Source organism: Dehalococcoides mccartyi (assembly GCF_001889305.1).
Lineage (GTDB): Bacteria > Chloroflexota > Dehalococcoidia > Dehalococcoidales > Dehalococcoidaceae > Dehalococcoides > Dehalococcoides mccartyi_A.
In genome coordinates, this window is the sequence record NZ_CP013074.1 from 735,939 (window position 1) to 791,287 (window position 55,349).

Annotated in this window: 65 protein-coding genes, 4 tRNA genes and 1 pseudogene (1 of these 70 only partly in view); 55 read left to right on the forward strand and 15 right to left on the reverse strand. The window is 47.6% G+C overall.

Annotated elements, in window-relative coordinates; translation table 11 throughout:
* From ASJ33_RS03930 to ASJ33_RS03940, 3 genes are all read left to right on the forward strand, one after another.
* Positions 1-626, forward strand: the 3' portion of a protein-coding gene (locus tag ASJ33_RS03930; protein ID WP_041331724.1) for a hypothetical protein. 37 nt of this gene lie to the left of the window's left edge; the window shows 626 of its 663 coding nt (coding positions 38-663); its start codon lies beyond the left edge, outside the window; it ends in the stop codon at positions 624-626.
* A 98-nt stretch (positions 627-724) separates the two neighbouring features.
* Positions 725-1,642 carry an ABC transporter ATP-binding protein gene (locus tag ASJ33_RS03935; RefSeq protein ID WP_041330851.1) on the forward strand — a complete coding sequence of 306 codons (918 nt, stop codon included), beginning with the start codon at positions 725-727 and terminating at the stop codon, positions 1,640-1,642.
* Entirely contained in the window at positions 1,639-2,721 is a 1,083-nt protein-coding gene (locus tag ASJ33_RS03940; protein ID WP_041330854.1) for an ABC transporter permease, read from the forward strand. The genes ASJ33_RS03935 and ASJ33_RS03940 overlap by 4 nt, the downstream gene beginning before the upstream one ends.
* Before the next feature lie 80 nt (positions 2,722-2,801).
* Here the strand turns inward: ASJ33_RS03940 and queA are convergent, their stop codons facing one another.
* A complete protein-coding gene (gene queA, locus ASJ33_RS03945; RefSeq protein WP_023652274.1) occupies positions 2,802-3,833 on the reverse strand; it encodes a tRNA preQ1(34) S-adenosylmethionine ribosyltransferase-isomerase QueA in 1,032 nt (343 codons plus the stop codon).
* Positions 3,834-3,993: 160 nt separating this feature from the next.
* On the opposite strand from queA, the gene surE reads away from it, so the two are divergent.
* The 6 genes from surE (at position 3,994) to panC (ending at position 8,560) form a co-directional block, all read left to right on the forward strand.
* A complete protein-coding gene (gene surE / locus ASJ33_RS03950) occupies positions 3,994-4,791 on the forward strand; it encodes a 5'/3'-nucleotidase SurE (RefSeq protein WP_041330857.1) in 798 nt (265 codons plus the stop codon).
* A 132-nt stretch (positions 4,792-4,923) separates the two neighbouring features.
* Positions 4,924-5,478, forward strand: coding sequence for an OB-fold protein (locus tag ASJ33_RS03955; RefSeq protein WP_023652276.1), 555 nt, complete (start codon positions 4,924-4,926; stop codon positions 5,476-5,478).
* A gap of 149 nt (positions 5,479-5,627) precedes the next feature.
* Complete coding sequence (locus ASJ33_RS03960; protein ID WP_236886637.1) at positions 5,628-6,500, forward strand: Rossmann-like and DUF2520 domain-containing protein; 873 nt, start codon at positions 5,628-5,630, stop codon at positions 6,498-6,500.
* A 22-nt stretch (positions 6,501-6,522) separates the two neighbouring features.
* A complete protein-coding gene (gene panD, locus ASJ33_RS03965; protein WP_041330858.1) occupies positions 6,523-6,897 on the forward strand; it encodes an aspartate 1-decarboxylase in 375 nt (124 codons plus the stop codon).
* 2 nt (positions 6,898-6,899) lie between these two features.
* Positions 6,900-7,748 (forward strand): 3-methyl-2-oxobutanoate hydroxymethyltransferase, encoded by an 849-nt coding sequence (gene panB / locus ASJ33_RS03970; RefSeq protein WP_041330860.1) that lies wholly within the window; start codon positions 6,900-6,902, stop codon positions 7,746-7,748.
* Positions 7,727-8,560, forward strand: a complete 834-nt coding sequence (panC, locus tag ASJ33_RS03975; protein WP_023652279.1) for a pantoate--beta-alanine ligase — start codon at positions 7,727-7,729, stop codon at positions 8,558-8,560. The genes panB and panC overlap by 22 nt, the downstream gene beginning before the upstream one ends.
* Here the strand turns inward: panC and ASJ33_RS03980 are convergent.
* Both ASJ33_RS03980 and ASJ33_RS03985 read right to left on the reverse strand, forming a co-directional pair.
* On the reverse strand, positions 8,557-9,819 hold the full coding sequence (locus ASJ33_RS03980) for an MFS transporter (RefSeq protein WP_023652280.1): 1,263 nt from the start codon (positions 9,817-9,819) through the stop codon (positions 8,557-8,559). The two genes, panC and ASJ33_RS03980, sit on opposite strands and share 4 nt — an antisense overlap.
* Positions 9,819-10,118: a PadR family transcriptional regulator gene (locus tag ASJ33_RS03985; protein WP_023652281.1), complete on the reverse strand. Its 300-nt coding sequence runs from the start codon at positions 10,116-10,118 to the stop codon at positions 9,819-9,821. The genes ASJ33_RS03980 and ASJ33_RS03985 overlap by 1 nt, the downstream gene beginning before the upstream one ends.
* A 132-nt stretch (positions 10,119-10,250) precedes the next feature.
* Here ASJ33_RS03985 and ASJ33_RS03990 point away from each other — a divergent pair.
* The 4 genes from ASJ33_RS03990 to ASJ33_RS04005 all read left to right on the forward strand — a co-directional run bounded on the left by ASJ33_RS03990 (position 10,251) and on the right by ASJ33_RS04005 (position 10,676).
* Positions 10,251-10,326: transfer RNA gene (locus tag ASJ33_RS03990), tRNA-Phe, on the forward strand.
* Between the two features lie 74 nt (positions 10,327-10,400).
* Positions 10,401-10,487 (forward strand) — tRNA-Leu (locus ASJ33_RS03995).
* 30 nt (positions 10,488-10,517) lie between these two features.
* Positions 10,518-10,591, forward strand: a tRNA-Gln gene (locus ASJ33_RS04000).
* 10 nt (positions 10,592-10,601) lie between these two features.
* A tRNA-Asn gene (locus ASJ33_RS04005) sits at positions 10,602-10,676 on the forward strand.
* Positions 10,677-11,221: 545 nt separating this feature from the next.
* On the opposite strand, the pseudogene ASJ33_RS08665 reads toward ASJ33_RS04005, so the two are convergent.
* The 3 genes and pseudogenes from ASJ33_RS08665 to ASJ33_RS04020 all read right to left on the reverse strand — a co-directional run.
* Positions 11,222-12,271, reverse strand: a pseudogene (locus tag ASJ33_RS08665) (recombinase family protein); the annotation flags it as partial.
* Complete coding sequence (locus ASJ33_RS04015) at positions 12,268-13,197, reverse strand: hypothetical protein (RefSeq protein ID WP_072555584.1); 930 nt, start codon at positions 13,195-13,197, stop codon at positions 12,268-12,270. The gene ASJ33_RS04015 and the pseudogene ASJ33_RS08665, both read right to left, overlap by 4 nt.
* Before the next feature lie 4 nt (positions 13,198-13,201).
* Positions 13,202-13,597 (reverse strand): helix-turn-helix domain-containing protein, encoded by a 396-nt coding sequence (locus tag ASJ33_RS04020; protein ID WP_072555586.1) that lies wholly within the window; start codon positions 13,595-13,597, stop codon positions 13,202-13,204.
* A 158-nt stretch (positions 13,598-13,755) separates the two neighbouring features.
* On the opposite strand from ASJ33_RS04020, the gene ASJ33_RS04025 reads away from it, so the two are divergent.
* From ASJ33_RS04025 to ASJ33_RS04185, 32 genes are all read left to right on the forward strand, one after another.
* Positions 13,756-13,998 (forward strand): helix-turn-helix transcriptional regulator, encoded by a 243-nt coding sequence (locus tag ASJ33_RS04025; protein ID WP_072555588.1) that lies wholly within the window; start codon positions 13,756-13,758, stop codon positions 13,996-13,998.
* 116 nt (positions 13,999-14,114) lie between these two features.
* The gene (locus ASJ33_RS04030; protein WP_072555590.1) at positions 14,115-15,095 is read left to right on the forward strand and encodes a hypothetical protein; all 981 of its coding nucleotides are present in this window, start codon (positions 14,115-14,117) and stop codon (positions 15,093-15,095) included.
* A gap of 49 nt (positions 15,096-15,144) precedes the next feature.
* A complete protein-coding gene (locus tag ASJ33_RS04035) occupies positions 15,145-17,340 on the forward strand; it encodes a DUF3854 domain-containing protein (protein ID WP_072555593.1) in 2,196 nt (731 codons plus the stop codon).
* Positions 17,341-17,582: 242 nt separating this feature from the next.
* Positions 17,583-17,804 (forward strand): hypothetical protein, encoded by a 222-nt coding sequence (locus ASJ33_RS04045; RefSeq protein WP_072555597.1) that lies wholly within the window; start codon positions 17,583-17,585, stop codon positions 17,802-17,804.
* A gap of 4 nt (positions 17,805-17,808) precedes the next feature.
* Positions 17,809-18,156, forward strand: coding sequence for a J domain-containing protein (locus ASJ33_RS04050; RefSeq protein WP_236886638.1), 348 nt, complete (start codon positions 17,809-17,811; stop codon positions 18,154-18,156).
* Positions 18,153-19,079, forward strand: a complete 927-nt coding sequence (locus ASJ33_RS04055; protein ID WP_236886639.1) for an AAA family ATPase — start codon at positions 18,153-18,155, stop codon at positions 19,077-19,079. The genes ASJ33_RS04050 and ASJ33_RS04055 overlap by 4 nt, the downstream gene beginning before the upstream one ends.
* A 173-nt stretch (positions 19,080-19,252) precedes the next feature.
* Positions 19,253-20,074: a hypothetical protein gene (locus tag ASJ33_RS04060; protein ID WP_072555599.1), complete on the forward strand. Its 822-nt coding sequence runs from the start codon at positions 19,253-19,255 to the stop codon at positions 20,072-20,074.
* Positions 20,067-20,345 (forward strand): hypothetical protein, encoded by a 279-nt coding sequence (locus tag ASJ33_RS04065; protein ID WP_015407497.1) that lies wholly within the window; start codon positions 20,067-20,069, stop codon positions 20,343-20,345. The genes ASJ33_RS04060 and ASJ33_RS04065 overlap by 8 nt, the downstream gene beginning before the upstream one ends.
* The gene (locus tag ASJ33_RS04070) at positions 20,338-20,586 is read left to right on the forward strand and encodes a hypothetical protein (RefSeq protein ID WP_072555601.1); all 249 of its coding nucleotides are present in this window, start codon (positions 20,338-20,340) and stop codon (positions 20,584-20,586) included. Before ASJ33_RS04065 ends, ASJ33_RS04070 begins: the two co-directional genes overlap by 8 nt.
* The gene (locus ASJ33_RS04075; protein ID WP_012984043.1) at positions 20,586-20,762 is read left to right on the forward strand and encodes an AbrB/MazE/SpoVT family DNA-binding domain-containing protein; all 177 of its coding nucleotides are present in this window, start codon (positions 20,586-20,588) and stop codon (positions 20,760-20,762) included. Before ASJ33_RS04070 ends, ASJ33_RS04075 begins: the two co-directional genes overlap by 1 nt.
* Before the next feature lie 241 nt (positions 20,763-21,003).
* The gene (locus tag ASJ33_RS04080; RefSeq protein WP_012984042.1) at positions 21,004-21,216 is read left to right on the forward strand and encodes a hypothetical protein; all 213 of its coding nucleotides are present in this window, start codon (positions 21,004-21,006) and stop codon (positions 21,214-21,216) included.
* A gap of 129 nt (positions 21,217-21,345) precedes the next feature.
* The gene (locus ASJ33_RS04085) at positions 21,346-21,558 is read left to right on the forward strand and encodes a hypothetical protein (protein ID WP_012984041.1); all 213 of its coding nucleotides are present in this window, start codon (positions 21,346-21,348) and stop codon (positions 21,556-21,558) included.
* Positions 21,559-21,602: 44 nt separating this feature from the next.
* Positions 21,603-21,806, forward strand: a complete 204-nt coding sequence (locus tag ASJ33_RS04090; RefSeq protein WP_015407500.1) for a hypothetical protein — start codon at positions 21,603-21,605, stop codon at positions 21,804-21,806.
* A gap of 89 nt (positions 21,807-21,895) precedes the next feature.
* Positions 21,896-22,417, forward strand: coding sequence for a hypothetical protein (locus tag ASJ33_RS04095; protein WP_236886640.1), 522 nt, complete (start codon positions 21,896-21,898; stop codon positions 22,415-22,417).
* Positions 22,418-22,437: 20 nt separating this feature from the next.
* Positions 22,438-22,965, forward strand: a complete 528-nt coding sequence (locus tag ASJ33_RS04100; RefSeq protein WP_072555605.1) for a hypothetical protein — start codon at positions 22,438-22,440, stop codon at positions 22,963-22,965.
* A complete protein-coding gene (locus tag ASJ33_RS04105) occupies positions 22,962-23,138 on the forward strand; it encodes a hypothetical protein (protein WP_015407503.1) in 177 nt (58 codons plus the stop codon). The genes ASJ33_RS04100 and ASJ33_RS04105 overlap by 4 nt, the downstream gene beginning before the upstream one ends.
* Positions 23,135-23,698, forward strand: a complete 564-nt coding sequence (locus ASJ33_RS04110) for a hypothetical protein (protein WP_072555607.1) — start codon at positions 23,135-23,137, stop codon at positions 23,696-23,698. The genes ASJ33_RS04105 and ASJ33_RS04110 overlap by 4 nt, the downstream gene beginning before the upstream one ends.
* A complete protein-coding gene (locus ASJ33_RS04115; protein WP_072555609.1) occupies positions 23,698-24,171 on the forward strand; it encodes a hypothetical protein in 474 nt (157 codons plus the stop codon). Before ASJ33_RS04110 ends, ASJ33_RS04115 begins: the two co-directional genes overlap by 1 nt.
* A 17-nt stretch (positions 24,172-24,188) precedes the next feature.
* Positions 24,189-24,731 carry a hypothetical protein gene (locus ASJ33_RS04120; RefSeq protein ID WP_072555611.1) on the forward strand — a complete coding sequence of 181 codons (543 nt, stop codon included), beginning with the start codon at positions 24,189-24,191 and terminating at the stop codon, positions 24,729-24,731.
* A 16-nt stretch (positions 24,732-24,747) separates the two neighbouring features.
* Positions 24,748-25,458: a hypothetical protein gene (locus ASJ33_RS04125; RefSeq protein ID WP_072555613.1), complete on the forward strand. Its 711-nt coding sequence runs from the start codon at positions 24,748-24,750 to the stop codon at positions 25,456-25,458.
* A gap of 11 nt (positions 25,459-25,469) precedes the next feature.
* Positions 25,470-26,723, forward strand: a complete 1,254-nt coding sequence (locus ASJ33_RS04130; RefSeq protein WP_072555615.1) for a S8 family serine peptidase — start codon at positions 25,470-25,472, stop codon at positions 26,721-26,723.
* A gap of 3 nt (positions 26,724-26,726) precedes the next feature.
* Positions 26,727-27,053 (forward strand): hypothetical protein, encoded by a 327-nt coding sequence (locus tag ASJ33_RS04135; protein ID WP_072555617.1) that lies wholly within the window; start codon positions 26,727-26,729, stop codon positions 27,051-27,053.
* Positions 27,040-27,240, forward strand: coding sequence for a hypothetical protein (locus tag ASJ33_RS04140; protein WP_012984030.1), 201 nt, complete (start codon positions 27,040-27,042; stop codon positions 27,238-27,240). The genes ASJ33_RS04135 and ASJ33_RS04140 overlap by 14 nt, the downstream gene beginning before the upstream one ends.
* A gap of 9 nt (positions 27,241-27,249) precedes the next feature.
* Positions 27,250-28,101: a hypothetical protein gene (locus ASJ33_RS04145; protein ID WP_072555619.1), complete on the forward strand. Its 852-nt coding sequence runs from the start codon at positions 27,250-27,252 to the stop codon at positions 28,099-28,101.
* 9 nt (positions 28,102-28,110) lie between these two features.
* On the forward strand, positions 28,111-28,824 hold the full coding sequence (locus ASJ33_RS04150; RefSeq protein ID WP_072555621.1) for a hypothetical protein: 714 nt from the start codon (positions 28,111-28,113) through the stop codon (positions 28,822-28,824).
* A gap of 11 nt (positions 28,825-28,835) precedes the next feature.
* Positions 28,836-29,219, forward strand: a complete 384-nt coding sequence (locus ASJ33_RS04155) for a hypothetical protein (RefSeq protein WP_072555623.1) — start codon at positions 28,836-28,838, stop codon at positions 29,217-29,219.
* An 11-nt stretch (positions 29,220-29,230) separates the two neighbouring features.
* Entirely contained in the window at positions 29,231-29,809 is a 579-nt protein-coding gene (locus ASJ33_RS04160; RefSeq protein ID WP_072555625.1) for a hypothetical protein, read from the forward strand.
* 9 nt (positions 29,810-29,818) lie between these two features.
* A complete protein-coding gene (locus ASJ33_RS04165) occupies positions 29,819-30,292 on the forward strand; it encodes a hypothetical protein (protein WP_072555627.1) in 474 nt (157 codons plus the stop codon).
* Positions 30,292-30,987: a tyrosine-type recombinase/integrase gene (locus ASJ33_RS04170; protein WP_072555629.1), complete on the forward strand. Its 696-nt coding sequence runs from the start codon at positions 30,292-30,294 to the stop codon at positions 30,985-30,987. The genes ASJ33_RS04165 and ASJ33_RS04170 overlap by 1 nt, the downstream gene beginning before the upstream one ends.
* Positions 30,980-31,285: a hypothetical protein gene (locus ASJ33_RS04175; protein ID WP_072555631.1), complete on the forward strand. Its 306-nt coding sequence runs from the start codon at positions 30,980-30,982 to the stop codon at positions 31,283-31,285. The genes ASJ33_RS04170 and ASJ33_RS04175 overlap by 8 nt, the downstream gene beginning before the upstream one ends.
* Entirely contained in the window at positions 31,285-32,829 is a 1,545-nt protein-coding gene (locus ASJ33_RS04180; RefSeq protein ID WP_072555633.1) for an ArdC-like ssDNA-binding domain-containing protein, read from the forward strand. Before ASJ33_RS04175 ends, ASJ33_RS04180 begins: the two co-directional genes overlap by 1 nt.
* Before the next feature lie 3 nt (positions 32,830-32,832).
* The gene (locus ASJ33_RS04185; protein ID WP_072555635.1) at positions 32,833-33,369 is read left to right on the forward strand and encodes a hypothetical protein; all 537 of its coding nucleotides are present in this window, start codon (positions 32,833-32,835) and stop codon (positions 33,367-33,369) included.
* Between the two features lie 69 nt (positions 33,370-33,438).
* Here the strand turns inward: ASJ33_RS04185 and ASJ33_RS04190 are convergent, their stop codons facing one another.
* From ASJ33_RS04190 to ASJ33_RS04205, 4 genes are all read right to left on the reverse strand, one after another.
* Positions 33,439-35,388, reverse strand: a complete 1,950-nt coding sequence (locus ASJ33_RS04190) for a heavy metal translocating P-type ATPase (protein WP_081372237.1) — start codon at positions 35,386-35,388, stop codon at positions 33,439-33,441.
* Positions 35,389-35,498: 110 nt separating this feature from the next.
* On the reverse strand, positions 35,499-35,861 hold the full coding sequence (locus ASJ33_RS04195) for an ArsR/SmtB family transcription factor (protein WP_072555637.1): 363 nt from the start codon (positions 35,859-35,861) through the stop codon (positions 35,499-35,501).
* Between the two features lie 224 nt (positions 35,862-36,085).
* Positions 36,086-36,778 carry a hypothetical protein gene (locus tag ASJ33_RS04200; RefSeq protein ID WP_072555639.1) on the reverse strand — a complete coding sequence of 231 codons (693 nt, stop codon included), beginning with the start codon at positions 36,776-36,778 and terminating at the stop codon, positions 36,086-36,088.
* A gap of 13 nt (positions 36,779-36,791) precedes the next feature.
* Positions 36,792-37,070, reverse strand: coding sequence for a metal-sensing transcriptional repressor (locus tag ASJ33_RS04205; protein WP_072555641.1), 279 nt, complete (start codon positions 37,068-37,070; stop codon positions 36,792-36,794).
* A gap of 227 nt (positions 37,071-37,297) precedes the next feature.
* On the opposite strand from ASJ33_RS04205, the gene ASJ33_RS04210 reads away from it, so the two are divergent.
* From ASJ33_RS04210 to ASJ33_RS04240, 7 genes are all read left to right on the forward strand, one after another.
* The gene (locus tag ASJ33_RS04210) at positions 37,298-37,903 is read left to right on the forward strand and encodes a hypothetical protein (RefSeq protein ID WP_072555643.1); all 606 of its coding nucleotides are present in this window, start codon (positions 37,298-37,300) and stop codon (positions 37,901-37,903) included.
* Between the two features lie 144 nt (positions 37,904-38,047).
* Complete coding sequence (locus ASJ33_RS04215) at positions 38,048-39,298, forward strand: DNA polymerase III subunit beta (protein WP_072555645.1); 1,251 nt, start codon at positions 38,048-38,050, stop codon at positions 39,296-39,298.
* 325 nt (positions 39,299-39,623) lie between these two features.
* Entirely contained in the window at positions 39,624-39,812 is a 189-nt protein-coding gene (locus ASJ33_RS04220; RefSeq protein ID WP_042377533.1) for a hypothetical protein, read from the forward strand.
* Between the two features lie 34 nt (positions 39,813-39,846).
* On the forward strand, positions 39,847-40,215 hold the full coding sequence (locus ASJ33_RS04225) for a hypothetical protein (RefSeq protein ID WP_236886572.1): 369 nt from the start codon (positions 39,847-39,849) through the stop codon (positions 40,213-40,215).
* 70 nt (positions 40,216-40,285) lie between these two features.
* Positions 40,286-40,768, forward strand: coding sequence for a hypothetical protein (locus ASJ33_RS04230; protein ID WP_072555647.1), 483 nt, complete (start codon positions 40,286-40,288; stop codon positions 40,766-40,768).
* Positions 40,769-40,822: 54 nt separating this feature from the next.
* Positions 40,823-41,140: a hypothetical protein gene (locus ASJ33_RS04235; RefSeq protein WP_072555649.1), complete on the forward strand. Its 318-nt coding sequence runs from the start codon at positions 40,823-40,825 to the stop codon at positions 41,138-41,140.
* A 42-nt stretch (positions 41,141-41,182) separates the two neighbouring features.
* Complete coding sequence (locus tag ASJ33_RS04240; RefSeq protein WP_072555651.1) at positions 41,183-41,668, forward strand: hypothetical protein; 486 nt, start codon at positions 41,183-41,185, stop codon at positions 41,666-41,668.
* A 97-nt stretch (positions 41,669-41,765) separates the two neighbouring features.
* Here ASJ33_RS04240 and ASJ33_RS04245 read toward each other — a convergent pair whose 3' ends face one another.
* The 4 genes from ASJ33_RS04245 to ASJ33_RS04260 form a co-directional block, all read right to left on the reverse strand.
* Complete coding sequence (locus ASJ33_RS04245; RefSeq protein ID WP_072555653.1) at positions 41,766-44,594, reverse strand: DEAD/DEAH box helicase family protein; 2,829 nt, start codon at positions 44,592-44,594, stop codon at positions 41,766-41,768.
* Positions 44,594-46,465, reverse strand: a complete 1,872-nt coding sequence (locus ASJ33_RS04250; protein WP_081372238.1) for a DNA methyltransferase — start codon at positions 46,463-46,465, stop codon at positions 44,594-44,596. The genes ASJ33_RS04245 and ASJ33_RS04250 overlap by 1 nt, the downstream gene beginning before the upstream one ends.
* 54 nt (positions 46,466-46,519) lie before the next feature.
* Entirely contained in the window at positions 46,520-49,309 is a 2,790-nt protein-coding gene (locus tag ASJ33_RS04255; protein ID WP_072555655.1) for an ATP-dependent helicase, read from the reverse strand.
* Between the two features lie 62 nt (positions 49,310-49,371).
* Complete coding sequence (locus tag ASJ33_RS04260; protein ID WP_072555657.1) at positions 49,372-49,611, reverse strand: hypothetical protein; 240 nt, start codon at positions 49,609-49,611, stop codon at positions 49,372-49,374.
* Between the two features lie 240 nt (positions 49,612-49,851).
* Between ASJ33_RS04260 and ASJ33_RS04265 the strand changes: the two genes are divergently transcribed.
* The 3 genes from ASJ33_RS04265 (at position 49,852) to ASJ33_RS04275 (ending at position 52,572) form a co-directional block, all read left to right on the forward strand.
* Positions 49,852-51,033, forward strand: a complete 1,182-nt coding sequence (locus ASJ33_RS04265; RefSeq protein WP_072555659.1) for a Shedu anti-phage system protein SduA domain-containing protein — start codon at positions 49,852-49,854, stop codon at positions 51,031-51,033.
* A 214-nt stretch (positions 51,034-51,247) separates the two neighbouring features.
* On the forward strand, positions 51,248-51,865 hold the full coding sequence (locus tag ASJ33_RS04270) for a helix-turn-helix domain-containing protein (RefSeq protein ID WP_072555661.1): 618 nt from the start codon (positions 51,248-51,250) through the stop codon (positions 51,863-51,865).
* Positions 51,862-52,572: a hypothetical protein gene (locus tag ASJ33_RS04275; RefSeq protein ID WP_072555663.1), complete on the forward strand. Its 711-nt coding sequence runs from the start codon at positions 51,862-51,864 to the stop codon at positions 52,570-52,572. The genes ASJ33_RS04270 and ASJ33_RS04275 overlap by 4 nt, the downstream gene beginning before the upstream one ends.
* An 84-nt stretch (positions 52,573-52,656) precedes the next feature.
* Here ASJ33_RS04275 and ASJ33_RS04280 read toward each other — a convergent pair whose 3' ends face one another.
* On the reverse strand, positions 52,657-54,765 hold the full coding sequence (locus ASJ33_RS04280) for an AAA family ATPase (protein WP_072555665.1): 2,109 nt from the start codon (positions 54,763-54,765) through the stop codon (positions 52,657-52,659).
* Positions 54,766-55,349 lie beyond the last annotated feature (584 nt).

Consider the following 55,349-nt stretch of genomic DNA (forward strand, 5'->3'; position numbering starts at 1 on the left):
ATCTGGTAGAATCCGGTTTGCTGTTTTGCCCTTTCTGCGGGGTCGGCCAGCCAAGAGGTTCCCAAAATCCTGACATAAACAATATGACTTTTTGCAGCTGCGGCCAGGGTATCGTGGGAAAAGTGAACTATTGCCCCGGCTGCGGGCAGATGTTAAACCCTGACGCCCCTCCGCTTGAGCACAGCGGCCGTCTTTACAAGAATACGCCCCGTCGTGAATCGTCTGACAAATTGCCGCCGGCGGTTCAGCCAACCTCTGAAGATAACGAATATGAAAATGATGAAGAGTTTGAGTCTGCCGATAAACCACGGGCTTATCGGGATGAGGAAGAGACGCCTCTTCCTGCAAGACATGGAAGACAAGCCTATCCCTATTATGACCAGTATGAAGAACGGCCTCGCAGCCGCATGTCCCGCCGTTATTCTGCAAATGATGATTACTTTGAAGATGAAGAACCTCGCTACCGCAATCCCCGCCGCCCTGCCAGAGCCTACCGCGAAGAACGCAGTTACCGCCCTAACCGTCGGAATGATGTAATGCCGTTATTGGTGGTGCTTTTGATTGCCGGTGTAGGCGTACTGGGTTATGGCATTTATCTTCTGATTCAAAATTTTATCGGCAGTTAACCCATCTTCCTTAATCTAGCCTTAATATTGCTGCTGTATAGTTAGTGCACGTGCAGTCTTGATTATGCCTTTTCACTGCAGACAGAGAAAGGAAACAGATGGTTATTCAAGTGCAAAATCTGGTAAAAGTCTACGGCCCTATACGGGCAGTAGATGGTATCAGTTTTGAGGTCAAAAAAGGTGAAGTCTTCGGTATGCTGGGTCCGAACGGTGCCGGTAAGACTACCACAACCGAAATTATTGAAGGTTTGCGTGATGCCGATTCCGGCAATATCACTGTGATGGGTATGGATGTACGCAAACAACGTGAACAGATTAAACAGCTTATCGGCATCCAGCTTCAGGCTCCGGCTCTTTTGCCGCTGTTAAATGTAGAAGAAATATTAAAACTTTTCACCTCTTTCTACCGTAATTCTCTGCCGGTTGATAAACTATTGGAAATGGTAGCGCTGACCGAAAGCCGCAAGGTACTTTCTAAGAATCTCTCCGGCGGTCAGCAGCAGCGCTTATCGGTAGCTATGGCTATGGTCAATAACCCGGAGATTACCTTTCTGGACGAACCCACCACCGGGCTTGACCCTCAGGCCAGACGGGGTTTGTGGTCGGTTATTGAAGAGCTGCGCGCACAGGGTAAAACAGTCTTCCTCACCACCCATTATATGGACGAAGCAGAACGGCTTTGTGACCGGATTGCGGTAGTAGACCATGGCAAGATTATTGCTTTGGATACACCTAAAAAACTTATCTCAGGCAACTTTAAAGAAAGCGCCATTGAGTTTGAAATGGAACCTGTGCCCTCCGGTGAACTTCTGGGGTCTTTTCCGTGTGTGACCAGTGCTTCGGTAGAAGGTTTTGAGGTGATTTTATATTCGGCTGATGTCCCGAAAACTATGGGCGCCATACTGGATTATGCGGAGAAAAACAAGGGCAATACCGAACTGCGTAATCTGCATGTCCGCCAGGCCACCCTGGAAGACGTATTCTTGAAACTGACCGGCAGGAAGATAAGAGAATGAACTCATTTTTAAATATGCTAAATGCCAATTTCAAGCAATTTCTCCGGGACAAGACTGCTTTGTTTTTTACCCTGGCTTTCCCGGTACTCTTTATCATTATGTTCGGGTTGGTTTTCAGCGGTACAGACAAGATTAATTATGATGTTGCCCTGGTAAACGAAGACGATTCGCAGATAAGTCAGGGTATAGTTCAGGCTTTCAGTCAGGTAAGCATATTTTCAGTCCAAGATAACCCGCGGGATGAAAGTCTGCAGCTTCTTGCAGACGGTAAACTCAAGGCGGTTATAATATTGCCTGAGGGTTTGGGGCAGGCGGCTCTGTCCGGGCAAACTACCGATGTGCAGGTCTATTATGATGGTTCTCAAACCAGCGTAAATCAGATTGTTTTGCCGGTGGTCAAGGAGATACTTCAGAGTATAAACCGTGAGATAACCCAGACTCCTGTTTTGTTTCAGATAACCGAAGAGACTATCCAAACCAAAGATATGAGCATGATGAGTTTCTTTATCCCCGGTGTGCTGGCCATGTCTATCATGTTCCTGGGAATTTATTCGGCTATGCCGCTTATTCAGCAGCGGGAAAAGAAGATTTTGAAACGGTTGGGTGCTTCCCCTATTTCTCGCTCCACTATTATATTCAGCCAGGTGGTGCTCAGGCTGGGGCTGGCTGTGCTTCAGACCGTTATCATTATAGTCATCGGGCAGCTTATGTTCGGCGTTGAGATTTTAGGCAACTGGTGGCTGCTGTTAGGGCTGGTGATGCTGGGAACGCTGTCATTTATCAGTTTGGGGTTTCTGGTCGCTTCACTGGCCAAGACCGAAGAGGGTGCTATGCCCATTGTGCAGCTTATTCAGTTCCCCATGATGTTCCTTTCCGGCATTTTCTTTCCGCTGGAATATATGCCGGATTTCATGCGCCCGGTGGTAAATGCTTTACCGCTGACCTATTTGGGTGATGCCTTTAGACAGGTAATGGTAGATGGAGCTCCCGCTTTCCCGCTGGGGGTTGATTTGCTGGTAGTCACAGGCTGGCTGGTAGTCTGTATGGCTATCTCAGTCCGCTTTTTCCGCTGGGAATGACCAGTTTTTGCGAATAATAAAACTAAAGGCCGGGAATTAAACCCGGCCTTTGTTATTTATGGGTAGTTTTGGGGGGTGTTTTATAAAACCAGCATGGCATCACCAAAACTGTAAAAACGGTAATGCTCATGTATAGCTTTTTCATAAGCTTTTTTTAGAAATGGCCAGCCGGCAAAAGCGGCTGTCAGCATAAGGGGGGTGGAACGGGGCAGATGAAAGTTCGTAATAAAACAGTCAACCACTCTAAATTTATACCCGGGCAAGATAAATAAATCCGCCCAGCCCGAATATGGTTCAATAATCCCGTTCTGACTTAGACTGGAAGCCTGCTCCACCAGTCTGGTGGCCGAAGTACCCACACAAAATACCCGTTTGCCGTTTGCCTTGGCCTGGCAGATAGTCGCGGCAGTTTCCGCACTTAGTATTCCGTATTCGCGGTGGATTATATGGTCATTTGGGTCTTCCTCTTTCACAGGTCGGAAGGTATCTAGTCCTATATGCAGAGTTACATAGGTGCAGATTACGCCTATCTCGCTCAAACATTTTAACAAATCTGTGGTGAAATGAAGCCCTGCGGTGGGGGCAGCTACACTGCCGTTAGTCAGTGCGTAAACTGTCTGGTAGCGTTCCGGGTCTGAAACTGGCGTGTGAATATATGGCGGCAAGGGTACTTCGCCCAGTTTCATAAGGTGTGTTTCATCTGAAAAACGCAGAAGTTTTATGCCGTCATCTTTATCTGCCAGCACTTCCGCTTGGGTAGACGTTTCTTCACCGTGCTGATGTATATCAATAATTGTTCCGGGTTTGGTGCGTTTGCCGGGTTTTAAAAGGGCTTCCCAGCAATTATCCCCGTCACGTTTCAACAGAAGTATCTCAATCTTAGCGGCAGTATCCCGTTTGATTCCCTTTATGCGGGCTGGCAGTACCCTGCTGTTATTCATTACCAGCACATCTCCCGGTTTGAAGTACTCGGTTATCTCCCCAAAGATACGGCTGGTAAGTTCTCCTCTTTGGCGGTTTAAAACAAGTAAACGCGAACTGTCACGCGGTTCTGCAGGTTTCTGGGCAATATATTCCTGCGGCAGGTTGTAATCAAAATCGCTGGTTTTCATGAATCCTCAAATATATATATACGGCGAGAGCCTGTTTTAACTACTTGTAAGTATATCTGGCAGAGATTGTTTAATCAATTTTAGGTAAACGAAACTTTCTTTGAGGATAGGTCATGCAGGTTTGCCCGGTTTTTAAGGGTATGCTAAACTCATCTTTGTTATGAGAATACTTGTAAGCAATGATGACGGTATTTATTCATCAGGCCTGTGGGCTTTGGTGAAGCGGCTTAAAGAAGTTGGCGAAGTGATAGTGGTAGCGCCTGACCGTGAGCAGAGTGCTACCGGTACTCAGGTAACCCTGCGCCAACCCCTCAGAGTACAGAAAACCCACCCGCTTATTTCGGGGATTGAGGCCTATTCGGTAGAGGGCAGCCCCTGTGACTGTGTAATATTGGGTCTGGCCAAACTGATAGCCGAACCGGTGGATTTAGTGGTTTCAGGTATAAATCATGGCTTGAATCTGGGAGATGATGTGCTTATTTCAGGTACAGTAGGTGCTGCCCTGCAGGGTTATTTGCGTAGTATACCTTCCATAGCTATCTCTATACCCGTTACTACTGAGGAACCTGCAAATTTGGATAGTGCCGCCTGTATTACCATGGAAGTAGCGCGCAGGATAAAAAATGGAGATATTGCAAGGAATTCTTTTCTGAATATAAATATTCCAGACCTGCCTCTTTCACGCATAAATGAATTACGGGTTACTCCGCTTGCGCATAAAACCCATATAGAAACAGTTGAAGAGGGACATGACGGCAGGAAACGGTATTTCTGGCTCAGACGCCGCCAGTTAAGCCTCGCAGATAATCAGAAAACTGATATCTGGGCTATAGAGAACGGGTATATTTCTATAAGCGCTTTGCACGAAAGACTTTTTCAACAGCCCTCTTTTACCCTTGAGGATGCCGAGACCAGCGGAATACTTAAAGCCGCTAAAGATTGCCAGGAGAGAGTTTAGGTTTATATATTCTTCATTATGCCTGGTAGGTTCTTCAGCCGTTATCAGATGCCTCAAATACTCTTTCGCTTGACCGGATATGCCATGTGGTATATCATTTTAGGGTAACATTTTGAAAACTGGGGTACGGATATGAATAAAACTTCGAACGGCAAGTTTTTACGGGGTGTAATGCTTTCTTCGCCTGTGCTTGTGATTGCGGCTGTAAGCATAATATTTTCAATCTCTGTCGCTCTGGAAGGCAAAATAGACAGTTCTCCTACCGGAAATACTGATAGCACTGATCAGGTTACCAACCCTATTACTGATAATTCAACTGATGCTACGGTTGACCTGACAATAACAGCTGAGACATTGTATTCCCATTATGTAGATCCCGGTGAAACCAATCCTGACCAGTATTATAAGAGCAAAAATATAAAAGTCACAGGCAAAGTGGCAGGTTTTGTTTACGGAACCACTGCTAATAGTTGCTGGATATCCCTTAAGACTGATCAGAGTAACGGGGCAAATGTAGTTTGTTACTTTGGGAATTATGTGATTAAACCGGGTGCGGATATTTCAATCGGTATGGATATTGAAATTACCGGAACATGTATGGGTTTAACAAATGGCAGGATTACGCTTATTAACTCATTCACTGAGGATGTCCAATTGATACCTTATGATCATAATCTGGAAGCTTAATAGCCTATATGCCACTGACCATAAACGGCAGTGAGCCTTTAAAACTTCAAATTAAATATATCCCCGCTTGGATCGCAAAACGGCCGAGACGGTAAATAAAAAAATTTTTAGATGCCTTCTTCGGTCTGCCGGGGAGGGCATCTATCATTATGGGAGAAGTACTTGTGCAGAATATAGGTTTTATAGGGGCAGGCAGAGTGGGTAGCACTTTGGCTTTGGGATTATCCCAAAGAGGCTATTTGATTTCGGGCATTGCCAGCCGCACACCTGGACCTGCGGAAAAGCTTTGCCAGAAACTCTGTGCTGCTAAATTTTGCCTGCAATCGCAGGAAGTGGCTGATACCACTGATATTGTATTTATCACTACCCCGGATGACGCTATTGCCGAAGTTTGCCGCAGTACTGGCTGGCATCCCGGTAAATATGTAATTCACTGCTCAGGGGCTTATTCGGCTGATTTGTTGCAGTCCGCTAAAGATTTCGGTGCGTATACGGGAGTATTGCACCCGCTTCAAAGCTTCAATTTGCAGGCAGACCCTGTAAAAAATCTTGAGGGTATTACCTATGCGCTGGAGGGTGATGACCAGACTTTGTCTGTGCTTAAGGATATGGTAAAGGCGCTTGGCGGAAAATGGATAGTCCTTAAACCGGCAGATAAGCCAAGTTATCATCTGGCAGCAGTTATGGCGTCTAATTATCTGGTCACCCTTATGAAAATGGCTGCTCAGCTTTGGCAGACTTTCGGTGTGCCTGAAGACCGGGCCATTAAAGCCCTGATGCCGCTGGTGCGCGGCACTCTTTCCAATATAGAAAAAGCTGGTGTAACCGATGCCCTATCCGGACCTATAGACAGAGGAGATTACGGGACGGTTTTAAAACATATGGCAAATCTTGCAAATACTGCCCCTGAATTACTGCCTGTCTATAAAGAACTAGGCAGGCAGACCGTGAAAATAGCACTTGATAAGGAAAATCCCAATCTGGCTGGCATAGAAAAAGTATCCGCGATACTGGCAAATTAAGGAGACATATACAGTGAGAATCATGCTCAAAAGCAAAATCCACCGGGCTACCATTACCGATGCCTGCATAGATTATGAAGGCAGTATTACCATTGATAAAAACCTTATGCAGGTGGCCAACTTGCTGCCCTATGAACAGGTGCATGTGGTAAATGTAAATAACGGAACGCGGCTGGAGACCTATGTTATAGAGGGCCCGGCTGGTAGCGGGCAGATATGTTTAAACGGGGCAGCTGCCCGTATGGGAATGAAGGGTGATAAAGTAATTATACTGGGCTACAGCCTGATAACTGAAGAAGATACCCTTACCCACCAGCCGAATCTGGTATATGTAGATGGGCTTAACCGCATAACCAAAGTAAAAAACGGGGTTGCCAGCCAGAATTTAGAGGTATAAATATGCGTACCACTATTAGCCAACTCAAAGAAATGAAACAGAACAAGCAGAAAATAGCGGTGCTGACTGCATATGACTATCCCACTGCCCAAATACTGGATAAAGCCGGTATTCCGGCCATACTGGTAGGTGATAGTCTGGGTATGGTGGTACTTGGGTATGATTCTACAGTAAGCGTTACTATGGACGATATGCTGCACCATTTGAAAGCCGTAGTCAGGGGCAGTCAAAAGGCCATGGTCATAGCAGATATGCCCTTTATGACTTATCACTTAAGTCCGGAACAGGCACTCCTGAACGCAGGGCGTTTTATGCAGGAAGGCGGTGCTCAGGCAGTCAAACTGGAAGGCGGGGTAAATGTGGCTGACAAGGTTAAACGTATAGTTGACTGCGGCATTCCCGTTATGGGGCATATAGGGCTGACTCCCCAGTCCGTTAACCAGCTAAGCGGGTTTAAAGTGCAGGGGAAAACTCTGACAGCTGCTTTAGCCCTGCTAGAAGATGCCAGGGCTCTGGAAAAAGCTGGGGCTTTTGCTATAGTGCTGGAAACTATGCCGGCTGAGCTGGCAGCTATGATTACCGCTGCCGTTTCCATACCTACCATAGGCATAGGGGCAGGTGAAAGTTGTGACGGCCAGGTGCAGGTGGTATCCGATATGTTGGGTATGTTTACTGATTTTGTACCTAAACATACCAAAAAATATGCTGATTTAAACAGTATTATCTCAAAAGCTGTATCCGAGTATGTCACTGAGGTTGCAAAAGGTGAATTTCCCACTTTGAAAGAAAGCTTCACCCTTGATAAAAAGGTATTGGAGGAACTGAAAAAGTGCGTATCATCAGAACAGTAGCCGAGATGCAAAAACTGCACCGTGAAATCTGCGGGCCGGTTGGCCTGGTGCCGACTATGGGCTATCTGCACGAAGGGCATTTATCACTGATTAGAGCCTCTAAAAAACAGGATATAAATACTATAGCTAGTATCTTTGTTAATCCCACCCAGTTCGGGCCGCATGAGGATTTTAAAAAGTACCCTCGTGACGAAAAACGGGATATGGCCATGCTGGAAAATGCCGATGTGGATTATGTCTTTGCCCCGTCTGTTGAGGAAATGTATCCGTCAGGCTTTGATTCATGGGTAGAGCCGGGTGTTTTACAAGAACGTCTGGAAGGGGCTGTACGTCCGGGGCATTTCCGCGGGGTGTGCACCGTAGTCGCCAAGCTGTTTACGATAATCCGCCCTGACAGAGCCTATTTCGGACAGAAAGATTACCAGCAGTACCTAATAATAAAAAAAATGGCCTCAGACCTTAATCTGGACGTATCAGTGGAAATGCTTCCCATAGTGCGTGAGAATGATGGTCTGGCACTAAGCAGCCGTAACACCTATCTTTCTGCTTCAGAACGGCAGGCGGCTTTGGTGCTTTACCGTTCCCTGCTGACGGCCAAGAGTTTGTTCGATGAAAAAGAGTACAGTGCAGAGGTTATCCGCAGGAAAATGACTGATATAATCCGGCATGAATCTATGGCTGAAATAGATTATGTCAGTTTGTCAGACCGAGATACTCTTTGTGAGATGGATAAAGTATCTGACAATACTATCGCTCTGGTAGCTGCCAGATTTGGTAAAACCCGCCTGATAGACAATATGTTTTTGGCTTAACTTAACACAGGTGTTTTCGTTGATGGTTCTTTGATAAATACCAGCAAACCAATCACCGCGAGTAAAGCCATTGCCGCCCCGAAGTAAAAGGGTGCTGCCGAACCTATAGTGTCCCATAGAATACCCGCAATAAGGCTGGCCGGCAGCAAAGTCAGCCCGACTACACCCTGATACAAGCCATAGGCGGTTCCCCTCTTATCAGAGGGTATCATATCAGCCACAAAAGCCTTTGCAACTCCCTCCACAATTCCGTAGTATAACCCGTAACAGCCAAATAGTATCCAGATGCCAGTCTGGCTTTGAGTAACAGCGAAACCCAAATACACCAGCGCGTAAAACAACCAACCCATGGCTATCACTTTCCTCCGCCCTATTTTGTCTGAAAGCATGCCGGCAGGCAGTGAAACCAGACTGTAAGTTATGTTAAATACTACCAGCATCAGGCTTATTCCCAATACCGAAACACTCATATCCTGTGCGCGCAGAATTACGAAATAATCACTGGAATTGCCCAGAGTAAATAAAAACATGACTAATAGAAATAACTTGAAGCGGCTGTCCATGTCTGAAAATAGATGGCGGAAATTGAAGCGAATCCTTTCACCTACGGGCTTGGTGGTTTGAGTGCGGCGTTTTTCTTTAACAAATACAGCCAGTACCACCACTGCCAGAAAAGCCGGAATTATGCCCCACCATACCAGTGTCCTGTATGTTTCCGGTGCCAGTGTCAGGCTGCCGCTTTGGGTGAAATATATGACCGCCGCCGCAATACCCAAACCCAAAGTTGCTCCCAGGCTATCCATAGCCTTGTGCAAACCAAAGCTGCGGCCTCGTTCATACACTTCAACCGAATTGGCAATCAAGGCGTCTCTGGGTGAAGATCTGACCCCTTTGCCCACTCTATCTGCAAAACGGACACCGGTTACTACTCCCCAGCTGTTTGCCAGAAGCATAAACGGCTTTGAAAGTGCAGAAAATCCGTAACCGAATAGTGCCAGGCTTTTACAACGGTTAATCTTGTCGCTTAGATATCCGCTAAAAATTTTAAAAATTGCTTCCGTAGAGTCTGAAAGTCCTCCCACAAAACCGATTATGGTGGTAGTTGCTCCCAGTACGTTAGCCAGAAAAAGAGGTACAAGAGTAAAAATAATCTCACTGGAGATATCGGTAAGAAAACTTACCAGCCCCAGAAAAAATACGTTAGGTGCGAAACCCATGATTTTTCTTTCAGAAGCCGCAGGGTTTGTTTTTTGTATCATTATGCCAGTACCTCGTCTACCAGTTCTCTTATCTGTTTGCGGCACTCATTAAGCATTTCAGAGCCTTTGGGGGTGGTTCGGTAATACCGCCGCTGTTTGCCCTGTTCTACTTTTGGGAAACTTTCCAGATAGCCTTCTTCCTGCAGTCTATGCAGCAGCGGATAGAGGGTGCCGGCAGTAATTGTATAACCATGCCGGCCTAGTTCGCGGGCTATTTCTGCCCCGAATATTGGCTCAGTTTGGGCGTGATATAATACGTGTATGCGTATAAATCCCAGGAAAAATTCGCGGTCAACCATTATATCGCCTTGCAATATCAGTATGCGATATAATATGCGTATTATTCTAATCTTGCAAGATAAAGAGAGCCTTAGAACCGGCTAAAATTCTTGACACCTTTAACGCTTAAGGCTACAATACTACATGTTTTTGCCGAGGTAGCTCAGCCGGTAGAGCAGCGGACTGAAAATCCGCGTGTCCCCAGTTCGATCCTGGGCCTCGGCACCATTTGATGTCGGTATTATAGTTGCTTAAAATAGCTTTAATCAGCGAACGTAGCCAGCAAAAGTAATCTTAAACCGGCCGAAGTGGCGGAATGGCAGACGCGGCAGTCTCAAACACTGCTGGGGGTAAACCTCGTGTCGGTTCGAGTCCGACCTTCGGCACCATGAGGACTTGAAAGATTTACTTTTAGGCTATGGCGAGTTGTGTAGTGGTAGCACAGAGGACTTTGAATCCTTATGCCCAGGTTCGAATCCTGGCTCGCCAGCCAAATAAAACGTTCCCGAGTAGCTCAGTGGTAGAGCGGGCGGCTGTTAACCGCTTGGTCGTAGGTTCGAGTCCTACCTCGGGAGCCAAGTTTATCAATACACAGAACTTCCTCTGTAGTGGTTAACCCATTTATCGGTAATGGCATGGTATAGTCAATTACTACATGGGGTTCATTCAATTCAATCCTCTTAACGAAAGATCTCAAGAAAGATTTCTGCTCGATAAAAGAACTGCTAGCAAGAAGTGCTTTCATACTTGATACGTATTCTTGTATCGTTTTTATATTCAGTGATTGAGGAGACTCCTCATTCATCTCATCTAAAAGACCGTTTCGTTTCTCTTCAAGTTCTATTTGTTGAGACCTGAGTTCTTTTATGCGAGGTGCCAAATCTTCAAGGTCAATTTTTCCTGTTTCAAGAGCTGCATAGAGTTTGCTCAATTTACTTTTAACCTGCCCTAACTGTTGTCCGACCTCGCTAAGCTGTTCCTCAAAGTATCCACTATTCTTTACTAGCTCTTCGTTAACAAGCTGAACTAGTTGTTTGATATTCTCATCGGTGAGGATATTCTCTCTGATTCGTTCTAGAACAAAGCTTTCGAGTTTGTCTTTACTCATCAATCGACAATTACAGACTTCCTTTCCTTTTTTCTGGTGCTGGACGCAATCGTAGTAGAAATATTTCCCTGATTTAGCCCAGCATCCGCTCATGGCAGCCCCACACTTTCCGCAATGCAATAAGCCGCTTAAAAGATATTGACTGGAGATAGTTCGAGGATGTTGAGAGACCGGGCGTCTCCTCGTGAGAAGCTGCTGAACTCGTCCAAAATCTTCAGTTGAAACGACAGCCTCATGACAATTTGGAACTCGGATGATATCATTAGATGCTGCCTTACGTGAATTTCCATAACCATTATTCCTAAATCTCCAGACAAGTGCACCGGTATAGACTTCGTTCCTCAAGATGTGGTTGATAGCTGTCGTACTGAATTGCTTGCCTGACTTTGTTCTAGTACCCGCAGCATTTAAGGATTTAGTTATTTCTTTTCCACCTAGACCGCCCACTGCCATTTCAAAAATCTTCTTAACAACGTTAGCTTCATTTTCATCGGGTATCAGTTTTGTCTTATCGGCCATTCCTATCTTTACTTTTGTTCTCTTGTAACCGAAGGGAGTAAATCCACCATTATAGAACCCCCTGCTAGCATTTTCTTTCATTCCCCTTACAGTATCCTGAGAAAGGTTTATCGAATAAAATTCATCTATGACTTCTATAATGCCTTCAAGTAGATGCCCTGCCGGGCTTTCATCTACCTGTTCATTTATAGAAATTACCGAGATACCTCGTTTTCTAAGCAACGACTTATAGAGGATAGAGTCTTCGCGATTCCTGGCAAACCTAGAAAGTTTCCATACCAGAATGGTATCAAAAGGCTTTTCCTTTTTCTTTGCCATAGCTATCATTTCTTTGAAGGCAGGACGGTTTGCAGTGCGAGCACTTTCGGCTTCATCTACATACTCAACTACTACGTCCCATCCACGTTCTAATGCATATTTTCTTAAAGCTTTTATCTGGGCAGGTATCGATAGGTCTTTTTCAGCTTGCCTTTCGGAAGATACCCTAGCATAAATAGCAGCCTTTCCAAGATTATTAACCATATCTGCCTCCAATTTAACTGTCATAAGTGTCGATGGAATTCTTCTATTATGGTCGGACTTATCCGCTCGATTTGCGGAACGAGTAAGTTCCTATTATTTCCAAGCAAAACCACCAATGCTACTTTGGATAGAGATCCTCGAATAACTAAAGGTGCAGCGATAGCTGTAAGTCCATCATCGTCTCTGCTATCGAAGATGGTGATTCGGCTGACCAGGTATGGTTTTTTCGTTTTAAGTACCATATCAACGATAGAGCCAGGAAGAACTGCCCTCCCTTTCCTTGGGAATAATCCATCCGCTCCACAAATATTAGCTTCAGGATCATTGTTATTGGCACTCCCAGTCCAATAGCTTAACGTCCAATTATCCACCTCGGGACCCTGCTCATAAAGGGCGCTATATAGAAAAACACTTCCTTGAAGCACCTCTCCCATTCGGAGAAGCACCTGGGAGCAGCTCTTTGAATATAGCTTTGAAAGAGCGATAACGTCAAACCCGGTCTCGTAGACTTTATTCCGGAATTCATCAGTTGGCAACAAGACAGCCGTAGCAAACTTGTTAGCAGCTAAGTGTACTGCGTTCGTCCTCAAGGGACTGTAGTCAGTGCACAACTCGGCAAAAACCGGCTCTATCATCTCTCTGAACTCATGAAGAACCGTGTTTTCGATGCCACTTTTTGTGTCGCCCTTTTTGTAGTAGATGTTTCTCTTATCTTCAAAGACATCATGGTAGCCTCTAATATTTTGCGGCAGCTTCTTGCTATCGACTCCATTTACATAGATGCCGCAAGCTGAGGCAATGGCTCTAAGTGTTCTGATATCTAAAGGTAAATCCCGCAAGTATATCTTACGGAACTCCTGGGCCTTTTCTTCCTCTGAAGCATTCGAGGGCGAGCCGTATTTATTTACAATGTACTCACAAAAATAGCGCAGGTCGCTGAAACTTTTCAAAAAGTTATCCTCCAGGCAAAAGCTTCTTACCGGTTGCCTTCTCGTACATCTCCACGATAAAACGCTTGACATCGGTAGTAAGCCCACCCTTGATGCGGGTACCGGATTTATACCTGGGATCATTCATTACGTAGTTGAAAGCCATCTCAATTTCATCATTCTCGCTTATAGAGACGTCTTCATCTTTCAGGTACCCGGCAGCCTTGAGTAGATCCCTCACCGGTACGTCATAGACGGGAGCGAGCTTCTTCAGGATATCTGCGCCCGGTATAGGTCGTTGGCCACGCTCGATGAGTCCTAAGTATGAGTTCGAGACGCCGGACTGCTGCTCAACTTCCCGCAGTGATAGCCTCTTCTCAACCCTCAGGGTACGGAGATATTCACCGAAGTTCTCCACCATAGCTCCTCACCTCCTTTTAAAAGATAATAGCACTTTTTGTATACCAAGTCAAACACTAATGACACCATTATGCTATCTACAGTGACAAAATTCTATTGACAGACTATGGATAGCCTTTGGTATACTACAGAAAGCGTAATGAGTTCTGAGGTATCTCAATGGTTAAGGTAAAGTTGAACCGAATTGCTTTTGAGGTTGCCATGTCGAGGAAAAACCTCTCCCAGCGTGATCTCGCAGAGAAGATAGGATTTTCCCGCAGTCACTTGTCTCACATAATCAACGGGAGACGAGAGCCCTCGCCGGTTTTAAGACGCCTTATCCTGGAGCATTTACCCGAATACACGTTCGATGATCTTTTCAGCATCGAGGAGAACGGTAGTAATGCCCGAACCGAAGATTAACGATTTCGAAAGCGGGCTAAGGATACTAGCGCGGATGATTGCGCGAGCCTATCTAAAGGATCTGGCACAAAAATCAAATCAGCATAATGCGTCAGAGGAAAAGAAGGAGGAAAACGATGCCAATCAAAGGTGTGACCGGAGTGGTGAGGCTTCCCCGCCTGGGAAAAGTAAGGCTGGGAGTAAAGAAGGAAAATGCTAGCGGAATATCTTACCCCTGCCCGACTGATCATTTTGTCTGCCCGGAAGAGGTCAAGAAGGTCTTTGGGGAAAAGCCTAAGGAACTGCGAATCATGTTTCCAACCGATGACCAGACCCAGTGGGCTAGCCAGTATTTAAGATGTTACTCGGCATCGAGAGGGCTTGTTTGCCGCGGTGACGGTGAAACGGCAGTAGCCAAGATTGACACACGCACCGGTGAGATTGCTAATAGGGAATCTGTTGAGACGGAAATGAAGGAAATCACCTGTAATCCGGCCAAGTGTACCTTCTATCAAGTAGCACGGTGCCGCCGAGTGATGAACCTACAATTCCTTTTGCCTGACTGTCCCGGCTTCGGCGTTTACCAGCTCGATACGAGCTCTTTTTATTCTATTGTAAATGTTAATTCCAGCCTTGAACTGATTCGCGGTACCTGCGGCCGACTGTCTATGATTCCGCTATCACTGAAGCTTGTGGAACAGGAAGTACAGCCTGAAGGAAAGAAAAAGACTGTCCGGGTGCTCAGTATGACAGCGCCGTTTTCACTGGTTGAAATCCAGAGATATGCCCAGATACCTCCCGGACAGGTACTTCTTTTACCTCCGCCCGACAATGAAGCACCTGATGATCTTTTTCCGGACGAAATCCTGGGTAAAGAAGAACCTGCGAAGACAATTTTGGGTTCGGACAAAGATTTAATGCTGCTCTGGGACCGTGTCAAGAGTAAGGTCTGGCAAATGAACATGCAGGATTACCAGGTATCAAATTGGTTTCAAAAGAACTGTAACCTTGATGTCCATATAACCGACTTTGATCTTTTGACACCTCCGAACAGGATTAAGGCCGAATACCTGGAAAACTTCTTGAAGACCCTGGAACGATATACAGATCGCAGCTAGAACACAGGACTCTAATCACCTCGTAGATAAGTGTTCCTGAAGGATTGCCATGACTGAACTTGTTTTTTCAGAAGCTGTCCCGCAACTCCTGGCTGAGCATCTTACTCATCTAAGTGAAGGAAGCGGTATCAGTCTCGATGTTATCAAAGAAAGAGGATACCGGAGCATACTCGGTAAAGACGAGCTTGCCAAAGCGGGGTTTACCTCGTCTCAGCAGCGAACTGCCGGTATCCTCATTCCCCTGTGGGGAGTTGATGGAGGGCAAGTAGGCTGCCAGTACCGCCCGGATAATCCCAGATTGGACTCACGGCAACGGCCGGTAAAATACGAGTCTCCGGTAGGGTCCTCCAATCACCTGGATTGCCCACCTCGCTGCAAACAGATGCTCGGCGACCCAAAGACGCCACTGTGGATAACTGAAGGCTCCAAGAAAGCTGATGCCCTGGCTACACATGGTGCCTGCGTGATTTCACTCACCGGTGTCTGGGGTTTCAAGGGCAAAAATGAGTTCGGTGCTATTACTATACTTTCGGACTGGGACCGCATTGCCATCAAAGACAGGTTAGTCTATCTCGCCTTCGACTCTGACATTGTCTCAAAGGAGATGGTGCGAAAAGCTCTCGAACACCTGGGCGAACACCTCAACCGCAAAGGCGCCACTATCCTGGTCGTTTATCTTCCTCAAGAAGGTAACCAGAAAGTCGGCATCGATGACTATCTACTTAACCACACACTGGAAGAAGCCCGGAAACTAGCGACTGATTTCAAGATTGATGATACCGCGAGCAGAGAGCGATTTGTCCCGGGCTTTGTCCTGCATGACGGTACCGTAGGCGAAATGGTAGTGAGCAAAGAGGATGAGCGTGCCTTTATCATTGTCGTCAATGGCTCGGTGCGCAAGGTCTTTCGTTACGAGACACCCAAGGCTATTTATCTGCCTACCGACGATCCCCTGGTAACCGAGGTCGTCCACTTCGCCACGACAGCTACCCCTTATGATTCACAGGCGCGTTTGTTTGAAGAGATACGGAGTTTTGTTCACAAATATCTCGAACTACCGGCTGACTTCGAGGAAATCTCTTCCCTCTACGTTCTTCTCACCTGGGTATATGAGTTTGCCCCTTCCATACCATACCTCCGGGTAATCGGCGACTGGGGTACCGGTAAGACACGGTTTCTACAGGTGGTAGGCAGCATCTGCTTTCGACCGACATTCGCTTCTGGAGCGACCACGCCGGCGCCAATCTTCCGTATCCTGGAGCAGTTCCGGGGGACACTGGTGCTAGATGAAGCGGACTTCAAAGACTCCTCCTCCTGGATGGAAATGGTCAAACTCTTAAACAATGGCTACCGCCCCGGTATGCCGGTGCTCAGGGCAGATAAAGAAAACGGCAAATGGTTCCCGCGGGCCTACCAGGTATTTGGCCCGAAACTTATCGCTACCCGCTTCCCTTTCAAGGACGAGGCGCTGGAAAGCAGATGTTTGACTTCGGAGATGATGTCGCTGACGAGGGATGATATTCCTAGGGTATTACCACCCTCTTTTGATAAAGAGATAGATGACCTACGGGCGAAACTATTGACCTTCCGGCTGGCCAACCTGATTAAGCTCAAGGGTAAAACCTTCGGTAATGACCTGCTGGAACCTAATCTTCAGCCTCGTTTACAGGAGATACTCATACCGCTCAAAGCGATGCTTAATGGCGACCGCTCCATGGTCGAAGCAATCACCGGCTTCGTTCACCGTCTCCAGGATAGTCTCTTTATAAGAAGAAGGGAGAGCGCCCCGGGTAGAGTATTGGCGGCGCTGATGGAGCTTCATGAAGAAGGCAAAGAGCTGACATCTGAAAACGTGGCCAGGAAAGCCAACGAAACGGACGATGAAGTTGAGCAGCTCAGTGCGGAAAAAGTTGGCAGAATGACGAAGCGATTGGGCTTTGCCAAAGAGCGGACTGGAAAGTCACGGCAACGCCTTATCTGCTGGGATGAGACCCGGGTTACCAAACTTATAGGGTCATACGGTTTACAGATGGCGCTTCCATTATCCCAGGAAAAACCGTCCGAACCGTCCTTACTGTCCGCTTTAGCTACAAAACAGGCGGACAGTAATAAAGAGGGCTCCGTATACCGTCCGCCATACTGTCCGCCAATAACTGAAGCTGACTCAAGCGTGGGGGCGGACAGTAGGACAGAGCGGACAGTAACTGACGATAGATTAACAAAGGAGGCAAGTGGCGGTGAGTAAAAAGAAAAAGAGGACGCTCTATGAATGTGCTCACGCACGGGTGAGAAACGAAAGAATTTGCTGTGATAAAGAATACCCTTTATCACAGGTATCCGTAGACGGCAGCCTGGATATCCAGCACCTCGCGGAAGGAAAACCGTTAGCGCCCAAAATTTGCCAGCAATGCATCAGCTTCGATCGGATTGGACCGCCCGTGCCCGAAGAGGAAAGAGGCTGGCTCAAGATAAAGGAGGCAGTAAAACATGACAGGAATCATCGGCAAACTTTACGAGAAGTTATGGCGTAAGGTCGGCGGCAAGCCATGGACGGAAATAGTTCGGGAAGACCAGAAGGTTTCACCTTTGGTGTACCTGCTCATCTTCCTGGGGCTGGGAATTCTGGTGGCCAGATTGGCAGGTAAAAACTGGTGGCAGCTACTGGTCGGGTTTTTACTCGGAATAATTTGCGGACACTTCTGGTGGTAAAGCCGTGGAAGACCAGGTAAAGAAAGCCCAAAAGAGGATGACGGAAGCAACAGCAGAAATGATGTCAGGGTGGTTAAGCCAAATGTTGCAAGGTATGTGTAACGACCCGGTATTGGGAGAGCTTTGGTCGGCCATGAAGATGGATTGTCAATCTACCCATCATGCCGGCATTGATTCCTACCAGGTACTCGGATTAGACAAAGCTGTCGCCGATGATCAGGTTAAGAAACGGTACCGGGAGCTGGTAGTAAGGCTACATCCCGATACTGCCGGAGTAAAGGGAACCGAGTTTCTCTTCCAGCTCGTAACGGCAGCTTATCAGCAAATCTCAAAAGAAAGGGGGTGGCGATGATGAAAGAAGGCGACATGGAGCTACTTACCGAGATAGCCAGGTTTGAGGCATCGGTGGACATGGAGAAAGAGTACCGGATTGGCTGGTCGTGGCGCCATGTAAGAATCTGGCCGGCAACGCTCAGCAGGTTATTCAAGGACGGCTACCTGGATAATGTCTTTCGTTCCAACTCCTTTACGGGGTACAAGCTCACTGACAAAGCTAAGGCTCTTATTTCAGCCAACCAGCAAGTGGACTCTGGCGAACCTCCACCAACAACTCCTGTGAACCTTGCTGATGACCTCTTTACGGATATTATCGGTCATGAGGACGTCAAGGCTTTGCTTAAAGCAACCCTCCTAGCAGAAAAGCCGGTGCACGTCATGTTAACAGGACCACCCGCCCTGGCCAAGACTCTTTTCCTATGGGACATCGAGCAGACCTTTGGCGAGCGAGCCATCTGGCTGGTCGGTTCAGCTACTTCCAAGGCGGGATTGTGGGACCTCGTCGCCGAAAGAGAACCGAAGATTCTCTTGATTGATGAGATGGACAAGATGAATGCCGTTGATATGGCAGCTTTACTGACGATGATGGAAGGCGGCAGGTTGGTCAGAGCTAAGAGAGGGAGAGAACTCGATATCAACAATCCCCTCAAAGTTATTGCTGCTAGCAACCGGCTGGAGAAACTGTCACCGGAGCTGCGTTCCCGATTCGCTATCCGTAAGCTCAATGCCTATGGCCGCAGCGAATTCTTGACTGTAGTGAAAGGTGTATTGGTACGTAAAGAAGGCTTGTCCAACGATATAGCGGAAGAGATTGCCAGGAAACTCGACGGTCGGAGTCAGGATGTCAGGGACGCTATCCGTATCGCCCGGCTGGCACCGCAGGTCGGTGTGGATAGAGCAATCAGCCTTTTACTGGAAGGTGAAACAGGTGCGAATTGAAGCAAGACCGGTGACCGGTCGGGAGGCAAATTAGCTACGATTTTAATGCTGGCGAGCGTGGTAAAAACCAGACCATTTAGCTTCAAGTGGTCTGACCAGATGACAGCCAGCCCAGATTTGAACAATAAACCAGTGAAACCCACTTTAGCTTTGGTGGTCGGAAAGGAGGAGATATGGACGACCAGTTTTTAGAAGAAGTCAAAAAACGCAAAGAGCAGGGACAATCGGAAAGGCAGATGGCAACCGAGCTCGGTGTCAGTCGCAGTAAAGTCCACAATGCTTTGCAGGATCTCAAGCTAACTGATACCGGCACTTCCCTGGTACCTGAAGACAAGCTGCGGGTAATTATCCGAGAAGAGTTGGAACGGGTCCGTAACGGAGAGGAAGAAGAGGCAAAAACCAGCAGCGAGTTCCCTATCATACGCAAGATGGGCGGTGGCATGGAGATGATTGCGCCGGAAGCTGTGCTCAAGCACTACATGGGAGGCACTCCCGAAGGTGAGGTTGAGCTTAGAGCCATTATGAAATTCAGGGCGGCCATGCTGATGGTAATGGACCTGGTGAATATCCAGAAGGGCTCGGCTGAGGCCGACGCCAGGCGTATGGAGCCTATATTGCGTCTGATGAAAGAGACCCGTGAAGAGCAGGATGCGGCAGCGGCCAGGGCAAAGGCTTCCAGTGAGGAGATCGCAGAACGGACTGCCCAAGCAACAGCAGGTCAACTGTTTGGGGCAATCTCTCAAAGCAACACCCAGGTAAATAGTACACTTGCCCAGATTAAGCAGATGGTGGGTGGACAATCGAATGACCCCTTCAGCCAGGTTGTAAGCATGCTCCAGTCCATGCAGCAGATGTCCCAGATGTTCGGGATGCCATTACCCGGCATGATGCCGGGAGCCCCGCAGGGAGGCGGCCCTTCTGGTGGTCAGCCGCCTTTAGACCCGCCGCCGATTGAAAAACACACTGCCAAAGAATGGGAGGAAAGAAATGTTTGATTTTATGCAAATGGCCAACTCACCCCAGGCAAGGGATATGCTCTTCAAAATGATGAGCCGCCAGATGGGACAGTCTCCGCCGGACGTGAAAGAGGCGATCTCGAAAGTCGAGATTGCCATCAAAAGAAATGAGCGCGGTTTTGAGCTGCGTCTCGGCAAGAGCGAGCATCAGCAGGTCGAGAAGATGCTCCAGGAATCAACCGATAGCTGGATTGAAATGCTCAGCCGCGGCTTTCAGGCGGTGGGCTATAAGGTAAAAATCTATGAATAGCTGGTTTGCGCCTCTCCAGTGGTTGGTATTCCTGGCACTCTGGAGGATGTCCTACGAGACAGCCAATATCAATAAACCTGCTAACTCAGAGAAGAGCTTCCTTATCGAAAGAACACCGCCACAGGAAACCGGTAATCCGAGGGAAAAGGAATGGACGGAGAAGGCGGTTAAAAAGTATGCCGATGCCCAGGAAAAGAAATGGCAGCGCTGGAACGAAGCGATGTTTGAGAGGTCTGATTGATGCCACTCCTGGTGGAAAGGAAGCTTTTCAAAATTGGCGAGGGTGGCTTTGCTGTCACCCTTCCGAAAGCCTGGATAAACTACCACCGGCTTAAACCCGGCGATACGGTCGAGGTCGTGGTAGATGGAGACCTTATTATCCGGGTCAAGGTGAAGCCGGAAGAGAAGCTTATATAAGATTTTATAGACTTGTCAGGCGAGCCAGGACGCGGTACGCTCTTAATGAAGCCCTGCGAGCTTGCCGGTGAAAGTTGGCTCGCAGGGCTTGCTTTATTACCGGCAGCTTCTGGGCTTCAAAAAAGGGGTTAGCAACCTGGACCGGAAGGGTTCAAGGCTAACCCCTTTTTCCTTTTCAGCCAGGTTGCACCCCGCCATTACCCGGCCGCGACCGGGCACGAACGAAAGAGGAGGTGCCCATATGGGTAAGTACGCAAGCTGGAACGAATTCGAGAAAAACGTCCCTATCACCTACAAGGAGAAGGCCACTCCCGAGGCTTTCCGCACCGGGATGAACGGTATTGCACCGACCGGACTGAAGGTCAAAGAGGGGCGGGTAAATCACTACCGCGATGGCGTGGATGGTAAGGGCGAGGTCGTGGTCGCCGGCTACAAGCGCGCTATGTTCGAGTAGCGCTTTTACCGCTTGATGCCTATCCAAACGAGGGCACTGCCCTTATCGGTTTTACCGCTGTCGCGGTAGCGGTAAAGCTGATGGACGGGATGAGCATCGAGCCTGAAGATTTAGTTTTAGGAGGAGAATATGTTCACAGCACAGCAACTGACCGGGCCGGTAGCACCGGGGCAAATGAGCCCGATGCAGGTCAGCGGTCCGGGCGCCTACTATCCCACACAAACCACTACTGACCCCTTCTCAGGCATGTTCACCAGTATGATGCCGATGATCATGATGATCATGATGTTTGCCATTCTTATGCCCATGATGAAAGGCATGACGGCATCAGCCAAGGACTAACCCCGTAAATATATTATTTTGAGAATTTTAGGAGGTAATCAACAATGTATAAGGCACAGCAGATCGCCGGCCAGCAAGTTCGACCCCAGCAGTACCAGTACGGTACGGTCAGTGGTTATTATCCCCTTCAGACCACCGACCCGATTTCGGGAATGTTCACCAGCATGATGCCCATGATCATGATGATCATGATGATGGCCATTCTTATGCCCATGATGAAGGGCGTCACCGGCTCCAGCAAGTCCTAGAGGAGGTGCAATTACATTAAGGAGGTTAATCCATGAAAAACAAAATTGTTCCACAGCAATATGCAGGACAGCGGCCTCCGAAGGGTTGGGTGCCTCCCCTGGGACAGGAATTAACCCTTTTGGGAGTCTATGATAATGACTCCGGCTACTGGATGGGATTGCCGCTCCAGGTTCTGCGGGAAGCGCTGCTGACCGCTGAATCTCTGCATACCGAAGACCGCATTGACGAGCGGGATAAAATCGAGGCCACAGTTCCTAACGCTTCGGCGCAAGATACCGTTAAAACCAAAGAGTTCGAGGTGCCTGCCGGTGAGGTCTGGTATCTCAACCGTCTCAACCTCATAACCGAAGCTGAGATTTCCGGCAATGTCCGCGTCTCCCGATTCCCCAAGGTCGATACAGTGGAAAAGAAGTACCTGGGGACCGACCTGGCAGCCAGCCAGAATGAAGATTATGATCTGGCAAGTCCCGGTCAACTCGGTGCTGATTTGAGGCTCCTCGGCGGCGATAAGCTCACCGTAGTCGCCACTGTAACCGCCGTGGGCGGTACAACCGCCGACCGAAAAGTTACCCTGAATATTTACGGCCGGAAAGCCAGGAGACTGGTATAGCGGCATAAGGAGGTAATCCTATGCCCTATACCATGACACCACCGGGATATAGGGCTGTCTTAATCGGACAGGCCGTTGCTATCGAGGAACTGGGCACCTTCGCCCCGCTTGAAGAAAGTTCGGCTGAAGGTGCTCTTTTCTTAATGAGGCTCGACTTTACCGAGTCTCCGTCTGCAGAAGCACTGTCTCAGCTTGAACAGGCGTGCTTTGACGCGGGAATCGAGTTATGGCCGGGTTATAGCCATGTTGTCTTTGCCGATGTAGATCAGCCCACAGTTTATCTAGCCTGGCAAAAAGGATTTGCCTGGCTGCCGATTATTATCGGGCTTCTGGTTACCACCGTTTTGCCGCCCTTGTTGGGTTCGTTGGTTTGGTGGCTTATGCCGGAGTCCTTAAAGAACCTGATTAGCGGCATCGTCAATATGGGAATCATGCTTTTGGTCATGCTTCTTATCAGCAAGCTTATGCCCTCGTTCACCCAGGATAAAGAGAAGGTGCGGAAAGTAAAACATTCAGAACCGGAGAAATTCGAGGAGGCGAAGGCATGAGCCAGTACCCCATCGAATATCAAAATTATTACCCTTACCAGTACCAGGCTTCGCAGTGGCAGGGCGTTGTGGGCACGCTGATGGGTGTGGTCATGCTGATAGCTATGGGCGCTTGGGCTCTATCCCTGGTAAAGAAGGCGTTCAAGGGCGAGGAGGTGAAGTTCCCGCTATGACGACACAGGTAAGCGTCATGTCCGGTTCTTTGGGGGACATATTCTGGGACCTGCCGCCGTGGATGACCTACACGCCCGGGTTCGACCTGGGTTGCAGCATTTACGTGGCTAATCCCACCGGTGTGGAAAAGGAATATGCCCTGATGGCCAGGTTGAATCGGGAAAGTACCTTGATTAGCGAAGAGGCTTTGCCGGTATTCGGTTACGCCTGGTTCAAGGTTGCTCCCGGCGATTTTGTCAGGCTTCGCGGTGCACTCCGGTTCAACGAAAGCGATGCAGACCTCACGGTGCTCCTGGTAGAGCGAGAGACAGAAGAGGTTACTGACTCCGCGGCTACCCGGCTAGTGGCGCCGCAAGGGTCGAGTGCTTTGCCTCCGACGTGGCCCGGGTCCACCACTCCTACCGATACCGGCTTCAACTGGAGTTCCCTGCTTGCCATGATGCTTCCGGTCATGATGCTGGGGATGGTCGTGGTATCCGCTAAACCTCAGCAAGAGAAGTTAGAAGCGAAGGCCACTGTTGAAACCCAGAAGTTACTGCCGGAAGGGAGGAACCGGTAATGCCTGGAGAGTTTTATGTTGAAAACAAAGCGGAAAAGGTCAGTCTTGAGACAGTTGAGTCCAGTCTTGCCGAGCTCAACACTAAGGCAGATGCCATCAAAGTGCGGACAGATAACCTGGCTGGGGAAAACCCCTGGCAGGGAGCCACAACGGCTGACTGGCAAACAGTCGAGGCTAATGTCGTTAGCATCGGTGCTGCCGGTATCCGGAATAAGATACATGACCTGACTCTCAGCATTCATAACCTGGTAGGTACACAGATCAGGGTGAGGCTTTATAAGAAGGTAAACGGCACCGAGCGAAAGGTTTATGAGCAGTCTTTCGATGCCACTTCTGATCCGGTGGGGCTGCCGATTATCAACGGCAGCTGGGCGATTCATGGTGTGTTGAGAGTAACTCTGCAAAGCAATAATGCTGCTGATAACGGGAAAGCCGTGGATTATGACTACATGCTGGAGAAGATGCTGTCCTAGGCAGGAGAGAGAAGAAAGTGAGTTTACTAAGCAACGGCGCTAATCGACTTTCACAGCTTGAGATAGACGTTAACAGGGACTGGGCGGGTCGTCTGATCAAAAACCTGGGAGACGCTGTTGATAGTAATGATGCCGTGAAAAAAGCGCAGGCAATTCTGCAATCGGTCATGACCGGCAGAGGCGATATCCTGTATCGCGGTGATAGCGAGGCAGCCAGGTTAGCTCCGAGCTATGGTGTCGGCTATAACTTTCTTCACATGAAAAATAGCGGTCAGTTCGAACCCGAGTGGCTGGATATCCAGAGCTTGATTATCTACCTAACGGGGGCAGTAAACCGGGTGATAGTTCCACCATCATTAATTGTCTTGGCTCCTATGTTATCAATGGCTATCGCCGAAGATCATTCCGGAGGTGGTTTTACGGATTCTCGCAGCCTGTCTATACCCGGACCTGGAATCACACTCAATACGGCAGAAGAGCACACCGGCGGTGGGCAGGAGAGTACGCCGGTCTTAACCATGCCTGTGGCCACCATCGGCGTAACAGCTCAACTGGTTTAAGCAGAGGGAAAGAAGTATGGAAATATTACACGAACCTAAAGAAAGAAAATATCAAAAGCTTCGGAGATTGGGACAGGAACTCAAGATACCCACATTTGAAGCTTTCCTTGAGCTTGAGGTCAGGGATGGCAACGGGCGGATTACGCATCATCATCGACAGAGAAGCCATAGCTGGGTCAGGAATGCTTACAACCATCTCTTCTGTCAGATGGCTGCTAAGGATGCAAATGACGCCACCTTCGGGGCCGGTAAGCTCAGTGGCAAGCAGACCAACGGTACTGTCAGAGGTATCGGTTATCCATTCGGCTACGGCGAAAGCAACTCGGTTGATGGTACCAGCTACGGGCTTCGGGCCGCTGCGGGTATCGATACGAAGGGGATTCAGGTAGGCTCGGGCACCAATGCTGAGACTTTTGAAGATTATGCTCTGCAAACCCAGATCGCTAACGGGACCGGCGCCGGGCAAATGAGCTACATCGCCAGCGAGGTGCACTCAATCGCCTACGATGCAGGGACCAAAGTACTCAGGAATACCCTGATTCGTTACTTCAATAACAATAGCGGCGGCAACGTAAATGTAAACGAGGTCGGCATCGTCGCCTACCTCCAGGGTCAGTTCAGTCAGAACTACATGATGTCCCGCGATAAGTTGCCTGCCACCATTACTGTGCCAACTACTGGGCAGCTGCGGGTGACCTATACCATTCAGCTCACTTACCCGGCTTAAAGGAGAACGAGATGAGATATTCAGTAATCGCGAAAGGAATAACGCCAGCGCAGGCTGAGGTGGAGATCCGCAAGCTGGGCATAACCGATTTCAAACCTGCCAGGCTGTTGGGGCAGTTCTTTTGCGAGCTCAGCGAAGAAAAAGTAAGAGCACTATCAGCCGTTTCAGGTATTGTCTTGAAGCCTATCAAAGAATATAAAGCTGAGCAGATGCTGAGTGAAGTGGCACCGGTTGAGAGCCTCTCGGATGTATTTTATTTGCTGCGCTCTTATTTTAATCCGCCGCTAACCGGGACTGGTCTTACCGTAGCGGTGCTGGACAGCGGTATCAGGAAGACCCATCAGTCTCTAAGAAGCAAAGTCGTCTACGAGGCTAACTTCACAGATTCGCTGACTGCCGATGATGTCTTCGGACACGGAACCCAGGTTGCCTTCATCATTGCCGGTGGTATGCATGCCATAGGTGAGAAAGCCGGCGTTTCTCCCAGTGCCTCCATCATGAACATCAAGGTAATCAATGACGATGGCATTGGCAGCGATGAAGGTATCGTCATGGGAATTGAGCGTGTCTGCGGGCTGGCCGAGCAAGCGAGAAAGAACGGGCTTTGGATAACCGATGATTTATATCCCAACATCATTAATCTCAGCCTGGGAGGTGAGGACGACGGTGATGCAGACAATCCGGTGAGAGCAGCATGCCGAAAGGCAAGCACGGAATACGGTCTGGACGTTATCGCCGCCGCCGGAAACTCCGGTCCGAAGATGACTACCGTTATGCTCCCGGCCTGTGATCCCGAAGTCATCGCTGTGGGCGCTGTCGAGACCAACGGCGAACTGGCTATCTGGGAAAAATCATCCCGCGGACCAACGGTACAGGGCGAGACCAAGCCAGATTTTGTTATCTGGGGCACCGACCTTGAAATGGCGAGTCATCAAAAAGACGACGAGTACCTGGTGAAGTCGGGCACCAGCTTCGCCGCTCCGATGCTGTCGGGGCTGGCCGGTCTACTGTGGGAGAGCGGCAGACGGGCATACGGAGAAGCCTGGGTATTCAGCTGGCGAGAGGCCAAGAAACTGGCTCCCTATTTTTCCACCAAGCCGCAGGATGCCCCAATCAATAAAGATAACGTCTATGGTTTCGGGCTCCCGGCAATGGGCTCGATGCTGGGACAGGTATCCCAAACCGATTCGACGACACAACAGAGTACCGAAGTATTTCCCATGTTCATGATGATGGCAATGATGGCGAGCATGGTAGGAGCGTAAAAGATGGCGGACAGCGAATTAGTAAAATCCCTGATTGCACTGGGCGGAGTACCCCTTATATTGGGGTTCGTACAGCTTTTCAAACCCTTTATCTCGGATACCCGCTACTATCCTTTACTAGCGGTTGCCATGGGATTAGTGATTAATCTAGTGGCCAGCTGGGCGCTCGGCGTCAGCGCCATGTCGGACTGGGTAGCCGCAATATTCAACGGTATCATCGCTGGTATGGCAGCCAGTGGGGTTTACTCCACGGGTTCCACGCTGCGGGAGGGTCCGGCAGCCGATAAAAATAACCGCCCAAATGAAGGAGAGACTGATGAAACTAAGTAGAAACCTGGCGATAGGACTGGAAACCGTGGGTTGCTGTATTACGGTTGCCGGGGTAGTTACAGAGTGGGCTACGGGGGCTGACTACGGCTATTGCATTATCACGGGCGGAGCGCTGGTGGTTAGTTTCGGTAGCATGATATTCGCCAAGGTCGTCAAACGCAACTGGGACGATGGAGATAAGGGTTAAGGAGTAGCAATGAGCTTATTGCTTAAGGGAGTCGACAGACTTTCCCAGCTTGAAATAGACACCGATAAAGACTGGCAGGCAAAGGGAATGGCCAATCTTAAGAGCGTTGCCGGATCAATGAATCACGGCGATATTGCCTTTCGTGGAAATGACATCCTTGAAAGGCTGCTGGCGGATGCCGGTAAGGGGTATAACTTCTTGAGAAGTCGCGGACCCGGGCTATCGCCGGTCTGGCAAGATATTGAGAGTCTGGTTCAGTATTTGACTGGTTCAGCCAACCGGGCGCTGGCATTTGACCTTTCCATGCCTATGCCAGCAATGAACATCGCTCATATCACAGGCCCAGGCGGCGGGGGTTCTTCCTCTCCAGTCCTTGGTATTCCGGCACCTATATTTAACGGAGAAGCCAGGGCAACCACGGTAAATCCCGTTGGTGGTTCTGTATCTCACAACGATGATGTCGGAAATATCGATGAGACAGTGCAGGCAAATGGTGATACGGGAAATGATATAACGCTTCTCCCGGCCGATGGCTCTATCAATGATTACTGTGCCATGGGACATGCTGGGCTCTTTGATGCTGTGTCCGTTCTGGTCGGACAGGCAGGCGCTAATTACACCCTTGCCTATGAATATTCCAGGGGTGCCGGGATATGGGGAACACTGACAATTAAACACAACAGCACCAACGATTGGAAAGCGGCGGGAAAGGGCTGGCTTACTTTCGCTCGTCCTTCAGACTGGGCAACTGATACTCTCGCCGGATTAACCCTCTACTGGATAAGGGCGCGGGCTGCCAGCATCAGCGGTGGTTTTGTCCAGCCTTTAGGGACCCGGGCATGGATATTGGTTTACGCTTAGGAGATTACGATGACTGAAATGTTTTTAGAAACCGAATACGAAGAAATGAGAAAGCTGGCCAAGAAGCTGCATATTCTGCTTCCAGAGGCTTTCTGGGAGTTTGAGGTCAGGGATATGCGAAATCGCATAACTTTTCACTCGAAGCAAAGAAGCCATAGCTGGGTAAGAAATGCTTATAACCTGATGGTCTGCCAGGCTGCGGCGGTACCAGGTGATTCCGCGGTTGGATTAGCGATTGTTGATACTGGCGGATCCACCAGGTCGGATACCACCACACAACCTGCATCCGGTTTATCCAGTGGCGGCGCCAGTAACTCGAGCATTTACGTGAACCTTACTAACGGTATTTATGCCGGTGCCGGGATTGACACTTTTGGAATCGTTGTTGGGACCGGCAATAACCCGGAAAGCCTCGAAAGTTATGCCCTGGGGACGAAGATAGCCAGCGGAAACCTAGCTGGCCAGCTTTCTTATAGCGCTACTGATCCACCCGCCATATCTACGGTCGGAACTACCAAGACCGTTGCCTGGGTGAGGTATTTCAACAATAACAGCGGCGGGGCAATCATTGTGATTGAAGCAGGTGTGTATACAAAGGGGACTTACGATAACTCGTCGGCTACTTTCATGATGTGCCGCGATTTGCTGGCGGGTGGCGTCAATGTCCCGAATACAGGTCAGTTGAAAGTGACCTACACACTACAGCTTACTTACCCGGCTTAGGAGGATATTCCGTGGCACAATATGCGGACATCATCGAAATAATTGCTCCCAGCCAGGTAGCATCGGGTAGCAGGGTGGATATAACTATCAGGGTAAAAAACACTTACTCCGGGGTGATATCTATCATGGTCGGGGGCGCACTGGAATATGGCGTCTCACCCTGGCCGGGAATTGATTTCCCGGAGAACTGGGCGAATGTGGATGGCGGGGCGGTCCATTCATTCAGCGGGTGCTTCATGATGCCGGATGCCCCGGTGACCATCCATGCCTACAGTTACTGGTACGGCGCCGACGGCTACTGGCATTTCGATGACGAGATGACGAAAACCATCAACCTGTCGGCGCTGACGCCCCAGGTGAGCGAGTTTAAGATAGCAGACTTCTACAAAGTGTAAGGAGGCACACCATGAAATTGAAAACACTGTCTATAGACCTCGGAGAGTTTAAGGCTCTCCAAGAAAGTGCTCAGGGACAAATGCCGGAGCCGTCCGCGGCTGGCTGGTATATTGACCCGCGTACCGGGGAACATGTTTTTTATGACCCGGATAGCCACAAGTTCTATACCCTGGCGGGCGGCATCTATATCCCCTTGGGCTATATGAATCCGGCCCCGAAGCAGGTAACTTTGGCCCCGGGGGAAAAGCTCAGGATAAACATATCCTTCAAGTATTCGGGACCGGCAATCAGCAGCGCCATCTGTTATTACTCCATCGGAGTCTACGGACTATTCGGCTTTGATGAGAAGATGGTGGGGCAGAACTCGAAGAGCCTTCCCCAGTATACGACGCCGACCCAGGTAACTGACTCATATACGTTCACTCTGCCGACGAATGTGGGCAATGACTGGGACGACATCTACTGCAAGATATACGGCGGCTCACCGGGTGTTCCTCAAACCCTGTTTGGTTATGAGCAAGCCCTGCTAATTGTGGGCAAAGACCCGACCATCAGTGAGTTCATGATTGCAGATTTTGCCAAGGTGTAGGAGTAGAGCATGCCACTTGAAATAGTCTTTGCACCGATGGTGCTTGAGCCAGGAACGTTCAACGTAGGGGATAAGGTCCGGGTGACCGTCTCCTTCAAGTACTTCATCGGTGTGAACACCACCGTAAAGCTGCTGGCTGGTCCCTACTACACAAACCTTTTCGGCAAGCACATGGTTAGCACGTGCGTGGGACAGGCTGATGTCCAGCTGCCGGCCTCTTCCACACCGGCTGATGGAATCGCCACGGTGGATTTCATACTCGTTGCTAAATCTCTGGGTGGCATTGAGAACGGCACCTACGGGTTAAGAGTTTGGATTGAGGATACCAGCGCTATTGCGGAGCAGGATAACGTCATCATCGTCTCCGGTAATACCAGCGGTGGGGATATGTTTTCGTCGATGATGCCGATGGTAATGATGTTGATGATGATGGGCATGATAATGCCGATGACCCAGCAAATGGGTGAGGGAGTCGAGGAATAGTGAAAGCCTACCTGGAACCGGAAGAGGTGGAACGGCTTGAGCAGTCGGCAGAATATCTGCGGGACAGGCTGCTTATCCGTTTGCTCTTTCACCTCGGTTGCCGTGTCTCCGAAGCTTTGGGGATCAAGGTAAGCGACATCGACTTCAAACAGGGCTTGGTAACCATCCAACACCTGAAGCAGCGAATTAAGCTCTCTTGCCCGAAATGCAGCGCCAGGTTGGGGAAAGGACACAAGTTTTGCCCTGTTTGTGGGCATAAGGTGGAGAAAGCGGTTGCGGATGAGAAAGAGCACCGCAAGTTCCGCAATATACCTTTAGAAACAAACACCCTGGGAATGCTGAGGGAATATATTAAGCGCGGCGGCGCCAGTTTCAAGAAAGGGAATCAACATCTCTTTAATTTAACCCGACATCGGGCTTGGCAAATAGTAAAAGAATGTGCCGAGAGAGCCAGACTACCCGGCTTGATTAACCCGGAAAGCGGTAAGGTACACAATGTTAGTCCCCACAAGCTACGTGACGCCTTCGCAGTGCACGCGGTCAAGCTGGATGACTCAGGAGACGGTATCAGGTTACTTCAAGAGCACCTGGGGCACCAGAGTATCACCACCACCATGAAATACCGCAAGGTATCGGGTGAGGAGCAAAAAGAGTGGTACGAAAAGCTGTGGCAAGGAGGTAAACAGAATGGGTAAATATGCCAGTCACGAAGAATTCGGGATTAACGCACCGATAAACTACCGGGAAGACACTACCAGTGAGTCTTTCCTCAAAGGTATGTCCGCTGTCTGTCCTCCGGGAATGAAGCCGAAAGTATCTCGCGGCAAGAAGTTCGAGGAGAAAACCGATTTTAAGGCTTCAGCCCGGTGGCACAAGAATTTTGATGTGGCGATGTTTGGCGGATCGGACATCGGAACATCGGATTACGAGTCTAGGCAAATGAGCTTGGAAGGAAAAATTAACGGCGTCAAGCGAATACCTGGGAGGCACTAATGACAGGGCAGGTCAAAATTACAATTGGAGATAAAGAATGGCTGGCTTTTCTGTCCAGCACGTATTGGGAGCTGGTACAGGGGCTTGGTGGTATTTCAGGAATCGATGCCGGCACCGGTATGCTTTTCGATCTGGGATTTGCCCAGGATATAACCGTTACTACCGAACCGATGCTTTTTCCCCTGGATATTGCATTCCTCAACGAAGAACTGGTAATCACCGAGATTTACCGGGATATTCAACCCGGATACCAGGTGCATTCAACTATGCCCGGCCGCTATTTTATTGAGGTTAACGCCGGTGAGTTTGAGGGGATTGAAGTTGGCAGCCAGGTCACGCTGGAGATATTGGTACTGCAGGAAGTACCGGCAGAGCCAACCTGGGTACCCTCCATGATTTCCTTTGCTGGATTCACTTTAATGGGGTACTTGATGGTAGGCGTGGTTAAAGATATGGTACGTGATATGTCAGACGACTCATCGAAAACACTACCGGCAGGTAGTTATGCGGCTACCCCCGTTTACAACCGGGTGAGTAAGCCGGCTTCCAGGGGTGAATGTGCTTTCTTTGCCACTTTAGTCCATCAATGTGAGGTATGCGAGAAGATCTCACCGCGGGATTATCACTTGCTTAGCTGGTTTGGTGCTCCGGTGCCGGATTACAGCTTCACCGTAGAGCCAGAAACTAAGGAACGTAAGATAGATGATGTTCTGAAGCGGCTCAAGGAAGGCGTTGACGGCATCCAGCAGAGCGAGAACTTCCGAACATTTCTGCTTACCATGTCCAAGTTTCACGATTACAGCATCGGTAATCTGATACTCATCATGCTTCAGAAACCAGAAGCCACCCGTGTCGCTGGTTTTAGCACCTGGAAAGATTTGTATCGTTGGGTTAAGAAAGGCGAAAAGGGAATTGCTATTCTGGCTCCATGCATGCCGCCCAAGGGAAAAAAGTCCGAGCTCTCTGACACTGGAATCAGAGTTGCAGATGAGGAAGAGAAGGACGAGCAAACGGAGATCCGCCCGATCTATTTCAAAGTAGTTTATGTCTTTGATGTTAGTCAAACGGAAGGGAAACCTCTGCCTGAGTTTGAAGTACCCTCTCTGACAGGTGAGGCTAATGAGGACCTATTCGAGCAAGTCATGCGCCTGGCAGAATCGCAAGGGATTGAAGTCAGTTTTGAGTCAAAGCCCAACCAGGACCCGGATATTAAAGGTTTCTATGTTGGGAAGACTATCTGGGTCAGACCCGAAGAACCACGCGCTCAGCAATTAAAAACACTGCTTCACGAGGTCGCTCATTACTACTCTGAAGGAGTATTCCGTATACCAAGGAGCGATGCCGAAACCATCGCCGAAAGTGTGGCTTTCACCATCGGTGCTCATTACGGGTTTGATACCGGTACCCGTTCATTCCCTTATGTTGCTATCTGGTCCAAGGATAAGAAGGTTCTTGAAGCCAACCTGGCATCCATACGCAAGGTGTCCGAGAAGATATTTGACGGTCTTGAGCAAACCGCCAAGAAACCGGTTGGGGTAGCCTAGCTCATGGTAATTCGACTGATGCCAACCAGAGGTGGCTTTCTTAGGCCGTTTGGCTGCGGGTGGTTTATCCGGGAGTATCTTTCAGGTAACGGACCGGAAGGCTCAACGAAGGTAGACCTCAAGCGAGGCGCTCCCCAGGCTGACATCAACTTCGAATACAAAGAAGCGCTTGCCCGGGCTACGGCCAGGGAACGGGCGGAAAGAATCATCAGCAATATGGTTGTTAAACATGCCGACGTCACTGAAGCAGAAGCTGAGAAGATTTATCAGCGTGAGCTAAAACGAGTCTCCCGGAAGTTCACCCACATGCGGTACCATTCATTCCTTATGTATTTCGGAGTGCTAAAAAGGCTGGGATGGGTAGAAGTCACCGATAAAACTGAGCCGTCCACTATCCAGGACAACTATCCTGCAGCTCCTGAGCGAACTTACTATCGACTTACAAAAACGGGTATTGAAGCAGGGGATGAACTCTGGTCTAATCCGCTCTTCACGCTATATCCTGAGATCGGACCAAGCCATATGAAGAAGCCCGATTAGCCAAATTTGGTATAATCAACCAGTTTCTCTCAAATCTTTTTGAATTATCCCAAGTTACAATTTTGTTTTCTATCTCATCGCTCTGGTAGCATTTAAAACGGCTAGCATGGCAACACCGACATCGGCAAAGACCGCCTCCCAGATTGTTGCTACTCCGGCTACACCTAATGCAATAAAAATTCCTTTTACCGCAAATGCCATTAGAATGTTCTGCCATACAATAGTGCGGGTCCTCTTTGCGACCTCAATTGCTTGGGGTAGCTTGGAGGGAGCATCAGTCATTATCACTACGTCAGCTGTCTCAATGGCAGCATCCGAACCGAGACCACCCATCGCGACCCCGATGTCCGCCCGAGCTATTACCGGAGCATCATTAACACCATCTCCCACAAAGACGATTTTCCCCTTCTCCTGGAGAGTATTTTTCATTTTCTCCAGAGCCTGAACTTTATCCTCCGGTAACAGGCCAGAGTAGAAGGTGTCTATCCCTATTTTCTTGGCGACAGAGGCAGCCACTATCTGGCTATCGCCGGTAAGCATGGCTACTTCTTTCACGCCTAATCTTTTTAGAGACATAATAGCTTCGGCAGCGTCTTCTTTAACTTCATCTGCGATAGTGATATAACCCGCATATTTACCACCAGCAACCAGGTGAACCACGGTCCCTTCGACGCAACAGTCATTATCATCATGCTCGATGTTTTGGCTATGGAGCAGGCGGTCGTTGCCAGCCATGATGATTTGTCCGTTAACCTGCGCTCTTATGCCATTACCGGGGATTTCCTGGTAATCTCTGACTATTGAAGTGTCCACCTTTTCACCGTAAGCTTCGAGTATAGATTGGGCTATCGGATGGTTAGAGTGTACTTCTGCTTCCGCGGCCAAGCGCAGCAGCTGGTCCTGGTTGAATCCATTTCGGGTAACTACCTTGGTGACTTTGAACACACCTTTGGTCAAGGTGCCCGTCTTATCGAAGACAACAGTTTTCACCGCAGTAAGAGCATCGAGGTAGGTGGATCCTTTAATTAATATTCCTTTGCGAGAAGCTCCGCCGATGCCGCCGAAATAACCTAGTGGAATGCTGATAACCAGTGCACAGGGGCAGGAGATTACCAACAAAATAAGCGCGCGGTATATCCATTCAGAGAATGTGGCTCCCTGTACAAAGAGTGGTGGGACAACCGCTACAAGCAGAGCACCGAATACAACCACAGGTGTGTAGTATCTGGTAAAGGTGGTAATGAACTTCTCAGTGGGTGCCTTCCTCGCTGCTGCGTTCTCTACAAGCTCTAATATTCGGGCTATCGATGATTCACCAAATCGTTTGGTCACATTGATGGTGAGCAAGCCGGTCTTGCTTATCATTCCGGCCAGGACTTGCTCGCCGGGTTTTGCGCTTCTGGGGACAGACTCACCGGTCAGCGCAGAAGTATCCAGTAGAGTCTGACCGTCGATAATCTCTCCATCTAATGGGATCTTCTCACCGGGTTTAACAATAATGGTATCCCCCACCTTCACCTGGTCAGGGGATACTTTTTCAAGCCCTTTATCGGTCTTTAAGTTAGCATAATCAGGCCGCACGTCGAGTAGGGTTCTTACCGATCGGCGAGAACGGCTTACAGAGAGCTCTTGAACAAATTCACCCGTCTTGTAGAATAACATCACGGCAACCGCTTCGGGAAGTTGGTGAATTGTAATGGCACCTACCGTAGCCACAGTCATCAAGAAATTTTCATCAAAAACCCTTCCATGTGTAAGGTTACGCAAAGCAGTCCATACAACCTGCCAGCCAACCAGGAAATACGCAGTCAATAACACGGCATATTCAGCCCAACTATATGGCGTGTTATGGAGTGCATTATTAAAAACCATTCCAAGAATGAAAAGAAGCAGAGCACTACCGATGAAAGCTAACTCTTTTGGTATATTAAACTCCTCTTCGGCGCATCTGGAGCAGTAACCGGATATGCCATGTTCGCAAGTTTTTGCTTGTTCGTTGACTACGGGTTTAGTGGTCATTAATCCTTCCTCTTACTGTATTCCCCTGCATTACTTACCTACGAGACAACCTATACTTAATAATCTTGTTCGATATTCAGCCTATAAATCAGTAAAAAAGATGGAACACGCTAAGAATGCCTTGTGTGTTCCAGGCATATTTCTAAAAGTTGGCGGATGTGATCGTCGTTCAGTGAGTAGTACATCATCCGGCCTTGCTTTCGTTGCTTAACCATACGGAGCGTTCGCAGTATTCGAAGGTGCTGTGATATGGCAGATTCAGAAATCCCAACGACACAGGCGATATCACATACACAGAGTTCCTGATTCAGCAAAGAATGCAGGATTTTGGCCCGGTTGGAATCCGCTAAAGCTCCAAAGGTCTCAGCCAGTACTGTAAACGCCTCATCGGGTGGTAGTCCCTTTTTCGCCTTTAACACTTTTTCTTCGTCAACTGCCCATACCTCGCACTTGTCCTCAGCCTTTACCATCATAATGCACCTCTTAACATCTGCGTAGTTGCTAATATATTATTGCATCTTTCTAACATGCACGTCAATCTTAATGAACTTAGTCTGCATGAAATTCTAATCAGTCACGGGGCATAAATTGAAGCCTGATTAAAATATTTGAGTCCCGTCTACTGTACCGCCCAAAGACGTCACATTATTAGTAAACAGGACTCCTAGAGACTCCCTTCAGAGCCATAAATCATTTTCTAAAATATAACTATCAAGATAGCCATTATAACGAGAATTGCAGCACTAATCTTTGGTACGTACTTTTCAAATCGTGAGAGTTTAGGTTGAAACATTTTATAAATTTTTACGCCAAGAATAGTTACTACCATAAGCCCTATCAAAACGGAGACTGCGTAGGACATCATGAGCACCCATGCGTTAAGCCCACCTGCTACTAAAGCGAGTAAGGCAATTTCTTCCTCATGAGCAAAACCAAGAATAAAAGCAAACGAAGCTAATCCTAAGAGACTCAGCACAACTGCTGGTCCATGCTTATGCTTATGGGTATGCGGAGCTTGTCCCGGGTGCTCATGTTCGTGTTCATGTTCTATTTCTGTAGCATCCGGATGAGTGTGACCGTGCTGGCTTTTAAGATCGTCGAACTTTTCCATGTATAACCTAACAGCTAAAATTAATAACAGACCTGCCGCGACATATTTTAACCAGGGTGCATCAAAATTTAACCACTTTTGTAGCAAAACATACGCGACAACAACCGCTATCGACGACACAAGATGACCTAGTCCAATGACTAATGAACTGACAGTTGCACTAAAGACGGGATTCTTTCTTTTTATCGCGTACAGTACAGCAACTGGCCAACCATGACCTGGCTCAAAGCCGTGTAAAAGACCCAATAATATTACGCCAATGTATGTTGGATTAAACATTTTTCCGCCTTACTCACATTACATATTTACCAAGCGCTTCTTTTAAGCTATTCCATTCCTTTTCCGGAGCGTTTGCCTTGGTCGCTTGGTACAGACAGGATTCCATGTGATCTTCAAGGACTAACCTGGAGGCTTTAGTAATCGCTGACTTAACAGCTGCTAGTTGAATCAGTATCTCAGGACAGGGGCGCTCTTCCTCAAGCATAGCTTTGATAGCACGAATATGCCCCTCAATTCTTGAAAGACGGTTAATAACAGATCTCGTTTGCTTGTGGGTGTGTGCCTTACTCATAATATCCCCCCTAGGGGGATATTATTGCATAAATAGCTTGATTACTCAATTGCTCTCGCTTCCGGGGAGAGGGACGGTTATATAGCTAGTTCTTGAAATTTTACCTTATGTATTTTTGTTGGAAAATGAAGCTAAACACGGACAAAACACGAAGCACATTAACAACAGAATACAGAGCGACAAAGACCTTGACCTGAACGCTTGCCCGATTAAAAGGGGGTTTAAGCTTGGTAACTACTTTATGCTGTCCACAAGACGAAAACCCCCTATCCTATGACCGACTTAACGGCGAATGGGCACAATGGTTTCGCACCGCCCAAAGGTTTGAACACAAAGTGCCTGCACAGGATAGGGGGGACATCAGACATAGTATCATACTGGAACTGGCAATGGCGAGGGCTAGAGACGGCGATAAGCCGTTCAGTGAAGCGATGATGTGCCGTATCGCAAGCTGTGTAGTGGCTGACTACTGGCGAAAGCAATACAAGCTCACTAATGGGCTTGATTGTGGTAGCTGTGGTCAAAAGCAAAGGGCTAAATGCAAAGATGGCTATCTCTATTCGGTTTGTCCAAAGGCTGTCAAGATTGAAAGTCTGTCAAAGCCAATAACCGATAGTGAAGGGAACGTAACCGAGTTTGGGGACACGATAGCCGATGATAAGGCGATTGATGTTGGAGCTTGGCTTGACGCCCGCACTTTTCTGTTAAGTTGCCCGAACAGGTTACTCCAGATAGCTCACAAGATGAGGAACGGCGACAATCTGACACCTACCGATAGTCAATACCTCTGGAGATTTAGAAAACGAGAGCAAAACAAACTTCTGGCGATGTAGAGATTTTACCCCTCTCTACCGATATATATAGTGGGAGCACCGATAATGCCAGCGAATTGCGGGTTATCGGGAGCTTACTACTAGACGAAGCCGATAGCCTTGCCCACTGTCGGATAGTCAATAGGGGGTGTTCAAATAGAACAATTGAATATTGAGGGCAAGCGTTCAGGTGAGGGCTTTTGTGCTCACAAGGCGATACTGGTAAACGCTCTATCAAGGGCACTAGCCGAAAGGGTAGTGCTTATGGATTTCACGATAGGGCGTAAAGGCTTTCTTACCTACATTAAGTCATTAGGCGGGAGTAACGTTGTAAAAGTCGTTCCCTCGTCTAACGGCAATGCCAGCGGGTTGCGGGTTGCCGATAAAAGACTGAAGGTGGTCTGTGGAGCAAATACCAGTTACCTTGACGATATGGCTTGGGTAGGTGAGAAAACACCTCTAACACTCTGCGATGTCAGGGTTAGCCCTTCCAATTCCGTCAAGCCTAACCTCGGAGCACTGGAGCTATCGGAAGCACTGTCAAGAGTAGTGCCGTTCACCGCTAAAGAGGATAACAGACCTGTTTTACAATGTGTCCTCTTCAAGGTGGCAGACGGTAAGCTCACGATGGTAAGCGCCGATGGTTACAGGCTTGCGATGGTGAAGCTGGATTTTGACGGTGATGAGGGGCAAGTCCTGATAAATCGGGATGAGCTAAGGGGTGTAATCAGTGCCCTGCGAAGGGCATACAGGGTAAGGGTGGGCTTTGAGAAAAGCGGGGAAAGCCTTGACGGAATGAGCCTTGTTCTGGACACGGAGCTAATCCGCTACAAATGGCGGGGAGCTGACGGGAACTTTCCCGAATACGAAAAGCTCATACCCGCCGACTTCAACACCTTTGTTAGCTTTGATACTAACGAGGCAATCAGGGCGGTAAGCTCACTCAAAGTCCTGTCCGACAGCAAGGCATACCCGATAGACCTCACAATTGGCAACGGCAAGCTCACAATGTCCAGTCCCGATGATAAGGGACTGGCAGAGATACCCGCCGATACACAGGGTGAAGGCAAGATACGACTGGATGGCAGTTACCTTGCTGACGCCTTAAGAGCTTGTGGCGGGATGGTAGAGCTAAAGTTGGTAGATAGTAAATCGCCGATGCTCTTTACCAGTCCCGACTATGAGCTTGTGGTAATGCCGATGTTTGCGGGTGAAAGCCAGACGCCGAAAGGTGAGGCACAGACCGCCGAGCCAGTCAAGGTAGAAACCGAGACCGCTGAGGTAGAGCCAGCCGAGACGGTAAGCGAAGCCGAGAAAGCAAATGCTGTAGCCGAAGCTGAAGCTATTGCCAATGCCAAAGCCGATAAGCCGAAGCGGAAGCGAAGCAAGGCAAAAGAACCAGTAGCCGTAGCATAAGCCTGAACTGAACGCTTGAACTCAGAAAACAGCCAACGCAGGAAAGCGGGGGAGACCCCGCTTTTTTGCTTTTTTAGGGGTATTCGTTTCCCCAATGCGTGGGAACGGATACCCCTTTTTTTGTGGCTAAAAGGGCAGAGAGCACCGATGCCCGATGGCAGAGGCAGACCTCGATAGACGTAAGCCCTCGATGGCAGGGACAGCACCAGCGGTTGCGTACTTTTGGAAGTCCCCAGGGACAGTTGCACAGTACGAACCACAACCAAAGAGAGTAGGTACTCCCAGATATTCACTCGTAATTCATTAGGAAAGGAGGAAGCCGACTATGGCGGATACAGACACTATTTTTGTCCTCAGCAAGGTAGATGTCATTGATTGCGCCAGGGAGATGGGTATCCCTGAAGAAGCGATAACCGATGACATTCTTGCTCAGGTGAAGAAGGGCGTGGAATGGGGACTGGAGTGCTGGTCTGATGTCGTCAAGGAAGCCATCAATATGGCTCTCAAGAGCTAGACCATCCCACTCTTACATTCTTGCAGGGGTAACTATGCCCAAAAACGAAGATAAAGGAGGTAAAACTATGCCTATCAAATGGAATGCGCTGATGGTAAACGAGGCTATGGATATGGTCGAGGAATACGTCAATCAGGCTATCGAACCACTGGAGCAGGCGAAACTCGTCGCTACGGAAGCAAGGAAAATCCCCAACCTGCCAGGCTACATCGACCAGCACCTATCCCGTCTCATCGGCGAAATCGAGCGGGTTACTGGCGGAATATCGCCCTGGAACCAGCAACCACATCCGGGGAATGTCCGTGCAGCGATTAGCTCTGTCCGTGAGTCTATCCCAGGGGGAACGGTAGAGGCAGAACGACAGAAGGTAAACAGTGGCAAACAGCTCAGTTTGGTGAGCTAATAAAGCCAGCGATACCGGTGATTGAAGGGGTAACTATGCCCAAAATCTGAGTAGAAAGGAGTAAAGAAACATGGCAACAGGTCAAATGGACTTGTTTGATGGAGTCAAACTTGCCGAACCTGAGCCAACCACTACAGTGAAACTGGGACGAAAAGCCGTCCAGATACCGCTTCGTAAGAAACGGCGGGAAGCCATAAAGCGCCTGATGGAGATATTGGAAGAGCTGGAAGGCAAGGACATATACATCGGCTCTTACGACGCCGGCGGACGCCACTTCTGGCTCGATAACCTGAAGCTCCAGCGGCTTCAACTGGAATGGCATCCTATCAGGCTAAAGAGCGACCAGAACTATATCCCAGGAGTCATTGTACTCTGGGGAAGCAAGTCAGCAGCCGTCAGGATATTCACCGACTACCTTGTAGCTGTACGTGAGCAGGAATACCAGGGCTACTGGCATTACTTATTGGACTTCCGCAATGGCTTCTGGGAAAACCCGATAGACAACTTCAGGTCGCACTATGCCTGCCTGCACATAACCAGGTTCAAGGACTAGAAGTCCAGTTCTTAATTATTGAAGGGGTAACTATACCCCAAAAAGGAGAAAACAATGAATGCATTATTCGTAATCAATGCCGCTTTCAATACTGGTCAGATTGTCGCTTCAAGAGGCGTTTTCGACCTAGCGTGTGAGAACCCCGAGTTTGCCCAGTATATCCAGAAGTCCCTCAATCGCCACGTGAAAGGCGACTGGGGAGATTTAGATGAAGAGGATAAGCAGAGCAACGACCAGGCGCTCAAACAAGGCACACGTTTGCTATCGGCTTACAATGATGACCGCTTTCCTCAAAACGGAGTGGCCACCGTCTGGATAATCACCGAGGCTGATCGAAGCGCCACCACCATTCTTTTCCCTGACGAGTATTAGCCAATCAGCGTACCAAAAATTATGAGTAAACGGAGGGTTACTATGTCTAAAAATATCAATACGATGATAGATGACCTGGTAGGTACTCTAACCGATCCCATCATCGTTTACCCGGGTGGTTGGGGAGATAGTCTCCCTGAATGGCTCAAGAACGCTATTACCTTGGAAAGGTTGACTGAAAACATGAAAGAAACTAACGGAGAGCAACCTACAGGGACGGATGCCGAAGCCTGTGCCTATCTCAATACGGCTTCATTGACTATGCCAATGGACAGCGACTGGAGCCAGATCTACCTCTATGTTGCTGGTAAAACCTATACCCGATGGCGTAAAAGTGAGATGCCAAAGGATATTAGGGTAGACACACTCACGGGCCAACAGACGGCCGACCTGAACCGACTGAAAGAATGGCTCTATCTCCGGCGAACTACAGCCAGACAGGAGCTAGAACGTGCGGAAAGACGACAGCAGAAAGAAGAGGAGGTAGTAAAGAGAAAAGTAGAACAGCCAGCGCTGTTCGAGTTTTAATTTATTATTAGGCATAAAAAAGGGACCGGGGAACTTCCCCGGTCCCTTTTTTTATCTTCCGGAAGCAACTTTTGGAACAGTCTCTGTACCTGATCTTTTATATTCCTGGTGAATTCTTTGGTGAGTTAGCCGACTCAAAAATCATTTTCATACCGGAAGCAGGTTTGAGCATTCCGATCAATTCAGCGAACTTCAATGGCCAATTTCCATGGAATTGACTGTATGGCAATTTAGCATATTTCCAAGTTATTCCAGTCTGCTCTGTAATCTGCGAACACCACCATTCGGCATTGGCATCCTTGTGTATAACCTCTGAATCGAAGTCTTCACGACCCTTAGTCTCTAAAAGCCACATCGTTGTTTGCCCGGCGTTCTCGACTCGAGCGACGAAGTCGGGATAATAAACACGTACCGAGCCGTTGGCACTCAGATATTCCAAGCCAACTCCGGTAAACCACTCTGCTAACTTGGCAAAGGCTTTAACGTCCGGAGATTTGTCTAGAAACGTAGCGAAGTCAGCTTCAAATTGGTTATAGCAAGCCACCTGGTTGAATATCGTATGGCTAGCGGTCGCCGTGAGGCGACGCCATGTGAAAGTGTGCGTTTCTGAAAGATGTATTGGCTCGGGTTTGAGTTGTGTCTTTTGCGTTTGTGTGGCATGTTTGCCTAAATACTCTGCAAGTACTTTCACGAATGAATTACCCACATCATGTCGAGCCAGAGCTCGAGCTACCACTGGGTCACTTAGATTGACTTTGACATCAAAAAAACGCTCGGCGACGTATTTTTCTACTATAGGGTAGACATCGGTGAATTTGCATCCGAGTTTGGCTGTACGAATTACGCTCTGGGTGATCTGAGCCAGCACATCCTGTAGGAACACTGCATCGGGCTGGAAATCCACTGTCTCCTTAGACAATGTGAACTCCGTAATCCCGTGCTTAATCTCTATTTCTGTTGCCGCCGCTGGACTGCTTTTTAGAGCCACGAGGGCAGCAGGCAATATTTGAACATCGAAGGACTTAATGTCTTTATAGTTACGGACATACGTTTGGGAGATTTGTGGTATCTCAATGTCGTATTTAGCCCGTTCTTTCATTGGGTAAATCGGGGTACCAGGGTTGGGTGGGGTCTTTGTAGCTCCAACACCAACTCCCTCAATCTCCAATCCCTTGACGAACTCTTCAAACTTTGGTGTGCCTACAATCTCAACCACTTGAGCATAATCGGGGTGCATATTCCGCATAAGCCTAAGACCACGGCCTACAGCTTGTTCTGGGAGAATATTAGCATCCGAAGTGAATGGTCTTAAACCTAAGATTACGGTGACGTTACGCACATCCCAACCCTCACGTAACATGAGGACTGAAACGACAACCTTAATTCTGTTTCCTGGCAAGTCAATTGAACGTGCAGCCTCACGAGCTTTTCCTAAGTCTAGTTCTGTAATATCGCCTTTGCTTTTGCCTTTTTCCTTAACATGAATTACAAGAACTTCATCGTCTTTTATATCCGATTCCCGCCTGATTGATTCTGCAATGACGTCAGCATCGTGAGTATCCTCTGCCATCACGAAAAGAACTGGATTGATGTCGATTGGCTTGTATGCGTCACGATGTACTCGCCATCTATTGAGAGCTATCTGTATCCATTCTTGGTATGCAACCGCCGCGTTCGTGTACTTCTGGGGGGTTTCCCTCTCAGTTTGATGAACTACCAAGGGTGCCTTAACTATTCTATCTTCCACAGCTTGAGCAAGGGGGTAATCGGAGACTATCCACGGGAAAAAGGTACCATTCCTATCTTTTGGAGTAGCCGAGAAATCGAGTTGTGCGATTAGTCCATGTCCCGTTCGTTTAATTACTGCCGCGTGTAAGGTTTCGATTATTTTCCACCATTCCAAATCTTCATCGTGTACATGATGAGCTTCATCATTGATAATCATCAGGTCATCATGCCTCTGAACCATATCCATAATAGAAGCCGACTTAACTATATCATCGCCCTTCACGCGTGGCCCTAGAACCATGTCAATTGGATTAATTGGCTCGTCGTTACCCCTGTCATAAAACTGCTGGATATTTGTCAGGTAAAGTGTACTCCAAGCTGAGCCGGAGTAAGACTCACCGCGTAATACACTGCGGAAGTCCCATTCATTTCTCCATTCGGGTGGAACAATTGGTAGTTCCCGAAAGATTTTCTCATTTTCGAAGTCTATTTTTAACCTTTCGTAAACAATGATATTCGGAGCGAGCATAAGGAAATGTCGGGCCATATCTGAGCTCTGCTCAAAGCGACGATGGAAATAGGACCACGTTATTGCCAACGCCATTACGACCGTTTTACCTGACCCTGTAGCCATTTTAGTTGCGTAACGTGGTAGCTTCTCAGGTGGGATAGCTTGGTCAGCCATTTGTCCCGTATCGGGAACGATTCTTTGGAGTCGCCGTTTGCCTCTAATGTCCTCAACGATCTGCTTCCGCGTAACAAATATGTCATTCCCATAGGCTGCATCATCCATGTAGCTGAGAATTAAGTCGGCCGTGTCTGTTATGTGTTTGACTTCACGAAGATATACGAGTGTCTCAATTGCCTCTTGTTGCCCGAAATAATAACAGAACTCGCGACCATCTTTGAGACGATGGCTGGAGTCAAACCAATACTCAAAAAGCCTTCGTGTAGTGTCTGAAATACCCTTATAGCCATTAGCCCGCCATGCGTCGACAACTTGGCGAATCTTTGATACTAGAAGCAACTTGCTTGGGCGGCGCCCAGGAATAATTCGGTACCCACCGTTACCATCCTTTTCCAAATAAGAGCTGGGTAATTCATCCGCCTGGCGATCCACAATCTCTGGGAGAGCTTGGTCATAATGGACAAGCACCTGACGCTTGCCTGGAGTCTTTGGTTGCAGTTTCTTAGCCACTACACTCTCACCTCCAGCAAATGCGTAGTATCATTGCCGAAAATATCAAATACCTTGACTAACACTTTAAATCGACCGGTTTTCTTATAGTCATGCCAATCGGAGGTGAGACTCAGATCACGCTTGGATCTAGTGCGATAATCCTGCCACAGATTATGGAATGTATCATCGTTGAATTCAAAGTCAACAGCCCAATAGTCGATGTAATCTGACCATTTCCGAATTTTTCCATGGATCTCATCTGGAATTAAATCTTGACTAGGCATCACGAAATTCTTGAGTTTAATCCGTACTTCTTTATCTTTGGTTTCTGCTTCGACTTGTAAATAGGCCAACTCGAAGAAATGGACATCTCCGGCATCGACAGCACGTTTATCCATGGCCTCACTTGGTATCTGAAGCAAGCGAAGATGCATTCCAGAGCGTTTCGACTCTGCTTCAATAACATCATGCAAACCCATCTCCCATTCCCAACCGAGAATATCCAACTTTTCTTGTTTAATCTTCCTGCACTCATCTACGGCATCTCTTATCTCCGCGAGCGTAACAGGTGAGTCGGCAGCACCTATGTGTACCATACGGCCAGCGCGCTGACCATGAAGGTGAACGAGCCCAGAGGTCGGCTCTGCTTTGTAGAGGTCGAGAATAAACTTAAAATACTGATGCAAAGCAGTGGGTTCATCGCGTGAGCCACTACCGAAAGAGACTCCTTGCCAGTATTGCCGCTCATACTTACCTAGATTTAGAACCTCAAATGGGCTACATCCATCTTCATTCAAAAGGCGCTTGCGGGTTGTATGGATGGAAAAGCGACTTAAATCTATTGCTATCCAGCGTCGCTTCTGCCGCTCTGCAGCTACTGCTGTGCTCCCAGACCCTACGAACGCATCCAACACAAGATCTCCCGGTTCAGAGGATACCTGAAGGACCCGCTCGATCAAATCCACAGGTTTCTGCGTATCGTAGTTCACCCATTCCTGTAAATTCGCGGGCTGAAGACATCTTATACGCCATACGTTATCTACTTGTCGCTCAGTGCTTACATATGTAATTACCTTGCCTTGTTCATCTTTATCGTTGACAATTTTTCCGTTAATAAAACTGTATTTTAGTTTTTTCACCGCATTTTCACGCGGTTCCGATAACGTGTGGAAAGTATAACCAGCTTCTCGATTCTTTACGTAGTAAAGGATCTGGTCGAAAGCCTTGGGGATACATCTTTTCCTGGACCCGTGAAGCTTGTTATAGTAATACCACGCGATTTCATTCTGGAAATTCTCTTGACCAAACACTTCGTCCATAAGCACTTTTATATAAGGGCCCATATGAACGTCCAAGTGAACGAAAATTGACCCCTTTTCGGATAAAAGTTGGCGAAGAAGGTGCAATCTTTCATACATCATACTGAGATAGGAGTCGGTTCCTCGTCCCCAAGTGTCTCTATATGCTTTTTCCTCTATTATTGATCGTGTTTTTGTAAGTTCTTCGTCTCCAACCTCTACCGAAAAGGAAAAGTTTTGCCCAGTGCCAAACGGTGGGTCGATATAAATGAGATCAACTTTACCGGCGAATTGTTCGAGAAGTGATCCGATGACATATTTATTATCACCCCAAATTAATTTGTTTCGCCAATCCGGTGAATCTGGGCTAACATCAGTCCTGAGGCTTCGTAAAAAAGTTCCCTTCTCAGCTTCCCTGGTAGCCCTAGACTCATTAACTACTTCAATGCGTTGGAAGGGTAGCACAATGCGTTCGACATCGGAACGTTTACCAGACCAAATGAGTTTCACCCCCTGTTGTTCTTGACCCAGATTTGAGTTAGTATATTTGTCAGTCTTTATTGAATCTGACTCTATTCGATGTTCGTCCATATGGTCAACTCCTTCTGCGGAACTATAACACGCTGCCTAAATTCGAAGAGGTACTTACTTATTGCTACCCTTTTTGCCGAGAAATCCGCATCCTGTGGTACATAATCCATGAGTATCGCAGCTTTCACAAGATTTAGGCTTAGGTTTTGGAAGTAACCTACCCTGACGAAGAGCTTCTGCAGCAGCCTTAACATCAGTCCGAACGTCAGCGATAAAGTCGTCATCGACCGAGCGGGGTTTTGCTTTTTGATCCTCCAACTCATAAATCTCAACGTAGTCAGCCCGACGCCCAGTTAGTTCCTGATAGCCTAATGCATAAATGTGAAGCTGCGTTTCTGTTACATCCTCTGCTTGAGCGCGCTCCGAGGTTTTTAAATCAACGATAGTGACCTCATTAGTATCGAGACGGCGCACAAGATCAATCCTGCCTACTACGGACACGCCATCACCAAGGTGTAGGTCGATGGTTTTCTCTGCCAACTCGATCTTGCTAAAGGATGGTTTGTTCTTTTCTATGTAGGCTTGCAATACTTTTTGAGCACTAGCTTCAAATGTTCTCTTTAAGGACTCATACGCATAAGGTACATGAAGGTGCCGCTGTACTAATCTATTTGACTCACTTTCATCTGGTACATCACCTCGGATAGAACGAGCGTGCACTTCCGCTAGAGCATTATGCAACGATCTTCCATATCCAATGGCTTCCACAAGCGGCGGATTAAATCCATATAGGATTCGGAGCTTAAACTGGTATGGACATTCAAAAAAGTACTTTAAGTCACTGAAAGAGAGCACGACATTAGATACACCGGCTCGTGCTTCGGGAGGTAGGTGTTTTCGGGCAGAGTAATCAGGCGGGCGCCTTTTGACCCATTTGGAAGCTAATACGTTGTCCCAGAACTCTGAGGATCGTGTATAACGATTATTTTTCCCAGGGATTGGAGCCCAGGTTAGAAAAAGGAATTTTTGGCTTCTGGTCATGGCTACGTAAAACAATCGGCGCTCATCTTCAATGTCGCCTTCAAATCTAGGTTGGCCATAGACTCCCTCTTTTGGTATCAAGTGCCAAACATTACGACCACCTATTGGCGCTTGCGGAAATCGATTGCGCAATAGAGCGGGAATGAAAACTACGGGCCATTGCATACCCTTAGCTTGGTGGATGGTCATAATTCTTACAGCATCTGGATTGGCGTACTGATTATCCTGCCATCCTTCAGGATAAGCGCCTTCAGCCTGGTACTCCAAAAAGTTGGCGAAGTTCTCGTATTTCTCCTTAGGCTTAGAATGAAAATGAATTTCTTCAAAGTCGGAAATCAATTGACTAAACTTACCGAGATTATAGAAAATAATTTCGCTGCGTTTGCTACCCCCTGGTCCATCAGGCACATTCTCTTCTCTTAATTCGATATTTTCGAGAAAATCAAGGTACTGGCGCTGAAGTGAATAGAGCCCCCATCGTTTCTGTTCCGGAGTATTAAGTTCATCTTTGGCTTCTTGCAGCCTATTAATCGCCCGCTCCAATGCATCAGGATTAAGCCCGATGTTAGCGGCCAGCCAAGAATCTTGCAGAGTTTTCCTGTCGGTTCCATTTCTGTCTGCGATAAAGTGGAAAATCAACTTTGCCGCTTGTGCTTCCAGCGTATCGAAAAGGTGGTTCATTCCAACGATAATTGACGGTATGCCCGCTTCCCTAAGTGCGACAACGATAGGGTCAGCATTGTTCTTAACACTACGGAGCAGAATAGCGCAGTCTGAGTAGGAAAGACCTCGTTCTTTCAGGTCTTCCTTGAAGGCCACACCCCTTAGTTGTTTTACTGTGGCTGCAATAAACCGTGCTTCAGCATCCGGGTTATCAAACGCCAAAGCTGTAACATCACCTACCTCATACTGCTGCGCGTCAGTAGAAACCATTGCTTTGGGTAACCGTTCAGTGTTCTGACTTATGAAATCTCTAGCTGTTTCAATAATTCCTTTGCTACTTCTAAAGTTTTCTTGAAGTCGAATTTGTTGCACATTTGGGTATCGGTCGGTGAATGTGCGGATATTCGTGATATCGCTACCTCGCCATTGGTAGATGGTCTGGTCATCATCACCCACAATGCACACGAAAGCGCCTAGGTCATGAAGTAGTTTTACTATACACTCCTGGATAGGGTTGACATCCTGGTACTCATCTACAAAGACATGCTTTATCCGAGTGGCTAGCCGCTGTTGTAGCTTCTTGTCCCGAGCTATCTCGCGTACTGCCTCAACCATTATTGCTGAATAATCGAAATAACGCCTTTCTTTGAGAAGTGACTCATACAGTTTCAGTCCCTCGACAAGCGAGACCCCATGTAGTTTGTTTTCGTTTAGTCGTGCTTCTCTGAGGATGCTAAGGGCGCTAACATATAGATTGGTATCTTTATATCGCTCGAGTTGAGTTCCATTTAAGGCTGTACAAGCTGTCAAGCCACTTGCTTTGCTATGGCGATCCACAAAAAGAATTTGCTGGACATCATTTAGTACGCCGTATTTCAAATATTCGGGAACTTCAGTTGTAAGTAAGTCCAAACAGAAACCATGTATTGTCCCAACATACAACTCGGCCATGCCAGTAATGTCACCCAATTCTTCCCGGCATCTTGTGGTTATGCGATCTTTGAGTTCAGCAGCAGCCTTATCGGTGTAGGTAAAAGCAACAATATTAGCAGGAATTAGTCCTTTGGTCCTTCCGTTTTTCAGAAGGGTAGCTACACGTCGCGCAACAACTTCAGTTTTGCCGGAGCCTGCACATGCGATTAACTGTAAATTACCACTCGGATGGTTAATCGCACTGAGTTGATCAGGGGTGAAATTCATGTACGCGCCTCCCAATATCAGTTGGAGCCTTGCAGTCCGTTAGAAAAGGCAGTTTTCTTCCACTATTTGGCGCCATTGGATTCTTCCTTTGAATCATCGACGGCGTAGTAAATACGTGCCGGCCCAACCTGGCGGTGAGTAACTTCTCCAAATTCTTCAAGAACTTTTAAGACACCAGCCATATACTGGCGATTTGCCTTTAGTCTCTCCGCTAGTTCCTTGACACTTAGCCCAGGCTCTTTGGCCAGTATCCCTTTGACTTTGGTAATATAGTCAAGCTTGTCAGTCCCGTTCGTAATCATTAGCTAATATCCTTGTATTAACGTTAGTGATTGCATTATACTACTTGGCAGGATACGAATTAAAGCCCTTTTAGGTTGTGTCTAATGTTTTCTTAAGCAGAACATACGCAGCTTGAAATACGGACCTACCCACAATGGAGTGATAATGGGGAATAATAGTAATACCGTTAACATAGTACATACTCCCGTGTTATAGGTATGAGCTAGCCCTTCAAAGAACGATCTTTTTGGAGGACAATAATGGCACGACAAAAGAGAAACCTGAAGGCAATTAAGGTCAACAATAAAGGCTACGGTAACCTCGATGGCTCTGAGTTCTTCTTGACGGCGGAGCTATATGAACAACTCGAATCAAGGAAATCACGGAGTGGACAGGGTTTTTTGCAATTGCTCGAGTCAGGTATGGCTGTAAGAGGGTTTAAGCATCTTCTTGAACATATTAAGGCTAAAAGTGAGAATGCTAGTCTAATACTGACCGATGGGAAAACACAGAAAACTGGTAACGAATATTATATCAACCTGAAAGAATATTCCGACAAGGGGTATGGCCGATTTCGATCATTCTACCGACAAACGGCTCTGGACATCTCGTCGGCATACTTAAGTGAGCAATTTCCTGGCGACTTCTCTAGCCCGGACGATTCCTTGTCAGGCGGAGAGTTGAATAAAGCTGGTAAATATTTTGACCACGTACTCTCAGAACTATCTCAAAAGAAGAAACACAAGAAACAAATACTGAAGAAAACGTCCTTTATGATAAGGGACCTCCGGCAGGAAGAGAAAGCACTCAGACAAAACATAGAAGAACTCGAAGAGCTCAAACAGGAATCGAGCATCGCTTTCTACATAGAAAGGCTTGCAGAACTAAAGTCTCGGTTCGGAAAGAATTATAGAGAAACCGCAGGAAAAGACTCTTGGCAATCTTGGATTTATCGGAACAACTGGATTATGGGGATTCAGTATTTATCACCAATCGATAATCAACGCGTTGGATTCGATAATGTTCCCGACTATTTGTTCCCTACCATTGATGGATTTATCGACATTCTAGAAATTAAGCTACCGAGTCATGAGATTATTAAACCTGACCTTTCTCATCCGGGATCATATGCCTGGTCACCGGAAGCAAATAAGGCCATCGGACAGGTCGTAAACTATCTTTATGAAATGGAATTGAATCAACTCAGTCTACAAAAGAAAATCAACAGGAAGTACGCAAATCAACTCGATAAAGAGATCAACGTAATTAAGCCGAGGGCATTCATCTTAATTGGTTTGGAAGATAATTGGGATGATGACACCAAAGAAGCCTTCAGGAAATTGAATCACACTCTACACGGTATCGAGGTTATCTCTTATACAGAAATCGTCAAGCGGGGTGAATATATCATCAATCTTTATAGTGAAAATAAGAAGGGTTAAATATGACGCTCTTGCTATCTTCTGATAAATTTACCGAATTTAGAGAATACCTTAAGAAGAATGGATATACTTTCGAAGTCATCAACCTCTAATCAAATGGAAAGATTGTCTTTGGTCATGCTCATCAGCGCTTGAGAGCCTATGCCCTCTAACCCATAATAGGATAAAAGCGAATCTAAACTTTGCATTATCTATCTAGTAACAGGAGGCTTACATGCCTAACGGAACAGACCTGCAATTGTATATCCAGCGTGGCAAAGAGGAACGATACCTTGAATATAAGCGCTCCATGATATGGACTGGTAATGACACTACCAAAGTAAAGATTGCGAAGGCCATGATGGCAATGGCTAACCTGAGCAATGGCGGAGTGATAGTAGTTGGAATGCAGGAGCCCACAAGGGGAGTATGGGTGCCAGAAGTAATGACCCCTCAGCAGATAGTATCTTTCACTCAGGATGATGTAGCTCAATGGGTCAATGATTACGCCACCCCCGCCGTCCAGTTCAGCATCGAAGCATTCCCGCTTAATGGTAATCAGTTTGTAATCATTCAGGTGCAGGAATTTGATGCCGCCCCCGTTATTTGCAGAAAGCAGAAGATTACAGGGGGAGAGAATTTGGAGGCTGGGGTTATTTACTATAGGAGCAATAGAAAAATTGAGTCAGCACCCATCTCAACCGATGAAGATTTAAGAGAACTAATTAGTTTGGCAGTAGACAAAGGAACCTCCAAGCAAGTTAGTCGGCTTCGCAGTTTGGGATTAATACCTACAGAAACCACGAATCAGCGCGATACACAACAGTATGAAACTGAGAGAGGCGGCTTATGAATAACGATGAGCTTATAAAAGAAATAAAGTCGCTGGGACATTGGCGGATTGAGCTTCATTCAACTGAATATCAAGCTAAAAGATTACCAACTCGCCCCAGTATGGAGACCCTTGTATCAAAAGCAGCGGTATCACTTCGCGGTTGGCCATATCCGTACTATCAGGTTGGGGAAACAACTTATAACGGGCAGTGGCTTGAGGGAAAGGTAGAATGGGAGAACTATAGAGAATACTGGCGGCTGTATGAAAGTGGACAGTGGCTTCATTACGTTAGATTGCATGGAGCAGGAGCAGCGCGTGAAGAGGTTTTTAAGGGTATGTCGCCATTGCCTCCTCTACATGCTGGATATGTTCACGTGAGGGACTTACTTTTTACATTGACTGAGATTTTCCATTTTGCTGTGGGGCTGGCGAAGGGAGGGGCGCTAGACCCAACAGCCTTCTTATCTGTTCAGCTTCATAATACTAAAGACTATATGCTATATGAGAGCTTTGACAGATTTTTCACCCATCGGTATGTGAATCAAACGGATACGCCAATAATGTTTGAGCAGAGCCTACCTGTTGGTGAGTTATCAGCTAGCGCCGACCAAATGGCACTCAGTATGGCCACTAAGGTGTATTCAGTGTTTAACTGGATTCCGGCTGAGGCTGCAATTAGAACACTTGTTGAAGACCAGAAAAAGCTTATTGAAAGGCGATTATAGCCGATGCTTAGTAAAGCCCAAGTCAAGTTCAGAGGTCTGGTGTTTTGGACTTAAGAAATACACAATGCGAGCATCGGATCGTTTTTAAGAAATTAAATGTTCCTTCTTTAGAAATTCAAGTGTTCTCGGAACAACAAAATCTGGCACCGTATCATATTTCAATAAATCGAGAGCGAAAATGTAATCATTTTCAACGTGGAATTGCTCGTCAATATATTTCATCAAGGTGTCGTCGTCAATTTTTGGTTTCAGGTTAAGGGCTAAAAGTAGCACCCGGAATGCCTGTAGACGAAAATAGGAGTTAGGGTCGTCCGTAATAATTTTCAACAGAGCCTCTTTCGAGAAAAGGCTGGTTGAGTAAAAGGCGTAGTCGAAATCGGGAATATATTGTTTTACCAGACTTTCGCCTGCAGCAATATCTCCCTTTTCCATTTCAGAGTCGTCTTTCCTAGTCGGTTTTGGTTTACAGTGGAGGAGTGAGGACAGCAAATTATAAGCTTGTTCTTGCCCTGGCTGGTCCGGCATGTGTTCAAAGAATTTTCTGAGGCTGGTAACCCTGTGAACCTTGTTCAACTTATCATTCCTAGCATTGTCAACTAGCATTTTTGGTAAGGATCTGATGTCTGAATCGGATATCTCCAATTCGGATATCATGCCACCTTTATTTTGCAAAAAATAGGCTGACACGTATGCACCAGTGGGCTTTTCATTTATTACATAGTCAATAACAGGCTCCAAATCATGTGTAAGCATTAGAACGGTCTTGCGATAGAAGCTTCTCTTCTTGTTCTTGGAAGAGAATAATCTGCTTATGATAGCATATTTTTTATTGCTATCGAAAGAAGAGATTGGGTCGTCAAGTATTATCAGCTGAGGGTCCTGGCTCAGGGCGTAATGCATGAACAGGACTAAGGCAAAGGCGTTCTTTTCTCCCCAGCTGAGATGTAGATTGATGTCCTCAACTTCGAATGAGAGGCGATCTCTGGTGACGTAGCTCAACGTGGTCTTGGACGAGTTCTCAGCTTCATCCTGTAAATCGAATTTGTAGTTGATATCTGCTGTGGACAGAAAGTCGTTAATGTCCTTAATCGCTTGCTCTTTGGCGGTTCCTATAAGGCCTTTGAGCTCGCCGATTTCTTTCTTGAGCGTTTCGGTTTCGGTAATTACCGAGTCTATTCTCGTATTAATGAAGGCTATGAGGCCTTGGACTTTCTTGTTGTTGAAGATTTGGAGATGTGAAATGTCTACCCTCAATTCCTTTAGTTGTGCATCAAGGTGAGGAATGTCCTCGCGTTTGATTTGGAAAGAGCCAAACTTTTGTACGTCGGAGATTTCTTCAACGAGAAACTTCAGCTCATTGTAGAAGTTCTTGAGCCATAGCCGAATTTCGCGTTCGTTTTTTGTTTGCCTTATGCAGTCGTACAGAGTATCTTTCTTCGCTGGGTCCATCAAGTCTCTGACAGCGTCGAAATTAGAAACCATGTCGATGATGTTCTTAACGTTGGACTTGGTGTAGGAAGAGGTAAAGGTTTTCTTCTTGGCTTGGTAGTCACCCTCTAAATCAGAACTACAAAATGGGCATATACCATTGGCGTCGTATTTGGCACCATCGTTCTTCCACCCGACCCAATCTGGAGTATAATCCTTCTGCATCAGAGGTTGGAATCTCTGGAGCTCTTTCGGGAGAGTGAAAATACTGCCAGAATCCGTGATGCTCTTCAAGGTTCCTCGATTCTGCAATTCTCCATCTTTGGTTGTCGAGAATTTTGAGAGAACCATCTTCCCGGTGGAAACAAGTTGCTGTAGTTCTTCGTTATTAGCGATGTCAAGGTGAATCTTCTTGAGCCTTTCGTCTACAGCTTTTTGTCGTCCCTCATACTCGGGTGTTTTAATAAAGACTTCGAAGGCGTTCCGGATTACCTCACTTTCTTGGAAGACGAAGCTCCTTACGAAATCTTCGTTAAAGAGTAATACTTTGTTGATAGGCTCGGAAAGCGTGCATGTTGGTTCGAAGGTGCCCCCAAAACACTTCAAAGGAGAGAGGTCTTCTTGTCTCGACCGAAGCTCAATGGCAGAGGCAATAGTTGATTTACCGGTTCCGTTCATGGCATAACGGATATTTAAGTGATTTTTCCGTATTTGAATAGTGGAGGAAAGGATGTTATTGCAGTTGCAGACTTCAGCTTTTATCACTTATTCCTCCTTGAGCACTTTGAGTACCGGACCTAGCTTTACAAAGATATATCTTTCTTGTAGTCTTCGTCTGAGTAATTCTATAAAACAAATGTTAACTCAAACGTCCTGGTTCTGTCTATCGTCAAGTACCGCCAGCTAAGGGGACTCGAACTGCTGCATTTATTTGTACCCATTCTTTGACAACATGGTTTCCAGTTGAGCCTTTTGTTGTTGAGAGCTTAATGCCAGTAACGATCTGAGTTTCCTCTCGGTTATTATTGGATATCTAATAGGATCGCCCAATAAACAAATCACGTCAATGACTTCGGGTGATAACTGCAAGAGGTTCAAAATCTGCGTCACTCTGGCTCTAGAGACTTTAAAATGGCGTGCCAGGGCAGCAGGTGAGGCATATACACCATCGGCTAAAGCCCTACGCCACTCTTTCGCAAGGCAAATAGGGTTTCGGTACTGACGCTTGCCGATTTTGATGAGATTATGGTTAAATGGGACGATTGGCATCTCGAAGACAGCCCGAAAAGTTCTGTGTATTGACCCATTCGGGGAGCCAAAGTATATAAAACCGCCCTGTGTGGGCGGTT

Excerpts from the sequence above, each read along its gene's own strand:
- ASJ33_RS04150 (WP_072555621.1), top strand. The coding sequence starts at position 28,111 with ATGACTGAAATGTTTTTAGAAACCGAATACGAAGAAATGAGAAAGCTG.
- ASJ33_RS04090 (WP_015407500.1), top strand. The coding sequence starts at position 21,603 with ATGTATAAGGCACAGCAGATCGCCGGCCAGCAAGTTCGACCCCAGCAG.
- ASJ33_RS04225 (WP_236886572.1), top strand. The coding sequence starts at position 39,847 with ATGCCCAAAAACGAAGATAAAGGAGGTAAAACTATGCCTATCAAATGG.
- ASJ33_RS04200 (WP_072555639.1), bottom strand. The coding sequence starts at position 36,778 with ATGTTTAATCCAACATACATTGGCGTAATATTATTGGGTCTTTTACAC.
- ASJ33_RS04085 (WP_012984041.1), top strand. The coding sequence starts at position 21,346 with ATGTTCACAGCACAGCAACTGACCGGGCCGGTAGCACCGGGGCAAATG.
- ASJ33_RS04275 (WP_072555663.1), top strand. The coding sequence starts at position 51,862 with ATGAATAACGATGAGCTTATAAAAGAAATAAAGTCGCTGGGACATTGG.
- panD (WP_041330858.1), top strand. The coding sequence starts at position 6,523 with ATGCTCAAAAGCAAAATCCACCGGGCTACCATTACCGATGCCTGCATA.
- ASJ33_RS03985 (WP_023652281.1), bottom strand. The coding sequence starts at position 10,118 with ATGGTTGACCGCGAATTTTTCCTGGGATTTATACGCATACACGTATTA.
- ASJ33_RS04060 (WP_072555599.1), top strand. The coding sequence starts at position 19,253 with ATGGACGACCAGTTTTTAGAAGAAGTCAAAAAACGCAAAGAGCAGGGA.
- ASJ33_RS04165 (WP_072555627.1), top strand. The coding sequence starts at position 29,819 with ATGCCACTTGAAATAGTCTTTGCACCGATGGTGCTTGAGCCAGGAACG.
- ASJ33_RS04185 (WP_072555635.1), top strand. The coding sequence starts at position 32,833 with ATGGTAATTCGACTGATGCCAACCAGAGGTGGCTTTCTTAGGCCGTTT.
- ASJ33_RS04250 (WP_081372238.1), bottom strand. The coding sequence starts at position 46,465 with ATGGACGAACATCGAATAGAGTCAGATTCAATAAAGACTGACAAATAT.
- ASJ33_RS04115 (WP_072555609.1), top strand. The coding sequence starts at position 23,698 with ATGCCTGGAGAGTTTTATGTTGAAAACAAAGCGGAAAAGGTCAGTCTT.
- ASJ33_RS04160 (WP_072555625.1), top strand. The coding sequence starts at position 29,231 with ATGAAATTGAAAACACTGTCTATAGACCTCGGAGAGTTTAAGGCTCTC.
- ASJ33_RS03960 (WP_236886637.1), top strand. The coding sequence starts at position 5,628 with ATGGGAGAAGTACTTGTGCAGAATATAGGTTTTATAGGGGCAGGCAGA.
- ASJ33_RS04025 (WP_072555588.1), top strand. The coding sequence starts at position 13,756 with ATGGTTAAGGTAAAGTTGAACCGAATTGCTTTTGAGGTTGCCATGTCG.
- ASJ33_RS04065 (WP_015407497.1), top strand. The coding sequence starts at position 20,067 with ATGTTTGATTTTATGCAAATGGCCAACTCACCCCAGGCAAGGGATATG.
- ASJ33_RS04145 (WP_072555619.1), top strand. The coding sequence starts at position 27,250 with ATGAGCTTATTGCTTAAGGGAGTCGACAGACTTTCCCAGCTTGAAATA.
- ASJ33_RS04130 (WP_072555615.1), top strand. The coding sequence starts at position 25,470 with ATGAGATATTCAGTAATCGCGAAAGGAATAACGCCAGCGCAGGCTGAG.
- ASJ33_RS04100 (WP_072555605.1), top strand. The coding sequence starts at position 22,438 with ATGCCCTATACCATGACACCACCGGGATATAGGGCTGTCTTAATCGGA.
- ASJ33_RS04075 (WP_012984043.1), top strand. The coding sequence starts at position 20,586 with ATGCCACTCCTGGTGGAAAGGAAGCTTTTCAAAATTGGCGAGGGTGGC.
- ASJ33_RS04235 (WP_072555649.1), top strand. The coding sequence starts at position 40,823 with ATGAATGCATTATTCGTAATCAATGCCGCTTTCAATACTGGTCAGATT.
- ASJ33_RS04195 (WP_072555637.1), bottom strand. The coding sequence starts at position 35,861 with ATGATGGTAAAGGCTGAGGACAAGTGCGAGGTATGGGCAGTTGACGAA.
- queA (WP_023652274.1), bottom strand. The coding sequence starts at position 3,833 with ATGAAAACCAGCGATTTTGATTACAACCTGCCGCAGGAATATATTGCC.
- ASJ33_RS04125 (WP_072555613.1), top strand. The coding sequence starts at position 24,748 with ATGGAAATATTACACGAACCTAAAGAAAGAAAATATCAAAAGCTTCGG.
- ASJ33_RS04070 (WP_072555601.1), top strand. The coding sequence starts at position 20,338 with ATGAATAGCTGGTTTGCGCCTCTCCAGTGGTTGGTATTCCTGGCACTC.
- ASJ33_RS04180 (WP_072555633.1), top strand. The coding sequence starts at position 31,285 with ATGACAGGGCAGGTCAAAATTACAATTGGAGATAAAGAATGGCTGGCT.
- ASJ33_RS04220 (WP_042377533.1), top strand. The coding sequence starts at position 39,624 with ATGGCGGATACAGACACTATTTTTGTCCTCAGCAAGGTAGATGTCATT.
- ASJ33_RS04240 (WP_072555651.1), top strand. The coding sequence starts at position 41,183 with ATGTCTAAAAATATCAATACGATGATAGATGACCTGGTAGGTACTCTA.
- ASJ33_RS04265 (WP_072555659.1), top strand. The coding sequence starts at position 49,852 with ATGGCACGACAAAAGAGAAACCTGAAGGCAATTAAGGTCAACAATAAA.
- ASJ33_RS04230 (WP_072555647.1), top strand. The coding sequence starts at position 40,286 with ATGGCAACAGGTCAAATGGACTTGTTTGATGGAGTCAAACTTGCCGAA.
- ASJ33_RS04055 (WP_236886639.1), top strand. The coding sequence starts at position 18,153 with ATGATGAAAGAAGGCGACATGGAGCTACTTACCGAGATAGCCAGGTTT.
- ASJ33_RS04140 (WP_012984030.1), top strand. The coding sequence starts at position 27,040 with ATGAAACTAAGTAGAAACCTGGCGATAGGACTGGAAACCGTGGGTTGC.
- ASJ33_RS04270 (WP_072555661.1), top strand. The coding sequence starts at position 51,248 with ATGCCTAACGGAACAGACCTGCAATTGTATATCCAGCGTGGCAAAGAG.
- ASJ33_RS04030 (WP_072555590.1), top strand. The coding sequence starts at position 14,115 with ATGCCAATCAAAGGTGTGACCGGAGTGGTGAGGCTTCCCCGCCTGGGA.
- ASJ33_RS03980 (WP_023652280.1), bottom strand. The coding sequence starts at position 9,819 with ATGATACAAAAAACAAACCCTGCGGCTTCTGAAAGAAAAATCATGGGT.
- ASJ33_RS04190 (WP_081372237.1), bottom strand. The coding sequence starts at position 35,388 with ATGACCACTAAACCCGTAGTCAACGAACAAGCAAAAACTTGCGAACAT.
- ASJ33_RS03935 (WP_041330851.1), top strand. The coding sequence starts at position 725 with ATGGTTATTCAAGTGCAAAATCTGGTAAAAGTCTACGGCCCTATACGG.
- ASJ33_RS04080 (WP_012984042.1), top strand. The coding sequence starts at position 21,004 with ATGGGTAAGTACGCAAGCTGGAACGAATTCGAGAAAAACGTCCCTATC.
- ASJ33_RS04105 (WP_015407503.1), top strand. The coding sequence starts at position 22,962 with ATGAGCCAGTACCCCATCGAATATCAAAATTATTACCCTTACCAGTAC.
- surE (WP_041330857.1), top strand. The coding sequence starts at position 3,994 with ATGAGAATACTTGTAAGCAATGATGACGGTATTTATTCATCAGGCCTG.
- ASJ33_RS04175 (WP_072555631.1), top strand. The coding sequence starts at position 30,980 with ATGGGTAAATATGCCAGTCACGAAGAATTCGGGATTAACGCACCGATA.
- panB (WP_041330860.1), top strand. The coding sequence starts at position 6,900 with ATGCGTACCACTATTAGCCAACTCAAAGAAATGAAACAGAACAAGCAG.
- ASJ33_RS04205 (WP_072555641.1), bottom strand. The coding sequence starts at position 37,070 with ATGAGTAAGGCACACACCCACAAGCAAACGAGATCTGTTATTAACCGT.
- ASJ33_RS04135 (WP_072555617.1), top strand. The coding sequence starts at position 26,727 with ATGGCGGACAGCGAATTAGTAAAATCCCTGATTGCACTGGGCGGAGTA.
- ASJ33_RS04035 (WP_072555593.1), top strand. The coding sequence starts at position 15,145 with ATGACTGAACTTGTTTTTTCAGAAGCTGTCCCGCAACTCCTGGCTGAG.
- ASJ33_RS03940 (WP_041330854.1), top strand. The coding sequence starts at position 1,639 with ATGAACTCATTTTTAAATATGCTAAATGCCAATTTCAAGCAATTTCTC.
- ASJ33_RS04020 (WP_072555586.1), bottom strand. The coding sequence starts at position 13,597 with ATGGTGGAGAACTTCGGTGAATATCTCCGTACCCTGAGGGTTGAGAAG.
- ASJ33_RS04260 (WP_072555657.1), bottom strand. The coding sequence starts at position 49,611 with ATGATTACGAACGGGACTGACAAGCTTGACTATATTACCAAAGTCAAA.
- ASJ33_RS03955 (WP_023652276.1), top strand. The coding sequence starts at position 4,924 with ATGAATAAAACTTCGAACGGCAAGTTTTTACGGGGTGTAATGCTTTCT.
- ASJ33_RS04110 (WP_072555607.1), top strand. The coding sequence starts at position 23,135 with ATGACGACACAGGTAAGCGTCATGTCCGGTTCTTTGGGGGACATATTC.
- ASJ33_RS04255 (WP_072555655.1), bottom strand. The coding sequence starts at position 49,309 with ATGAATTTCACCCCTGATCAACTCAGTGCGATTAACCATCCGAGTGGT.
- ASJ33_RS04045 (WP_072555597.1), top strand. The coding sequence starts at position 17,583 with ATGACAGGAATCATCGGCAAACTTTACGAGAAGTTATGGCGTAAGGTC.